The following is a 57,472-nucleotide window of genomic DNA, read 5'->3' on the forward strand; positions in this document are numbered from 1 at the left end:
GCCGTTCGCGGTCCACGCCGAAAGCGGCCAAGTGGTCGGCGGGTAGGTAGACGCGGCCTCGGTCCAGGTCCTCGCCCACGTCGCGGAGGAAGTTGGTCAGCTGGAAGGCCTCGCCTAGCGCCGCGGCGTAGGGGGCGGCTTCGGCGCGCGGTGACACGGTGCCCAGGACGGGTAGGAGCATCAGGCCGATCACGCCAGCGGAGCCGTGGGTGTACTCGGCCAGCTCGTCCAGATTGGCGTAGTCGGTGACTGTTAGGTCCATCCGCATCGAGTTCAGGAAGGCGCCGAACAGGTCCTGATCTATGCCCCAGCGCCGCACTGTGTCGGCTAGGGCTAAGAGCACTGGCTGCCCGGTAGCTCCACCGTCGAAGGCAGCCTTGAGTGCGTGCTCCAGCGCCAAGAGGTCACCGGCGGGGTCGACTCCTGGGTTGTCGACGATCTCGTCAGCGACCCGGGCGAACCCATAGAGCGCGTGTACCGCTGGGCGACGCGCGGGCGGCAGCAGCCGGGTCGCCAGGTAGTACGTACGACCGTGGTGGGCGTTGATCGCACGGCTGCCCGCGTAGGCCGCGTCCAGCGTCGTCAGCGCGCGCACCCCGCCCATTGACCTGCCGGGCACTCCCCGCCCGCGGCACGGTAGGCGTCGACCAGTTGCTTGAGGAGCCCGTAGGCCGAACCCGCGTCCCCGGTCGCGGTCACCAGGTCCACCCGGCAGACCGACCTGGTCGCGCCCATGCACACCGCGAGCTGACGGTCAGCCCTGTCTGTCCAGTGCTTGCCGGTCACGCCGTACTTCCAGACCTTCTTGCCGCCGTAGCCGATCGCGAACACGTAGTGCGAACCCTCGGTCAGCTTCGCCTTGGCGTCAGCGGGGGCGGCCTTGGACAGCGCGGTCACCTTCGTCAGGTCCGGCGCCTCGGCCAGCACCACGGTCGACCACTCCACGCTGTACGGGTGGTTACCCGGCACGGAGTTGGCCTTCGCGAAGAACTGCACCCACTCCTGGCTCGACAACGTGCAGGTAGCGCTACCCGCCTGCCCTGGTGCCACCGGTCCGGCGAGCGCCTCGCACGCACCGAGTGGAGCGCTGTCGCCCTGCCAGTTCCCGCGCACCGACACACGCACCGCGGCCTTGGTGCCGTTGGTGAAGCTGACGACGATCGAGCACTTCGCCGCGTCGCAGCCCTCGAAGGTGTGGCCGCTCTCTTGCACCGTGTTCAGCACGTCGACCGGCGCGCTCAGCTGCCCGGCCGCCGCGGCCACGTCCTGGTAGAACTTCGCCAGGTCACCGGTCGCGTCTGCGACGGTCGTGGACAGCTTCTTCACCGTCGTCGACGCGGACTGCCCCACCGAGTCCAACTCGATCTTCAGCACGCCGTGCGGCGCGGTCTCCGCCAGGTACGCCGCGCCCTTGACCAGCGGTACCCGGAACACCTTGGCGCCTGCGAGGTCCGTGCGCTTGCGCTCGGCCAGCGGCAGCTCGGCGTCCTCGGCCTTGTCGGTGTCGACCACCAGGAACTGGCTCATCGACTCCGGGGTGAACACGTCGGCCAACTCCACGCCGATCAGCACCCCGGGGACCTTCACCCAGCGGTCGGCCACCGCGGTGCCCTTGTTCTCCGCGTTGCCCACCCCCGACAGCGTCGCCCAGAACTCGGCGGCGGCCTTGAGGTAGGTGCCGCGCTCGACCACCAGCACCGACGCGGCCTTGCCGTTGACGTTCAGCGAGCCGCTGACCTCCCCGCCGCTGGCCGCCGCGAGGTCGAACTCGACCGGATCACCGGAGGCCGAGGTCAGCGTGCCCTTGTAGCGCAGCAGCCCCGACTCGCCCAGGTCGTCGAGGGACTGCACGGCGGACGCGGCACCACTGGGCGGACCGATCTCGGTGGCCACCGGGGACCCGGCCACCGACGTGCTGCACGCCGCCGCCGTCGCCAGGACCACGCCCGCGACCAGCACCCGGCCGCCCACCCGCGCCCCGGTGGCCGCGGGGACGAATTCGGGGAACGCCGAGACCCGGTCCCGTGCTGTGTCCCGCCAAGCTGCCCAGCGCATGTCGCCGCTCCCCGTCCGCCACCGGCCCACCGCGCGCATTATCGCGGCACCGGGTGGCCAGGAGCCAAAGATAGCCTCACAGCCCGCTCACGGACCGCCGCCGCCCCGCCGCGCCCGCGCCAGCCGGGCCGGTCACCCGCAGTGCCGCCAGCCGACCGGAGATCACCACCGGCGGGATGCCCACGCCCGGGGTCGTCCCGCAGCCCGCCAGCACCACGTTGTCCACACCGGGCACCAGGTTGCGCGGCCGGAACGGACCGGTCTGGGTGAAGGTGTGCGACGCCGAGAACGGGGTCCCGTCGGCGAGGCCCTGCGCCGCCCAGTCCGCCGGGGTGACCAGCCGCTGCACCTCGACGCTGTCGCCGAACCCGGTCAGGCCGCGGGACTCGAGCACCCGCACCAGCTCGTCGCGGTAGATCGGGCCGATCCGCGCCCAGTCGATCGGGCCCGTGCGCAGGTTCGGCGCGGGCGCGAGCACCGACACCTGCTGCCTGCCCGCAGGCGCCATCCCCGGGTCGGTCGCGGTGGGACGGGTGACCAGCAGCGAGGGATCACCCATGAGCGTCCCCCGGCGGGTGAGCTCGTCGAAGGTCCGTTCCCACGCGGCGCCGAAGAAGATCGTGTGGTGGGCCAGCGCGTCCCAGGACCGGGTGACCCCCGTGTGCAGGACGACCGCTGACGGTGAGTAGCGCACGGGCAGGGGTCTGCGGGGGCGGACGCCGAGCAACCGGTACGCGACAGGCAGGTCCGCTGTGACGACCACCGCGTCGCAGGTGATCCGCTCGCCCGCCGTCGTCCGCACCGCGCGCACCCTGGAGCCGACCCGCTCCAGCCACGCCGCGCTCGTCGAGTACCGGAACCGCACCCCTGCCCGGCCTGCCGCGTCGGCCATCGTCTCGGCGACCGAGCCGACTCCGCCGCGCCGGAAGTACACGCCTGCGACGGTGTCCATGTAGGCGATCACGGCGTACGCGGCGAGTGCCCGGCTCGGGGCAACCCCCGCGTAGAGGGACTGGAAGGAGAACAGCCTGCGCAGCCGTTCGTCCTCGATGTACCGAGCGACCGCGGGGCCGAGCTTGCCGAAGCCGCCCAACCACGCGAGGCGCGCTAGATCCGTGCCGAGCAGGTCTAAGGGGGAGTCGAAGTTCGCGCCGATGAACCTGTCTCGCTGCACGCGATAGAGGTCGGTCAGCCACGCGCGCAGCCGTAGATAACCAGCGGCCTCTTGTGGGCCTGCGACTCGCCGCACCTCGTCGGCCATGGCTACCGCGTCGGTGTGCACGTGGATGGTGCTGCCGTCGGCGAAGTGCGCGCGGTACGCGGGGTCGAGCTTGACGAGGTCTAGGTCCAGCGAAGCGCCCACCGCATTGAGGGCCTCTTCGACCAGTTCGGGCATGGTCAGCACGGTCGCACCGGTGTCGACCGAGTACTGCCCTAACTGGTCGCGGCGCGCGCGTCCGCCGGGAGTTGGCGCTGCCTCTAGGACAGTCACCTCTCGGCCCGCGCCCGCTAGGTGCAACGCGGCGGACAGCCCGGACAGGCCCGCGCCGATGACGACGACGTGGTCGGTGCGACCGGGCAGCACCCGGGTACCGCCCACCGCTAGCTGGCCCGCTTGGTCGCGCTTACCGCCAACCCGGCCAGGACATCACCGGCGGGCTCGGCCAAGTCGACCCCGCTGAGCGCCCGCATCGCCGACTCGGTCAGCTCGCCGATCTGGCACTCGACCTCGGCCACCGCGCCCAAGTCGACCAGCAGCTCCCTGGTCCGCTCCACGGTCGCCGAGTCCAGGTTGTCGTTGCCCAGCGCCGACCGCATCAGGGCAGCGTCAGCGGACCGGCCCGCGGCGTCAGCCCTACCCAGCCCGATCGACATCAGCAGCGTCCGCTTGCCCTCGCGCAGGTCGTCCCCGGCGGGCTTCCCGGTCACGTCGGTGTCGCCGTACATGCCCAGCAGGTCGTCACGCAGCTGGAAGGCCACCCCGATGTCGGCGCCGAACGCCCGCAGCGCGGCCACGACCCGCTCATCGGCCCCGGCCAGCGCGGCGCCCATGTGCAGCGGTCGCTCCACCGTGTAAGCGGCGGTCTTCATCCTCGCCACGCTCAGTGACGCTGCCGCCGACTCGTCGCCCTTGGCCTGGGTCAGCACGTCCAGGTACTGCCCGGCCAGCATCTCCGCGCGCATCGCCTGCCACGGCACCAGCGCCGCCGCGCGCCGGTCCGGCGGCAGGTCGGCGCTGACGTACATGTCATCCGCCCAGGCCAGCGCCAGGTCACCGAGCAGGATCGCAGCCGCGGCGCCGAAGCGCTCCGAGGTGCCCAACCAGCCCCGCTCCCGGTGCCGGGCGGCGAACTCGACGTGCACGGTCGGCTTGCCCCGGCGCACCGCCGAGTCGTCCATCAGGTCGTCGTGCACCAGCGCGCACGCCTGGATCAGCTCCAGGGCGCTCACCGCGCACAGCACCGCCTCCGCCTCGGGCCCCGACCCGGCGCCGCCCGCGCCGCGCCACGCCCACCAGGCGAACGTCGGCCGGATCCGCTTGCCACCGCCGAGCACGAACGCGGCGAGCGACTCGACCGCCGAGCCGAACGAGGGCGCCATCTCGGCCATGCCCGCGCGCCGCCGCTCGAGGTAAGCGGACAGGTTGCGCTCGACGTGCACCGCCAGCGCCCCGTCCATGGAATTGTCGATCACCTGGGTCCGCCGCACGCACCTATCGTGCGCCGCGCCCACCCACCCGGCCCAGCCGGGGGTCGGCCAGTGTGACCCGGCACCCGGGTTGTCCAGACCTCAGGATCGGAGTTCCACCCGCCGGGACTTCGCTAGGCTGCACCGCATGACGACCGTGGTGCAGCGCGTCCGCGTGGGCAGGCCGGTGTTCTCGGTGGAGTTCATGCCGCCGCGCGACGAGGCCGACGAGCAACGGCTGTGGAACGCCATCCGCGAGCTGGAGGGGCTGGACCCCGCGTTCGTCTCCGTCACCTACGGCGCGGGCGGCTCCAGCCGGGACCGCACCATCCGCACCACCGGCCGCGTCGCGCGGGAGACCACCCTGGTCCCGATGGCCCACCTGACCGCCGTCGACCACTCCATCGCCGAACTGCGCAACGTCATCGGCTGGTACGCGGCCCTGGGCATCCGCAACATCCTCGCCCTGCGCGGCGACCCCCCCGGCGACCCCAACGGCGACTGGTCGGCCCACCCCGAGGGCCTGCACTACGCCGACGAACTCGTCCGCTTGGTCCGCGAACTCGGCGACTTCTGCGTTGGCGTCGCCGCCTTCCCCTACGGCCACCCGCGCTCGGCCGACCTGGACAGCGACACCACCAACCTGGTCCGGAAACTGGACGCGGGGGCGGACTTCGCCATCGCGCAACTGTTCTTCGAACCGGAGGACTTCCTGCGGCTGCGGGACCGGGTCGCGGCGCGCGGGTGCGATGCGGACTTGCTGCCGGGGATCATGCCGATCACGACCCGCAAGACGCTGGCCAAGACGATCGAGCTGTCTGGGGCGCCGCTGCCTTCGCGCATCGCTGATCTGCTGGAGCCGCACACGGACGCCAAGTCTTTTCGGGCGGCTGGGATTGATTTGGCTACTGAGGTCAGTGAGCGGCTGCTGGCTGAGGGCGTTACTGGGCTGCACTTCTACACGTTCAACCGGTCCAAGGCGACCAAGGAGGTCGTGAACCGGTTGGGGTTGGTGCCTGCTCGGACGTGAGTGTCTCTTGTGGACGCTCGCGGGGGTTTCTTTCGGCTTGATGATCACTCGTGGGGCGACTTGGGGGGGGGGCTCGCGGGTGGGTGGGGGCTGCGACCTGGTGGTTTCGGTTGCTGGCGGTTGAATTTTCCGTCTTCTGGGTGACAGAAGTTGTCCACATGTGGATCTCTGCGGGGGTCGGTTCAAGATCGCCCGTCGGGGGGTCCCGGTATACTGGACCAGGGCCGCCCCCCGGAGAGGGTGGGGGCCGGGCTGGGGTGGGACCGCGTGCGCGCGCGAAGCGGGACGATGGGGCTGGGGTGGCTCGGGGAAGTGGAGTTGGCCGGTAGGGCGAGCGAGCTTGTGGGGGCTCGTCGGGTGTGAGCCGAGGTTTGTAAGAGGCCGGGAGCCGGTAAGGCGCTGGGGTTAGTAGCGGCGGACGGTGGGTGGGCCTGCGGCGCGGAGGGTGCGTTTGTGGGTGAAGAAGGCGAGGGCCAGGACCAGGAGCGCTACGCCGATGGCGGAGGCGCCGACGATGGTTACCCACTTGGTCCAGGAGACGCCGGACTTGTCTGTGTACTGGACGGCGGCGTCGAACTCCGTGACGGCGCCTGGTTTGGGTTTCCAGTTGATGGTGCCGTTGTCGTTGATGCCGTTGGTCCGGGTGATGGTGCCGGGGAAGGTGACCGTCACCTGGATGTCGGCGCGGTCGGCGGGGAGTTCGGTCAGGTCGACCGAGCCCGCCATGGTGACCAGGTCGCCGGAGCGGCGGAAGTTGAGGCGGTACTGCTTGCCCGCGGTGATGGCGTCCGCGAGGACGGTGACCTCGGGGAAGGACAGGCCCTGGAACGCGACGGTCTGGCCGACGTAGCCGTCGGCGGTGTAGCTCTGGGTGCGGACCTTGCCCTTGAGCTCCGGGGGGATCGTCAGCGCCGGGCCGACGTCGCCCTGCTTGACCGCGACGGCGGCCACCACGAGCTGACCGGAGACCAGGTCGTCCTCCGACACCGCGAGCGAGGCCTGCACCCGCACGCACCCCGAAAGGGTCATCAGCGCCAGCAGCGCGAGCGGGATCAGGGCCGCCCACCTGCGTGAACGGGATCGGGGTCCTCGGGTGGCCTGCTGCACGCGGCCATCCTGCCGTACCCGTCCACCGCGCTCGCCGCCGACTGTTGGGTAACGTTCGACCATGGCGTCCTCCCCGCACGACGGCGTGCACCAGATCTGTGACCGCTACGTCGACGACATCGCCGCCGCCGACCCGATCCTGGCGACGCTGGTCGGCGTCGCAGGGCACGACCGCGACCTGCCCGACCTGTCCCCCGACGGCATCGCCGCCCGCGCGCAGGTGTCGCGCGCCGCGCTCGCGGCCATCGGCGGCGCCGAGCCGACCGACGCGGGCGAGGCCAACGCCAAGGCCGTGTTCGTCGAGCGGGTCGGGCTGCAGGTCGAGCTGTTCGAGGCCGGGGAGCGGCTCGCGGACCTCAACGTGATCGCCTCGCCGCCGCAGGACGTGCGGCAGGTGTTCGACCTGATGCCCAACGACACCGCCGACGACTGGTCGGTGATCGCCGCCCGGCTCGGCCAGGTGCCCGCCGCGCTCGCCGGGTACCAGGTGTCGCTGCGCGAGGCCGCGGCCAAGGGCGACGTCGCCGCGCTGCGCCAGGTCACCAAGGTCGCCGACCAGTGCCGCACCTGGGCCGCGTCGTTCTTCACCGACCTGGTCGCCGGCGCCGAGGTCGAGGGCGCGCTGCGCTCGGACCTCGACGCGGCCGCCGCCGGTGCGTCCAGCGCGTACGCGGGCCTCGCCGACTTCCTCACCGGTGAGCTCGCGCCGAAGGCCCCCACCGAGGACGCGGTCGGCGAGGACCGCTACCGGCTGTGGTCGCGGGAGTTCACCGGCGCCCGGCTCGACCTGCACGAGGCCTACGAGTGGGGCTGGGCCGAGTTCGCCCGGCTCGAGGCCGAGATGACGGAGGTCGCCGGTCGGATCTCCCCCGGGGCGAGCATCGCCGAGGCCGCCGCCGTGCTCGACGCCGACCCGCGCTACCAGGTCCAGGGCCAGAAGGCGCTGGAGGAGTGGATGCAGCGGCTCTCCGACCAGGCGCTGACCGACCTGCGCGGCGTGCACTTCGAGATCCCGGACCCGCTGATGCGCCTGGAGTGCCGCATCGCCCCGCCCGGCGGCAGCGTCGGCGCGTACTACACCGGCCCGACCGACGACTGGACCCGGCCGGGCCGCATGTGGTGGTCCGTGCCTGCCGAGCGCGAGGACTTCTCGACCTGGCGCGAGGTCAGCACCGTCTACCACGAGGGCGTCCCCGGTCACCACCTGCAGATCGCCACGGCGGTCCACCAGGCGGCGAGCCTCAACCGGTTCCAGCGGCTGCTGACCTGGGTGCCCGCGCACGGCGAGGGCTGGGCGCTCTACGCCGAGCGGCTGATGCGCGAGTTCGGCTACCTCTCCGACGACGGCGACCTGCTCGGCATGCTCGACGCGCACCTGTTCCGCGCGGCGCGGGTGATCGTCGACATCGGCATGCACCTGAAGCTGGAGATCCCCGGCGGGTACGGCTTCCACCCCGGCGAGCGCTGGACCCCCGACCTCGGCCTGGAGTTCATGCTCACCCGCACCATCACCGACCCGACCCACGTGCACGACGAGATCGACCGCTACCTGGGCTGGCCGGGGCAGGCCCCCACCTACAAGCTGGGTGAGCGGCTGTGGCTGCAGGCCCGCGACGAGGCCAAGGCGCGGCGCGGGGCCGACTTCGACCTCAAGGCCTTCCACCAGGACGCCCTGGTGATGGGTGCGATGGGGCTCGACACGCTGCGCGAGCGGCTGGCCGCCCTCTAAGCGGAGCTGGGTAAGAGGGTCAGGTCAGCGGAAGAGTCCGCCCGAGGACGCCGAACGGGCGTGGGTCCCCCGCGAACTGGTAGTCGCGCAAGACGTCGACGAACTCCAGTTTGCGGTACAGGTTCCACGCCCGGGACGGCCCCTCGGGCGTGGACAGCAGCACGTGCGCGTTGCCCGCGCCCGCGACCAGCCTGCGCACCAGTTCGCCGCCGATGCCCTGGCCCTGGGTGTCGGGGCGCACGTGCAACTCGGTCAGCTCGAAGTAGTCGGTCATCCAGCGGTCGGCCACGGCCACGCCGTGCCGCTCGGCGACCCCGCGCTTGACCTGCTCGTGCCACCACTGGCCGGGGGCGCCCTGGTAGCCGTAGGCGATGCCCGCCATCCGGTCCTCGGTGTCGAACGCGGCCACGCAGCGCCAGCCGACCCGCAGCATGTGCGCCAGCCACATCGGGGCGCGCTGCTCGGCGGTGCCCTTCGGGTACTGCATCGCGGTCACGTACAGGGTCAGCGCCTCGCGCAGGCGACCCCGCAGTTCGTCGCCCGCCAGTTCGGCGAAGCGGGCGACGCTGGGTGAGGGAACGGCGGTCACGAGGACGGATCTTCCTCCTCGGCGCCGACTCGCGCAGCCGTGCCCCCGGTGAGGGTCACCAGATCGGCGTAGGTGGTCGGGAACAGCGACCTCGGGTGACCGGCCGCCGCCCAGACGACCGGGTACCGCGCGAGGTGGCTGTCGACCAGGGTGCGCAGCGGTTCCGGGTGCCCGACCGGGGCCACACCGCCGATGGCCTGCCCGGTGTGCTCCCGCACGAACGCGGGGGTGGCCTTGCCGACCTCGGTCACCTCGGTGAGCGCGGCGAGCTTGGCGGTGTCCGCGCGGTGATCACCCGAGGTCAGGACCAGCAGCGGCGCCCCGTCCGCGACGAACACGAGACTGTTGGCGATCGCGCCGACCGGGACGCCGATGGCGGCGGCCGCCGCGGCCGCGGTGCGCACATCGCCGTCGAGGAACCGGATCCCGGCCGCGGCCTCGGGCAGTCCGGCGGCGCGCAGGGCGTCGGCGACGGCGGTGACGCCGGGGTGCTCGGGTGTGCTCACCGCTCCATCACACCACCCGGCCCCGCGCGCCGCGCACCTGCCCGGCACGTCACACCGAAGCGCGCTTGAACCCCGTCCGACCACGGGTTACGCTGACTTTGTTCGAACATGAGTTCGAACAGGCCCGGTGGTGGGGCGGGGGAAGCGCTTCACCGCCGGGCGCCGCCGGCTTCCCCTCGGCGGGTTCGTCGCTGTGGTTCGTGACGTCTCGATCGGGAGGAGGCCGTAGATGACCAGCACGCTCGACTTCCCCGTCACCCAGGCACCACCGGCGGCCGCCGTGGCCCTGCTCGGCCAGGCCGAGCGCGGGTTCGCCGCGGTGTCGGAGCGGGCCACGCCCGCGCACGTGTTCACCGAGTCCTACCTGTGCGCGCTGCGCGCCGCGGCCGCGCTGCTCGCCGCGCGCGGACGCCCGCACCGGGGCCGGGCCAAGCCGACCAGCGTGTGGACGCTGCTGGCGGCGGTGGCCCCGGAGATGCGCGAGTGGGCGGCGCACTTCGCCTCCTGCTCGGCCACCCGCGCCGCGGTGCAGGCGGGCATCACCAGCCGGGTCGGCCCCCGCGCCGCCGAGGACCTGCACCGGCAGACCGCCGAGTTCCTCGGCTTGGTCCGCCGCGCCGTGCACGGCAGCGGACGGTGACCGCGCTGATCGATGCCGACCGGCTGCTCGACGTGCTGGAGACCGAGACCACCCTGCTCGCGGTCAGCGCCGCGGCGGCCGACGGCGACCGCCCGGTCCCCGGCTGCCCCGGCCTGACCGTCGACGAGACCGCCCGCCACGTGGGCAGCGTCTACCGGATGGCGCTGACCTGGATCCGCACCGGCACCCGCCCGACCCGCTGGCAGCGCCAACCGCGCGACGGCGAACCGGTGGACCACTACCTGCGCGACGGCCTGCGGATGCTGCTCGGCGAACTGGAGGCCCGCCCGCCGGACGCCCCGTGCGCCACCTGGAGCCCCGCCGACCAGACCTACGGCTTCTGGCGCCGCCGGATGGCGCACGAGGCCACCGTGCACCGCGTCGACGTCCAGGCCGCCGCCGGTGGCGACATCACGCCGGTCCCGAGGGACGTGGCGGTGGACGGGGTGGACGAGGTCCTCACGCTCTGGTTCACCCACCGCCTCGCCGTCCTCGGCGTCTCGGGCACCCGGGCCACGACGGTCGCCGTCCGGACCGCCGGGTACGCCTGGCTGGCCGAGGTCGCCACGGACCGCACGCTCGCCGCCCCGGCGCCGCTGCCGGCCGCCGAATCCGCCGCCGCCACGGTGACCGCGCCACCGCAGGAGCTCTACCTCTGGCTGTGGGGTCGCAGCGCCGTCTTCAGCTCGGCCGTCACGCGCGAGGGCGACCTGGACGCCCTGACCCAACTCTGGGCCCTGCTGCGCCTGGCCACCCGCTGACCGCACTGTCCACTGTGGTCAGTGGTACCGCTGGGTGGGAAAAGTGTGGGAACGACCCGGCCGCGGGTGAAGGACTACGGTGTCGGACATGTCCACCCGCCTGGCGAGCCTCGTGATCGACGCGACTGACCCGGCGGCCGCTGCGCAGTTCTGGTACATCATGCTCGGCGGCACCGCCACCCCCGGCCGCGGCGGCTGCCACCGCCTGGTCGCCCCCGACCTGGGTGGCTGCGGTCTGGACCTGGCGTTCGTGCCCGCCAGGTGGGACAAGACGGCGAAGAACCGGATCCACCTCGACCTGGCCACCGAGAGCCCGCACGAGTACCAGGTGCTGACCTCGCTGGCCGCCGACGTCGGCGCGGTCGAGGTCAACGTGGGGCAGGGGCCCGGCGTGCCGTGGACGGTCTTCCGCGACCCGGCGGGCAACGAGTTCTGCATCCTGGAACCCGGGGACCTCTACCACCACACCGGCCCGCTGGCCGCGCTCGTCGTCGACGCGGTCGACCCGGTCCGGTTGGCCACCTTCTGGTCAGCGGCGACCGGGTGGCCGCTGGTGCACACCGAGGAGAACTCGGCGGCGCTGCGGGCCAGCGAGCAGGCGGGGCCGTGGATCGAGTTCCTGCGCGTGCCCGACCAGCGCCGCGGCCCCGGCCGGATCCGGCTCACGCTGGCCACCGACGACGAATCCGACGCCTCGGACCTGTTGACCAAGGGCGCAACCGAGCACGACGGGGTGTTCCGCGACCCGGAGGGCAACGAGTTCCGGCTCGTGCCCAGCCGCGTCCCGACCTGATCCGCCGCCGCGTGCAGCGGATCGCGCGGCCCGCCCCGTCTGGGTGGTAGCGGTGGAAAGGGTGGGGGATGACCTTCGACGAGTACGTGCGGGACCGCGGCCAGGCGTTGCTGCGGTTCGCGTACCTGCTCACCGGTGACCGCCACCTCGCCGAGGACCTGGTGCAGACGGCGTTGCTGAAGGCGCACGGCCGCTGGCGGCGGGTCGTGGCCGCCGACCACCCGGACGCCTACCTGCGCCGGATCCTGGTCAACGCCCACGTCGACTGGCGGCGCAGGCGGTCGAGCACGGAACTGCCCGTCCAGCCCGGCGACGCGTGGTTCGAGTCGGCCAGCGCGGGCGACCACGCCGACGGGGTGGCCAGCCGGGCGCAGACCTGGAGCGCGCTCGCGGCGTTGCCACCACGGCAACGGGCCGTGCTGGTGCTGCGGTTCTACGAGGACCGCGACGACCGGTCGATCGCGGAGTTGTTGGGCTGCACCGAGAGCACGGTCCGCTCCCAGGCGTCGCGGGCGCTGAGCAGCCTGCGCACCGCGTGGGGCGAGACGAAGGAACCCGCGGGTGAGTAGGGAGGAGGACCGATGAGCGAGGCGGAGCGGCGGCTGCGGGACGCCTTCACCGAGGGCGCGGCGCACGCCCCCAGCGACGACGGCATGCTGGCCGCCGTGCACCACCGCGTGCGACGCCGCCGGACCACGCGGTTGGCGGTGGCCGCCGGGGTCGCGGTGCTCGGGCTGGCAGGCGGCGCGGTCTACGTCGCCGAGAACGGGCCGCCCGACATGACGGCCACCGCGGTTGGGGCGGCACAGCGGCCCGGTGCCGCGATCGGGGTGGTGGGGTCGTGGGAACCGGTGTCGGTCACCGGGTTCAGCGGCTCCCTGCTGACTCCCCGGAGCCAGGCCCCGTGGATCACCCTCACCGGAGACGGCCGCTGGTCGGCGTCGGACGGCTGCAACACCACGTCGGGGCGCTACAAGGCAGGCGGAGACCAGTTCGCCGCCACCACCGAGGGGCCGTCGACGCTCATCGGGTGCGCCAACGTGCCCAACGCCCACGTGCTGACCCACGCCGCCACCTACGCCGTGCGGGGGGAAGAGCTGATCTTCTACGGCACCGATGGGGCCGAGCTGGGGACGTACCGCCGAGTCGCGAACTGATCGGCCCGGGGCGTTCGCGTGCACTAGCGTCCAGGCATGCCAACCCGCCTGGTCAACGTCGTCGTGGCCGCCACCGACCCGCCCGCCCAGGCACGCTTCTGGGCCGACCTGCTCGGCTGGCGCGTCAGCCACGTGGCCGACGGCGAAGTGGACGTCTCCGCGCCTGAGGAGGACGGGTGGGACATGGACCTGGTCTTCGTCCCGGTCGCCGAACCCAAGCGCGGTAAGAACAGCTTGCACCTGGATTTGTCCAGCCTGTCGGCGACTGATCAGGACGCCACGGTTCAGCGGGCTTTGGCCTTGGGTGCGCGGGCGTTGGACGTTGGGCAGGGGGACGTGCCGTGGGTGGTGCTCGCTGACCCTGAGGGGAACGAGTTCTGCGTTCTCGAGCCTCGGCCGGAGTATGCCGATACTGGTGCTGTGGCCGCGATCGTGGTGGATGCTGTGGATCCGGGGGCGCAGGCCACGTTTTGGGCCGCGGCGACGGGGTATCGGATCGTTCGGGATGATCCTGGGTTCGTCAGCTTGCATGCGCTTGAGCGGCATGGGCCATGGGTGGAGTTCCTTCGGGTTACGGATCCTAAGCTTGTGCGGAGTCGGGTGCATGTGGATGTGGCGCCGTTCGCGGGTGGGGATCAGGGGGGTGAGGTGGCGCGGTTGTTGGCTCTTGGGGCGAGGTTGCTTGATGTGGGGCAGGGGGATGTGCCGTGGACGGTGTTGGCGGATCCTGAGGGGGATGAGTTCTGCGTTCTGACTCCTCGGTGATGGTGCTCGTGGGGGTGCGGGGGGTGCGGGGCAAGGGATACTGCTCGGCTGCGCCATCGCGGGGAGGTCGGCTCGCCTTCGGCATTGCAGCTAGGCGCGAGAATGCGAAGAGCTCGATGGGGCGAACTTGTTTTGTGCGGGGCCCCTACGACACCCGTGGCAGGACCGCAAAGCAGGGGCCGAAAAGCATGGCCCTGTCCGCTACCGACGCTACGGGTACCGCTCCCCCACACAAAACAAGTCCACCCCATCGAGCCGGCCTGGCACCAGCGCCTTCGTGGAGCGGTGGCGGGTCAACGTTGTCAGCGGGTCTCTTGGGCCAACGTCGTTTGGCGGGTGTTCTGGGGCCAATGTTCGTCAGCGGGCATTTCGAGGCCAACGTCGTCGGTGGGTGCTTGTAGGTCAACGGTTGGCCCTCCCTGGTCGTAACCCGCACCCTGTAAGGGCGCTTATAGCGCGCCGCCATTCCCTGCACCGCCTGGAGGCGTCGGGACAGGTGGGGCGTCGGGGATTCGGACGTTGGGGTTGGGTGGTTCTCCTGTGGTCAGGCGCGGAGGCGGAGGCCTTTGGGGGTGGGGTGGAAGCCTGCTTCGCGGAGGATTGTGGATAGGGGGGAGGTTAGGGCGGTTTCGCCGTCGGTTTTTTGGACGGAGAGGGGGCCTAGCCAGCCGTCGCGGACGGCTTGGGTCAGGGCTTGGGCGGCGGCGTTGAGGGTGGGGGTGTCGTCGGTGAAGGAGAGGAGGGTGCGGCCGCCGCGTTCTACGTAGAGGGTGGGGATGCCCTCGACGAGGATGGCCAGGGCGCCTGCTTTGCGGGCGGGGCGGTGCTTGCCGTCGCCGACGGGGTCGGGCCAGGGGAGGGCGGCGCCGTAGGGCTGGGCAGGGTCGGCGGCGGCCAGGACGACAGCGGCCATCTTCCGGTCCGGAGTGGACGGGCGTTGCATGCTGGCGGGCATGGGCCATCCCTCGCCGAGCTGGACGTCGGGCTCCGGGGGAGTGGTGTCCGGGCGGGAGAGGGCGCGCAGCCGGTCCACCGCGCCGCGGGCGGCGAACTGGGAGGCGCCCAGGCCTTCCACGACGTAGCCGCGGATGATCTGGCCCGAGTCCTCCATGGCGCGCAACACCTTGTAGACGCCGCTGAACCCGCCGACCACCCGCTCGGTGTCCAGCGCCCCGCGGGTCAGGACGCCGTGCCGTTCCAGGAACGCCTCCGCGCGGGCGTGCGCGCGGCGGGTCGGGTCTTCCTCGCGCGGCACCACCAACGACCACCGCCCGCCGACCGTCGGCGGACCTGTGCGGCTCGGCATCACCGGACGGGCCGCGCGCATGCGGGCGTACCGGCCGCGTGGAGCGGTCCGCCGTGGTTTGTGCGCGGCGCCCTTGCCCGCGACGAGAGCCCGCAGCGGCGCGATCGTGTCGTTGGTGACGAGGCCGCCCCACACCAGGTCCCACAACGCGGTCACCACGTCTTGGTCGCCGGGGACCTCCGCGCCGCCGTCGACCAGGATCGCGCCCGTCCGATCGGCGATCTGCCGGAAGAACAGCGCCCCATCGTCCAAAGAAGACAGTACGGCGCCGTGCAGCGGTGTCTCCGGTACCGCTTCCTCCACCTCGGGCAGCAACAGGTCTGCCACATCGGACGGCGCCAACGCCACCCACCCGTCGCCACCGGCCAAGGCACCGCTACCGCACCAGGTGACCTCACCTGCTGCGGTGAGTTCATCGAGCAAGGCAGGCGTGTACCCGGGCAACCGCGCGGGCAGGATCAACGACTCCACGGCGCTGGCGGGCAACGGTGCCCCCGCGAGCTGTTCCACCACCGACAGCACGTCGTCGGCCGTCGGCGCGGACCGCAACCGGCGCCCGATCCCGTGCCAGCTCGGCAAGAACCGCCCCAACGCGGCGGGCTCGACCGGCTCCACCTCGGCCCGCAGCCGGGCCAACGAGGCCCGCCGCAACCGGCGCAGCACGTCCGCGTCGCAGTACTCGGTGTGCGTGCCGCCGGGCCGCAGCTCGCCGCGCACCAACCGGCCCGCACCGGCCAGCCGCTCCAGTACCCCCGTCACCACCGAGACGCCCAACCCGAACCGGGCCGCTGCCTCGGCGGCCGGGAACGGACCGTGGGTGCGGGCGTAGCGCGCCATCAGGTCACCGACCGGGTCCGCCACCGGCTCGGTGAACGCCTCCGGCACGCCGACCGGCAACGCGGTGCCCAACGCGTCGCGGACCCGGCCCGCGTCCTCGATCGCGAGGTAGCGCTCCTCGCCCGCGATCCGCACCCGCAGCACCCGCCGCGCCGCCACCAGCTCGGCCAGCCACTCGGGCTGGACGCCCCGCTCCGCCGCCTCCGCCTCGGACAGGTCGCCGAGGAAGCGCAGCAGGTCGGCGGCGTCCTCGGCGTGCCTGGCGTGCCGGTTGGGGTCCATCCGCTGCAGCGACCGCTCCACCTCGGCCAGCACCTCGGGGTCGAGCAGCTCGCGGATCGCCTCCGAGCCCAGCAGCTCGGCCAGCAGCGCGCTGTCGAGCGAGAGCGCCGCCGCCCGCCGCTCCGCCAACGGCACATCGGACCCGTAGAGGAACATGCCCACGTACCCGAACAGCAGGCTGCGCGCGAACGGCGACGCCGACGGTGTCTCCACCTCGACCACCCGCACCCGCCGGGACCGCACGTCCGACATCAGCTCCCGCAGCCCGGCCACGTCGTACACGTCCTGCAGGCACTCCCGCATCGCCTCCAGCACCACCGGGAACTGCTCGTACTTCGCCGCGACCGACAGCAGCTGCGCCGACCGCTGCCGCTGCTGCCACAACGGTGTCCGCCGCCGGGGATCGCGCCGGGGCAGCAGCAGCGACCGCGCGGCGCACTCGCGGAACCGGGAGGCGAACAGCGCCGACCCGCCCACCTCGGCGACCACGATCTGCTCCACCTCCTCCGGGTCGAGCAGCACGTCCTCGACCCCGGCCACCACCTCCTGGCCCGCGTCGTCGACCGCGTCCGGCAGCCGCAGCACGATCCCGTCGTCGGAGTGCGCGATCTGCGCCTCCACACCGCGCCGCTCGCGCAGCCTGGCCCCGATAGCCAACGCCCACGGCGCGTTCACCTGCGCCCCGAACGGCGAGTGCACCACCAGCCGCCAGTCGCCGAGCTCGTCGCGGAACCGCTCCACCAGGACGGTCCGGTCGTCGGGCACGTGCCTGGTCGCCTCGCGCTGCTCACCCAGGTACGCCAGCAGGTTGTCGGTCGCCCACTCGTCCAACCCGGCCGCCGCGGCGCGCTGCCGGGCGGCTGGTTCGTCCACAGCGGACAGTTCGCGGACGAAGGCGCCCAACGCCCGGCCCAGCTCCAGCGGACGCCCCGGCGCGTCGCCCTTCCAGAACGGCATCCGCGCTGGCTCCCCCGGCGCGGGCGTGACGATCACCCGGTCGTGGGTGATGTCCCGGACCCGCCACGCCGAGGTGCCCAACAGGAACGTGTCGCCCACCCGCGACTCGTAGACCATCTCCTCGTCCAGCTCACCGACCCGCGACCCAGCGCCGCGCTCGTCCGGCGGCGTCATCACGGTGAACAGCCCCCGGTCCGGGATGGTGCCGCCCGAGGTCACCGCCAGCCGCTGCGCCCCCGGCCGCCCGCGCAGCTCGCCGCTGATCCGGTCCCAGGTGATCCGCGGCCGCAGCTCGCCGAACTCCTCGCTCGGGTAGCGGCCCGCGAGCATGTCGAGCACCGAGAACAGCGCCGAGTCCGGCAGCGACGCGTACGGCGCGGCCCGGCGCACCAGCGCGGCCAGGTCGGTCACCGTCCACGGTTCCAGCGCCGTCATCGCCACCACGTGCTGGGCGAGCACGTCCAGCGGGTTGCGCGGGTAGCGGACCGCCTCGATCGCGCCACCGGCCATCCGCTCGGCCACCACCGCGCAGGACACGAGGTCGCCGCGGAACTTCGGGAACATCACCCCGCGCGAGACCGCCCCCACCTGGTGACCCGCCCGGCCGACGCGCTGCATCCCGGCGGCCACCGTCGGCGGTGCCTCGATCTGCACCACCAGGTCCACCGCGCCCATGTCGATGCCCAGCTCCAGCGAGGACGTCGCCACCACGCACGGCAACCGACCCGACTTCAGGTCCTCCTCGACCAGGGTCCGCTGCTCCCGCGACATCGACCCGTGGTGCGCCCTGGCCACCACCGGCTCGACCATCGTGGTCGACCCGGACTGCCCGATCGCCTCGGCCGGGAACCGCGCCAGCGCCTCGGACTCCTCGCTGGCCAGCTCGTTGAGCCGCGCGGTCATCCGCTCGGCCAGCCGCCGCGAGTTCGCGAACACGATGGTCGAGCGGTGCTCGCGCACCAGCTCCAACACCCGCTTCTCCACCAGCGGCCAGATCGACGGCCGCTCGGGCGCCTCGGGGGCGTCCGGGTCGACGGGCGCGGCCGGGCCCTCGCCGAGGCTGGCCATGTCCGCGACCGGGACCTCCACGGTGACCTGAATGGTCTTCGCGATCGTCGGCCGGACCACGGTGACCGGGCGCCCGCCGCCGAGGTACCCGCTGACCTCCTCCACCGGCCGCACCGTCGCCGACAACCCGATCCGCTGCGCGGGCCGCTCCAGCAGCGCGTCCAACCGCTCCAGCGACACCGCCAGGTGCGAGCCGCGCTTGGTGCCCGCCACGGCGTGCACCTCGTCGATGATCACCGTGCGCACCCCGCGCAGCGACTCCCGCGCCGCCGAGGTGAGCAGCAGGAACAGCGACTCCGGTGTCGTGACCAGCACGTCCGGCGGGGTCTTGGCGAACGCGCGGCGCTCGTCGGCCGGGGTGTCGCCGGTGCGCGTGCCGACGGTGATGTCCGGTTCCGGCAGGTCCAGCCGGTGCGCGGCCTGCCGGATACCCGCCAGCGGGGCGCGCAGGTTGCGCCGCACGTCCACCGCCAGCGCCTTGAGCGGGGAGACGTAGAGCACCCGGCAGCGCTGCTTGGCCTCGGTCGGGCCCTCGGCGGCCAACCGGTCGAGCGCCCACAGGAAGGCGGCCAGCGTCTTGCCGGAGCCGGTCGGCGCGACCACGAGCGCGTGCTCGCCCGCGGCGGCCGCCCGCCACGCACCGGCCTGGGCCTCGGTCGGCGCGGCGAAGGCGGCCCCGAACCACTGCCGGGTCGGGGCGGTGAACAGGTCGAGCACGTCGGTGGTCACATGGACATGGTTACCCCAGGTGGCCGACAGTGCCAGGAGTCGCGGTGGCCTGTGGACGGCTGGGGCGCTTGTGGACAACTGCGCTCAGTGTCCACCCGGGACCTCGCCGTGTTGGCCGTGGGAGGTGGGCGCGGACCTGGGTACGGTAAGGCGCCGCACCGGGTGACCTCGGGCACGGGTGGATCTGGGAGACCAGGCCCACACGGCGTGTCACGCATGGGAGCATCTGCGACGACACCCTGGGGGCAAGCACGATCGGGGTTGCGTTGAGGGGAGAGCAGTGAACGTCCTGTCGGTCGATCTCGGCACGTCGAACACCGTCGCCGTGCTGTCCGCGCACGGCCGCCCGCCTCGGGTGGTCGACGTCGACGGCGCGTCGATGATGCCGTCGGCGGTCTTCGCGGGTGAGGACGGCGGGTTGGTCGTCGGCCGCGACGCCGAACGGCGCGCCCGGCTCGACCCGTCCCGGTTCGAGCCCAACCCGAAGCGCCGCGTGGACGAGGGCACGCTGCTGCTCGGCGACACGGTCGTCCCGGTCACCGACGCGCTGGCCGGGGTCCTGCGCCGGGTGGCCGACGAGACCTCCCGCCAGCTCGGCGGCAAGAAGCCCGACGAGGTCCGGTTGACCCACCCCGCGCAGTGGGGGCCGGTGCGCCGCAACGTGCTGCTCTCCGCCGCGCGGCAGGCGGGCATGGGGTCGAACCTGGTCCTGGTCCCCGAACCGGTCGCCGCCGCCGCGCACTTCGCCTCGTTCCCCGGGCAGACACTGGGTTCCGGACAGGCACTTGCCGTCTACGACCTCGGTGCGGGAACTTTCGACGTCGCGATCGTTGGTGCGACGCAGAACGGTTTCGTGGTCCTGGCCGAGGCAGGCCTACCGGACCTGGGTGGCCTGGACGTCGACCAAGCGCTCTTGGAGCACGTGGGCCGTCAGGTCTCCCACCGCGACCCGGCCGGGTGGCAGCGACTGCTGCGGCCTGAGTCCACCGGCGACAGGCGGGCCCAACGCGCGCTGCGCGAGGACGTCAAGGCGTCCAAGGAAGCCCTGTCGCGGCACCCGCAGACCGAGGTCCCGCTGCCGGAGCCGTTCGACGACGTCCTGGTGACCCGGGTCGAGCTGGAGGCGCTGATCCGGCCTGGCATGCTCCGCAGCGTCGAACTGCTGGCCGCCACCATCCGCTCCACCGGGATGACCCCCGACCGGCTGGTCGGCATCTACCTGGTCGGCGGGTCGAGCCGGATCCCGCTGGTGGCGACGCTGATCGCCGAGCAGCTGCGGGTCGTACCGACCAGCCTGGACCAGCCGGAGACCGCCGTTGCCCTGGGCGCGCACCACGTGCCCCAGGAGGGCATCACCATGCGCACCGGCGACATGGCGGGCACCATCGACGCCGTCCGCCGCTCCCGCGCGACGACCGTGCCCCCGCGCACCAGTGGCTTCAACGCCCAGGCCCCGCAGGCGCCCCAGCAGCAGGCCCCGCAGACCGGCCCCACGCCCGCGCAGCAGTACCCGAGCTCCAGCCCCCAGCGCGTGCAGGGACCGCCGTCGCGACCCATCCCGGTCCAGTCGCCGCAGTCGCCGCCGTCGGTGCCCACGCCCGTGCAGAGCCCGCCGTCGATCCCGACCCCGGTGCAGCACCACGCGCCGATGCAGCACCAGCCGTTACCGGCGCAGCGGCAGAACTCCAACAAGGTCTGGTACATGGCCACCGCGATCATCGCCGTGGTGGTCATCGGCATCGTGAGCGTCATCATCGCCACCTCCGGCGGCTCCAGCCTCGCCGCTGACTGCGACGACAAGACCACCGACGCGCAGGGGTTCACGCCCTGCATGCGGGAGGTCGCGGGGCACGTCGCCAACCGCGACTGCTCGGACGGGATGAACATCAACGGCGCCCTGCAGACCCCCGGCGCGGTCGCGGTGACCTGCAAGCCCGACAGCGGCACCTACATCGTCTACTGCCAGTTCGACTCCGAGGGCCTGGTCGACGACAACATCGAGGAAGCGTTCAGCACCATCGGCTCCCAGGGCGAGAGCGGGAGCTGGGACGGCGGGGGCATGAGCGGCAAGTACCAGGTCGCCGACATCGGGTCCGGCGCGGGCCTGCTGATGTTCACCGTCACCGACACCCCGATCATGGGCACCGTCATGGTGCTGCCCGGGTCCGACTACACGGGCGACCTGCTCGAGTTCTTCAACGAGCACGTCAAGCCCGGTAGCGGCACCTGATCCGATGCGCGTCCTGTCCGTCGACCTCGGCACCTCCAACACCGTGGCGGTGCTGTCCGCCCACGGCCGTCCGCCTCGGGTGGTGGAGGTCGATGGCGCTATCACCATGCCGTCGGCCGTCTACGCCAGTGAGGACGGTGGGCTTGTCGTCGGCAGGGACGCGGAGCGGCGCGCGCGGCTCGACCCCGCGCGCTTCGAGCCCAATCCCAAGCGGCGCGTGGATGACGGGACGTTGCTCCTAGGCGATGTCGTCGTACCGGTCGCCGAGGCGCTCGCGGCGGTCTTGCGGCATGTCATCGAAGAGGTGTCCAGGCAGCTCGGTGGCGCTATGCCTGACGAGGTGCGGCTGACCCACCCCGCTCAGTGGGGACCAGCCAGGCGCAACGTGCTCTTGTCCGCCGCGAGGCTGGCGGGCATGGGGCCGAACATCGTGCTGGTGCCCGAGCCGGTCGCGGCAGCCGCGCACTTCACCTCGCTAGGGCACCCGTTGCCGCAAGGTCAGGCATTGGCCGTCTACGACCTCGGCGCGGGAACCTTCGACGTCGCTGTGGTTGCCGCGACGCAGCAGGGTTTCGCTGTATTGGCCGAGAACGGCCTACCGGACCTCGGCGGCGTTGACGTAGACCAAGCGCTCTTGGACCACCTGGGACGGCAGGGCTCTCACCGCGATCCGGCCGGGTGGCAGCGACTGCTGCGGCCAGAGTCCACGGCGGACCGACGGGCACGTCGTGCGCTGCAAGAGGACGTCAAGGCAGCCAAGGAAACCCTGTCGCGGCACCCGCAGACCGAGGTGCCGATGCCCGCGCCGTTCAACGACGTGCTGCTCACCCGCACCGAGCTGGAAGCCCTGATCCGCCCCAGCCTGCTGCGCAGCGTCGAGGTCCTCGCCGCCACCACCCGCTCCACCGGCACCACGCCCGACCGGCTGGCGGGGATCTACCTGGTCGGCGGGTCGAGCCGGATCCCGCTGGTCGCGACCCTGATCGCCGAGCAGCTGCGGGTCGTGCCGACCAGCCTCGACCAACCCGAGACCGCCGTCGCGCTCGGCGCGCACCTGGTGAGCCGCGAGGGCATCAGCATGCGCACCACCACGGTCGAACCTGGTCGACAGCCCGCTTACACCGGGCCGCTCACGGGACCGCTGCAGGTCAACTTCCCGACGCCGGTGCGCCCGGTAGCGCCACCGAAGCGCTCGAAGCTCCCGCTGCTGATCTCCGCGGCCGTGGTCGTCGTCCTCGCCGCTGTAGCCGGGATCTTCTTGTTAGTGCCCAGCAACGACCTACCGAGCGCGGCTTCGTGCCAGACCAAGGGCACCAAGGATTCCGCGGGCTTCACCGAGTGCCTACGACAACTAGCCGGTCAGGTCCCCGATAGCGCCCAGTGCCAAGCGGGCAAGTCACCCGCGGACGTCACGTGCGCGCTGCCGGAGTCCTACACGGTCAACTACGCGCACCTCGGTTCGCGGGACGAAGTCCAGAAGCTGTTCGAGGACGAACTCATCGCCATGACCGACGGCGACCACGTCCTCGCGCCGTGGCGGGGCAACGGGCTCTCCGGCGACTACCGCGCCGGGGTCAAGAGCGGCACCGGCGTTCTTGTCTTCACCGTCAGTGATCGTCCCCTGGTCGGGTGGATCTCCCGCACCGGGGCGCGTGGCTCCGAGGTGACCCCGGACTCGCTCGCCGACTACTTCGCCGCGAAGGTCCAACCGGGCGGCTAGGCGCTGTCCTGCGAGTCCGGCACGCGCTATCCGCGCCCGCGCGGCCCCTGGCCGCACGGCCGGAAAACCCGAGTACAACCCGGTACGGGCGGCTTCCCGTCCGCGCACCCAGGAACCACGCGGATCACGAATCCCACCCACCGGACTCACAGGACAGCGCCTAGCGCCGCCGGTTGCGCAGCGCGATGATGCCGAACACGATCGCGGCGACCAGCCCGCCCAGGATCGCGATGTCGATCAGGGTGCTCTCCAGCGCCGACGGCGGTTCGATGGCCACGACCCCGATTGTGCCTTGCGCCTAGACTCGGCGTCGATGCGCATCACCGCCTTCCGAGCCCTGCTCGCCGACGAGTTCGGCGCCGGCCGCGCCGAGACCATCGCCCACGACCACGTCTTCGGCGTCCTCGGCGGTCGCACCGTCGACCAGGCGCTGGACGCGGGCATCCCCACCAAGGAGATCTGGCAGGCCGTCTGCGAGGCCTTCGAGGTCCCACCCGAGCGGCGCTGACCCCGGGCGTGGCGGCGTGTCGCCGCCACAGGTCGAACAGGTGTTCGCTACTGTGGCGTCCGCGACCGGGTCCATCCACAACGGCTCCGGTTGTCCACAGACCGGCGGTGCCCGCCGACAATCGTCGGTCCCTGCCCGTAGCGTGCTCGGCGTGAGCACGAAACAGACCCGAGGTGGATCGAAGATGCCAGCAGCACCCGACCGGGACAAGGCGCTCGAACTCGCCCTTGCCCAGATCGACAAGAACTTCGGCAAGGGCTCGGTGATGCGCCTCGGTGAAGAGGGCCGCGCCCCGATCGCCATCATCCCGACCGGCGCCATCGCCCTGGACGTGGCCCTGGGCATCGGCGGCCTGCCACGCGGCCGGGTCGTCGAGATCTACGGCCCGGAGTCCTCCGGTAAGACGACCGTCGCGCTGCACGCGGTGGCCAACGCCCAGCGCGCGGGCGGGATCGCGGCGTTCATCGACGCCGAGCACGCGCTCGACCCCGAGTACGCCAAGGCGCTCGGCGTCGACACCGACGCGCTGCTTGTCTCCCAGCCCGACACCGGGGAGCAGGCGCTGGAGATCGCGGACATGCTGATCCGCTCCGGCGCGCTCGACATCATCGTCATCGACTCGGTCGCCGCGCTCGTGCCGCGTGCCGAGATCGAGGGCGAGATGGGCGACAACCACGTCGGCCTGCAGGCCAGGCTGATGAGCCAGGCGCTGCGCAAGATGACCGGCGCGATGAACAACTCCGGGACCACCGCGATCTTCATCAACCAGCTGCGCGAGAAGATCGGCGTGATGTTCGGGTCCCCGGAGACCACGACCGGTGGCAAGGCGCTCAAGTTCTACGCCTCGGTCCGGCTCGACGTCCGGCGCATCGAGACCCTCAAGGACGGCGGCGAGCCGGTCGGCAACCGCACCCGGGTCAAGGTCGTCAAGAACAAGGTCGCGCCGCCGTTCAAGCAGGCCGAGTTCGACATCCTCTACGGCAAGGGCATCAGCCGCGAGGGCTCGCTCATCGACATGGGCGTCGACCAGGGCATCCTGCGCAAGTCCGGCGCCTGGTACACCTACGAGGGCGACCAGCTGGGCCAGGGCAAGGAGAACGCCCGCAAGTTCCTGCTGGACAACCCGGACGTGGCCGACGAGGTCGAGAAGCGGATCAAGGAGAAGCTCGGCATCGGCGCCAAGCTCGACGCCGACGAGACCGCCCCGGCCCCCGTCGAGTTCTGATGCCCGAGGACGCCCCCCGGTCCGAACGGGCCGGGTGGTGGCACGAACCCGACCCCGGGGCGGAGCACGATGCCGCCCCGGGGGCTTGGTGGGACCCCACCGAGCCGGAGCCGCCCGCTCCGGCGGAATCGGAGCGGGACCCGGTGGAACCGGAGCCGGGGCAGTGGTGGGCCGCTGAGGCGGCCCTCGCGCCGCCGCCGGAGCCGGCCGGGGACTGGTGGGGTCCTGACGACGCCACCCCGCGCCGCCGTGCACGCCGTGGCCGGGCTGCCGACCCCTCGGCGGACCCGGGCTCGGTCGAGGCCGATCGGGGCCGTGGTGTCGCGGGATCTGCTGAGGCCGCGCAACGGAATCGCCCGCGCGCGGCCGCGCCGTGGCCGGACTCCGCAGCCGGCGGCGCCTCGCGGCGCGTGGGCGACACCGAGGATCCGTGGTCTGCCGGGAGTGACCCCGCCGTATTGTCGGCCGCGCGTGCCGACGACCTGGATTCCGCTGAGGTCAAGGGCGCGGGCAGGCGCCGTGGCGCCGAGCCACGTGAGCGCGGCGCCGCGCCACGTGAGCGCGGTGCCGAGCCGCGTGAGCGCAGTGCTGTGCCCTCGCTTGAGGGAGATGGAGCCTCGCCGCGTCGGGGCAGGTCTGGCACTGGAGCTGGCGCGACCTCCAAGCGTGCCGGGAGTTCAGCGAGGGTGGGTACTTCGCGGCGTGGCGCCGAGGGCAGTGGCGAGTCCACTGTGGAGTCCGCGCGGGCGAGCGGGAAGGTGTGGGAATCCGCTGTGCCGTCGGCGGATTCCACGGCGGTCGACCTGGCGCGGGAGCAGTTGGCCGCGCTGCGGGAGCGGGCCGCGGCCCGGCCGTCGCCAGAGGTGGGGCCCGGTCCGGACGGTGGTGCTCCGGACCACGGTGCCGACGAGCGGCAGCCGCGCCGTCGGGCCAAGGCCGAGCCGGTCGAGCTCAGCCGGGACGAGTGGGCGGCCAAGGCGCGGGACATCTGCTACCGGCAGCTCGCGGCGCGGGACCGGACCCGGCTGGAACTGGCGCAGGTGTTGCGGCGCAAGGAGATCCCCGACGACATCGCCGAGGTGGTGCTCGGGAAGTTCGACGCGGCCGGGCTGATCAACGACGCCGCGTTCGCCGAGAGCTGGGTGCGGTCGCGGCACACCCACCGGGGCCTGGGCCGCCGGGCGCTGGCCACGGAGCTGCGCCGCAAGGGGGTCGACGACGAGGTCGTCGCCGAGGCGGTCGCGGCCGTGGACGCCGACGCCGAGCAGGAACGGGCCGCCGACCTGGTCGCCAAGAAGCTCGGGGCCATGCGCGCCCTGGACGAGCAGACCAAGATCCGCCGCCTCGTGGCCATGCTGGCCCGCCGCGGCTACGGCGAGGGCATGGCCTACCGGGTCGTGCGCGCCGCGCTCGACGGCGTCGACCCGGCCGACTAGCGGCGACCGGACCATCACCCGCGGTGATGATCCCCCCGGTTCTGGCGGCGAATTCTCGGGCGTCGAACGGCCCCTCCGCACCGCCCGCGATGACCTTGAGGGCCGACCACAGTGGCCAGTGTCACAACGAACACTTCGCGGCCGCTTCCCTTGTCCGACAACGGTTCCACCTGCCATAACACCGTACGGCCGACCGGCTCGTGTGCGCGAGATCACAGGTGTTGACCACCGTTGGCGAGGGGTCGATCACCCACCGACCCGCCGTCTGTGGTACTTGTCACATCTGCCGTTGCAAGGCACAGTCGGCGACGAGCGGCACCACGGGTCCCCCCGACGGCACGGGCCCGGCCGCGACCAGACCGAGGTACGGAGGTGCGAGATGTCGAGTACGGAGATCAGTGAGCTGCAGCGGACCATCGGCCAGCTGCGGCAGTGCGTCGGAGCCCTGCGGGCCCGGTACGGCGACGTGCCCGCCGTGCGCAGGCTCGCCAACGACCTCGAGCGCATCGACATCGACGTCGCCGACTTCACCACCACGCCCTCGGCGCCGGTGCCGAGGCGGGCGGAGGCGGCCGAGGTCGTCGTCGTCCCCGACACCCCGTACGACCCCGCGCTCTGGCACGGCGCCGACGACGAGGGAGTCGGCGGCTACCAGCGCTAACCCACCACACAGCTCAACAACGAGGACACGATGACGTCAGGTGTTGGCGCCCCCACCCGGGCGAGTATCTCCGCGCGCACCCTGCGGACCGACCGGTGGTGGCTCCCGCCCCTGCTCACCAACCTGGGCCTGTTCGCCTTCGTCGCCTACGCGACCGTCCGCTCGTTCATGGGCAAGTGGTACTGGGTCGAGGACTACGGCTACCTGACGCCGTTCTACTCGCCCTGCCTCAGCGAGTCGTGCCTGCCGGGATCCAGCCACTTCGGCACCCCGCTGCCGGAGCTGCCCGGCTGGATCCCGCTCGGGTTCGTCGCGCTGCCGTTCCTGCTCGGCTTCCGGCTGACCTGCTACTACTACCGCAAGGCCTACTACCGGTCGGTGTGGCAGTCGCCGCCCGCCTGCGCGGTGGCCGAGCCGCACGCGTCCTACTCGGGGGAGACGCGCCTGCCGCTGATCGTGCAGAACGCCCACCGCTACTTCTTCTACGTGGCGCTGCTCGTCTCGGTGGTCAACACATACGACGCCGTCGTGGCCCTCACCCACGGCCTCGGCGTGGGGAACCTGATCCTGCTCACCAACGTGGTCCTGCTCTGGGCCTACACGCTCTCGTGCCACTCGTGCAGGCACATCGCGGGCGGCAGGCTCAAGCACTTCTCCAAGCACCCCGTGCGCTACCGCGCGTGGACCCTCGTCTCCAAGCTCAACGTCCACCACATGCGGCTGGCTTGGACGACGCTGGGCACCCTGGTGCTGACGGACCTCTACGTGATGCTCGTCGCCAGCGGTGCCATCTCCGACCTGCGGATTTTCTAAGAGCACTTTCTCGAGAGGAACACATGACCGAGGTCGAGCGCCACTCCTACGACGTGGTGGTCATCGGGGCTGGTGGCGCGGGGCTGCGCGCGGTGATCGAGGCCAGGCAGCGGGGGCTGCGCGTGGCCGTGGTGTGCAAGTCGCTGTTCGGCAAGGCGCACACGGTGATGGCCGAGGGCGGCTGCGCCGCGTCGATGGGCAACGCGAACTCCAACGACAACTGGCAGGTGCACTTCCGCGACACCATGCGCGGCGGCAAGTTCCTGAACAACTGGCGGATGGCCGAGCTGCACGCCAGGGAGGCACCGGACCGGGTCTGGGAGCTGGAGACCTACGGCGCGCTGTTCGACCGCACCGAGGACGGCCGCATCAGCCAGCGCAACTTCGGCGGTCACACCTACCCGCGGCTCGCGCACGTCGGTGACCGCACGGGGCTAGAGCTGATCCGCACGATGCAGCAGAAGATCGTGTCGTTGCAGCAAGAGGACTTCAAGGAGACCGGCGACTACGAGGCCAGGATCAAGGTCTTCGCCGAGTGCACCATCACCGAGCTGCTCAAGGACGGCGATAAGATCGCCGGTGCGTTCGGGTACTGGCGTGAGTCCGGGCGGTTCATCTTGTTCGAGACCCCGGCGGTAGTGCTAGCGACCGGCGGTATCGGCAAGTCGTTCAAGGTGACCTCCAACTCCTGGGAGTACACCGGTGACGGGCACGCGCTGGCCCTGCGCGCGGGCGCCACGCTCATCAACATGGAGTTCGTCCAGTTCCACCCGACCGGCATGGTCTGGCCGCCCAGCGTGAAGGGCATCCTGGTCACCGAGGGCGTGCGCGGCGACGGCGGGGTGCTGAAGAACTCCGACGGCAAGCGGTTCATGTTCAACTACATCCCGGACGTGTTCAAGGGCCAGTACGCCGACGGCGAGCAAGAGGCCGACCGCTGGTACACCGACCAGGAGACCAACCGCCGCACCCCGGACCTGCTGCCCCGCGACGAGGTGGCCCGCGCGATCAACTCCGAGGTCAAGGCCGGTCGCGGATCACCGCACGGCGGCGTCTTCCTCGACATCGCCAGCCGCCTGCCCGCCGAGGAGATCAAGCGCAGGCTGCCGTCGATGTACCACCAGTTCAAGGAACTGGCCGACGTCGACATCACCGCCGAGCCGATGGAGGTCGGGCCGACCTGCCACTACGTCATGGGTGGCGTCGAGGTCGACCCGGACACCGCCGCGGCCAGCGTGCCCGGCCTGTTCGCCGCGGGCGAGTGCTCCGGCGGCATGCACGGCTCCAACCGGCTCGGCGGCAACTCGCTGTCGGACCTGCTGGTGTTCGGCAGGCGCGCGGGCCTGGGCGCGGCGACCTACGTCGAGTCGCTGACCGAGCGGCCCGCCGTCGTCCAGTCCGATGTGGACGAAGCGGCCCGGTTCGCGCTCGCCCCGTTCGACCCGCCAGCCGACGGCGTGGAGGAGAACCCGTACACGCTGCAGAACGAGCTGCAGCAGTCGATGAACGACCTGGTCGGCATCATCCGCAAGGCCGAGGAGGTCGAGGCGGCGCTGACCAAGCTCGCCGAGATCAAGGCCAGGATCCCGAAGGTCACCGTCGAGGGCCACCGGCAGTACAACCCCGGCTGGCACCTGGCCATCGACCTGCGCAACATGCTGCTTGTCAGCGAGTGCGTGGCCAAGGCCGCGCTCACCCGCACCGAGAGCAGGGGCGGCCACACCCGCGACGACTACCCGATGATGGACGCCCAGTGGCGCAACACGCTGCTGGTCTGCTCGGCGGAGAGCGACGACCCGCTCGTCCCGAGTGTGGCGATCACCCGCAAGGAGCAGTCGCCGATGCGGGACGACCTGCTGGAGCTCTTCGAGCTCACCGAGCTGGAGAAGTACTACACCGGCGGTGAGCTGGGCTCCCACCCGGGACGAAAGGACTGAGGTGCCCTACAAGGCGAAGTTCAAGGTGTGGCGCGGCGACGCCGAGTCCGGCGAGTTGCGGGACTTCCTGGTGGAGGTGAACGAGGGCGAGGTCGTCCTCGACATCATCCACCGGCTGCAGGCCACCCAGGCCCCCGACCTGGCGGTGCGGTGGAACTGCAAGGCGGGCAAGTGCGGCTCCTGCTCCGCGGAGATCAACGGCAGGCCGCGGCTGCTGTGCATGACCCGGATGTCGACCTTCACCGAGGAGGAGACGGTGACGGTCACCCCGATGCGCACCTTCCCGGTGATCCGCGACCTGGTGACCGACGTGTCCTTCAACTACCAGAAGGCGCGCGAGATCCCCTCGTTCACGCCCCCGGCCGACCTCGCCCCCGGCGACTACCGCATGCAGCAGGTCGACGTGCAGCGGTCGCAGGAGTTCCGCAAGTGCATCGAGTGCTTCCTGTGCCAGAACACCTGCCACGTGGTGCGCGACCACGAGGAGAACAAGGAAGCCTTCTCCGGCCCCCGCTTCCTGATGCGCGCCGCGGAACTCGAGTTCCACCCCCTCGACACCGCCGACCGCGTCCCGTCCGCGCAGGAGGACCACGGGCTCGGTCTGTGCAACATCACCAAGTGCTGCACCGAGGTCTGCCCGGAGCACATCGCGATCACCGACAACGCCCTCATCCCGATGAAGGAACGCGTCGCTGACCGCAAGTACGACCCGGTGGTGTGGCTCGGCTCCAAGATCTTCCGGCGCTCCAAGACCTGATTCTCTGGTTGCCTCCGGTGCCCGCGGTCCTCCTGGACCGCGGGCACCGGCGTTTTGGTGGCTTGTTGGGGCTGGCGTGGCGTCTTCTCGGCGCCCGGTGGGGGTTTTGGTGTGTACCAGTGGGGTTGAGGGCGGTGAAGTTCATTCGGACGGGTGACAGAAGTTGTCCACATGTGGATCTCTGGGAGATCGACAACGCCCGGACTGTCGGTGGGGCCCGGTAGACTGGCACCGGGGTCGCCCCCCGGAGAGGGTGGGGGCCGCCCGGGTACGGGCGGGGGCGCTGCGGGGCAAGGGAAGTTGCCGAAGTGTGACGTGCTGAAGTGTGATGCGGCGCGCTCTGGAGCGGCGCGCGCGGAGCCTGCGTGACGGAGCCGGGCGGTGGGTTGGCTCGGGGCCAGCGTGGCGGGGCCAGCGTGGCGGGGCCAGCGTGGGACAAGGCTGGCTCGGATGCCCAGGTGTGGCGGCGGCGCAGCGGAAGCAGTGGCTTGGTGGGCCTGGTTACTCGGGCTTGGGTGGGGCCTGGTCCGCTTGCGGGGTGCGGCGGTCGGGGTGCCAGGTCAGCCACTTGCGGTCGATGTGGTGGGGCAGGTCGACGTCGTGGTGGCGGGCCAGGAGGAGGACGTGGCAGAGGACGTCGGCCAGTTCGGCGGCGAAGTTGTCGGCCAGGGTCTCGGGGGTGTTGCCCTTGGGGCGGGCCTGGCCGGTGTGCATCAGGTAGGCCTGGGTGAGTTCGCCGACTTCCTCGTGGAGTTCGAGGAGGAACCAGGTGGCGTCCCGGGTGAAGCCGTGGGCTTGGGCGTAGCCGTAAGAGATCGCTTCGACGTCGTCGCTCAGGCGGGCTAGGTCCATGGGGTGTGGATGTTAGGCCTGCCTCCACGCGGTAGCGGTGATAGGGCTACCGCGTGGAGGTAAGGCGTCAGCCGCCGCCGGTGCCCGCGCCTGCGGGGTCGGTGGCGGAGAGGGTGGCGGTGGCGGACTTCTTGCCCTGGCTGAGGCGGCGCTCGACCCAGATGGCGAAGCGGCTCAGGGTGTAGTTGATCAGGGTGAAGATGACCGCGATCAGCAGGTAGACCTGGATCGGGTTGGACAGGACCTGCACGATCTGGCCCGCGACGCGCACGAGTTCCTCGTAGCTGATGACGAAGCCGAGCGAGGTGTCCTTGAGGACCACCACGAGCTGGCTGATCACCGCGGGCAGCATCACCCGGAACGCCTGCGGCAGCAGCACCAGCGACAGCACCTGGCCGCGCCGCAAGCCCAGGGACTCGGCGGCTTCCCGCTGGCCCTTGGGCAGCGAGTCGATGCCCGCGCGGACGATCTCGGCGATGATCACCGAGTTGTAGGCGGTCAGGCCGATCACCAGGAACCACAGCGGTTCCAGGTCGAGGCCGAACTGCGGCAGCACCCGGGAGGCGAAGAAGATCGCGATGACCACCGGGACCCCGCGCAGCAGCTCCACCAGGCCGACGACCGCCCAGCGGTACCAGCGGGCCGCGGTCACCCTGGTGACCGCCAGCAGGGTGCCGATCACCAGCGAGAACACCATCGCCAGCGCGGCGGCGACCAGCGTGTTGCCCAGCGCCTCGCCGATGCGCTGCCACACCAGCGGGAACTGCTCGTCGGACGGGTCGAACAGCGGCGCCCACTTCTCGACGTCGAACTGGTGCTGCGCGTCGAGCCGCAGGCCGACCAGGACCAGCACGCCGAGCAGCAGCAGGCCCGCGATGACCGAGCCGATCAGCACCCGCCGCTTGCTGCGCGGCCCCGGTGCGTCGAACAGGACGGATGTCGTGCTCATCGGGCGATCGCCACCTTCCGCTCCAGCAGCCCCAGCAGCAGGCCGCCGGGGATCGTGATCACCAGGTAGCCCAGCACGACGCCGATCAGCACCGGCAGCACGGCCTCGCCGCGCGAGCTGGTCAGGGTGTCGCCGACGGCGAACAGGTCGCCGCCGACGCCGAACGCGCCGACGATCGCGGAGTTCTTGATCATCGCGATGATGACGCTGCCCAGCGGCGGCACGACCGTGCGCAGCGCCTGCGGCAGCACCACCGAGGTCAGCGACTGGCTGAAGGTCAACCCGACCGCGCGCGCCGCCTCGGCCTGACCGGCGGGCACCGAGTTGATGCCGCTGCGGACCGCCTCGCAGACGAACGCGGAGGTGTAGAGGATCAGGCCGGTCACGCCGAACCAGAAGTACGCGCCGTTGACGCCGATCTCCGGCAGGCCGAACGCGCAGAAGAACAGCACGACGGTCAGCGGGCAGTTGCGGAACACGGTGACCCACGCGGTGCCCACCCAGCGCAGTGGTGGCACCGGCGACACCCGGAACCCGGCGATGACCGTGCCGAGGACCAGCGAGCCGAGCGCGGCGAACGCGCAGATCCGCAGCGTCTGCAGGAAACCGCTGACGTAGAGCGGGAAGTTGTCGATGATGACGTTCACGGGTGGCTCCGAGCCCGGTAAGGGCCTGGGGCGCCCGCCGTCGGCGGGCGCCCCAGGACGCGGGTCAGCAGATCAGCTGCACGTAGCGGTCTCGGGCAGCTTCGGGGTGTTGGGCGCGACCTTGCCCGCGGTGTCCTTCCACGCCTTCTCGTAGGCGCCGTCAGCGGCGGCGGCCTTGAGGGTGTCGTTGACGAACTGGCAGAACTTGGTGTCGCCCTTCTTGATGCCGATGCCGTAGGGCTCCTTGGTGAACGGCTTGCCCACCAGCTTGAAGTCGCCCTTCGACGCGTCGACCAGGCCGAGCAGGATCACGTTGTCGGTGGTCACGGCCTGCACCTGGCCGGTGCGCAGCGCGTCGGCGCACTTGGAGTACACGTCGAAGAGCACGATGTTCGACTGGTCGACGTACTCCTTGATCTTCTCGGCCGGGGTGGAGCCGGTGACCGAGCAGACCTTGGCGCCCGCGGCCTTGAGCGCCTCCGGGCCGTCGACGGTGGAGTCCTTCTTGACCATCAGGTCCTGGCCCGCCTCGTAGTACGGACCGGCGAAGGACACGCGCTCCTTGCGCTTGTCGTTGATCGTGTACGTCGCCACGACCAGGTCGACCTTGCCCTGCTCGATGTACTCCTCGCGGAACTTCGACTGGGACTCGACCCACTCGATCTTGTCCGCGCTGATCCCCAGCTTGGCGGCGACGAGCTTGGCGACCTCGACGTCGAACCCGGTCGGCTTGCCGTCGAGGCCCTTGAGGCCGAACAGCGGCTGGTCGAACTTGGTGCCGACGCGGATCTTGCCTGCCTGGCTCAGGGTGGCCATCGTGGTGCCCGCCTCGAACGAGGCCTTGGCGTCCACCGAGGGGTTGCCCGATCCCGAGTCGCTCGACCCGCCGCACGCGGCGAGCGAGAGGGCGAGGGCGGCGGTCACGGTACCGACCATGAGGCCCCGGAGTCGCATGTGTGCTCCTTCGTTTGTCGTCGGCCGCGATCCGGCCGTCTGTACTGCCTTCTCGGGAGAAAGGTCAGTGGGTGAGGATCTTGCCAAGGAAGTCCTTGGCCCGCCCGGACTTCGGCGCGGTGAAGAACTCCTGCGGCGTGCTGTCCTCGACGACCTCGCCGTCGGACATGAAGATCACCCGATGGGCGGCCTTGCGCGCGAAGCCCATCTCGTGCGTCACCACCAGCATGGTCATCCCGTCGGCGGCCAGCGCGCTCATCACGTCGAGCACCTCCTGGACCATCTCCGGGTCCAGCGCCGAGGTGGGCTCGTCGAACAGCATCACCTTGGGCCGCATGGCCAGCGCCCGCGCGATCGCGGCGCGCTGCTGCTGACCACCGGACAGTTGCGCCGGGTACTTGTCGGCCTGGTTGGCGATCCCGACCCGCTCGAGCAGTTCCAGCCCCGTCTTGCGGGCCTCGGCGACGGGCAGCTTGCGCACCCGGATCGGGGCGAGCGTGACGTTCTCCAGGATCGTCTTGTGCGCGAACAGGTTGAACGACTGGAAGACCATGCCGACCTCGGCGCGCAGCCTGGCCAGTTCCTTGCCCTCAGCGGGCAGCGGGCGGCCGTCGACCTCGATGAGCCCGGAATCGATCGGCTCCAACCGGTTGATGGCCCGGCACAGGGTCGACTTGCCCGATCCGGACGGACCGAGCACCACCACGACCTGGCCGCGCGGCACCTCCAGGGTGATCTTCTTGAGCACGTGCAGCGGACCGAAGAACTTGTCCACCGCGGCCATCCGGACCATCGGCCGGGCGGGGTTCGGTTCGGTCATGGCGTCCTCCGAGCGCTGGCGTACCGGGTTGCGTCAGTGGTCTGGGGATGGGCGTTGGCGGAAACCTACTCCGGCTCGCCCACCTCTCCCATGGGCCTTGAGCAACACTTAGGGTCTCAACTCTGTCACACATCCGCCTGGGGATCGTGGAGGTTCGCGGTGCGCGTGCTGCTCGTGGAGGACGACGACCGGGTCGCTGACGCGCTGACCCCCGCCCTGGTCCGGCGCGGCCTGGTGGTGCGCAGGCTGGCCTCGGGCGCCGGGGTGCTCGACCTGGTCGGCGAGGTCGACGTGGTGCTGCTCGACCTGGGCCTGCCGGACGTGGACGGGATCGTCCTGTGTCGACAGATCCGGGGCGCCAGCGACGTCGCCATCATCGTGGTGTCCGCGCGCGGGGAGGTCGACGACCGCATCCTCGGCCTGCGCGCGGGCGCGGACGACTACCTCGTCAAGCCCTACGACGTCGACGAACTCGTCGCGCGCGTGCACGCGGTGCGCAGGCGCCGCACCGATCGCGGCGGCGGCCCCAGCGGTGTCGTCGAGCTCGAGGGCGTCCGGGTCGACTTCGACCGCCACGAGGTCACTGTGGACAGTGCGACGGTTTCGTTGTCGCGCAAGGAGTTCCAGGTGTTCGCGCTGATCGTCGACGCCAAGGGCGCGGTGTGCGGGCGCGAGCAGATCCTGGCCGAGGTGTGGGGGCGCGCCGGTGCCGCGGAGAACCGCTCGCTCGACGTGCACGTGGCCACGCTGCGCACCAAGCTGGGGCGGCCCGCGCTGATCGAGACCGTTCGGGGGGTCGGGTACCGCTTGTCGGGTCAACCGGGCAGACTCGCCTGAGACGTACTCGGGGGGAGGCGCGATGCGGACTCGGTTGCTCGGCATGGTCTGGTTCCTCGTCGCGCTGCTGGTCTTCGGCCTCGGTGTGCCGCTCGCGCTGTCGGTCGCGGGCTCCGAGCAGCAGAAGCTGTTCCTGGACCGGCTCACCGACACCAACCGGTTCGCGTCCATGGCCCAGCGCCCGCTCACCGACGACAGCGCCGACTCGATGCGCGAGGAGCTGCAGCGCTACTTCGAGCTCTACGGCGTGGACGTGCTGATCGTCGACCAGGACAGCCGCCCGCAGGTCAGCTCCGGTCCCGCCGACGGCCCCGCGCCGGTCGAGCTGACGTCGGACGACGTGCGCCAGCAGGTGCAGCGCGCGCTGGCCGGTCGCCGCCCCGAGTCGGGCGCGTTGCTGCTGCCGTGGAACGACCGGCCGCTGGTGCTGGCCGGACCGGTGCTGGTCGACGGGGAGGTGCGCGGCGCGGTCATCACCGTGTCGCCGACCGGGGGCAGCCGCACCCGGGTGCTGTGGTGGTGGCTGCTGATCGCCGCGGGCGGGATCCTGTCGTTCGGGTTGGCGCTGGTGCTGGCGGTCCCGGTGATCCAGTGGATCCTGCGGCCGGTGCGGCGGCTGGACGAGGCGACCGGGTCGCTGGTCGCCGCCGTGGTCAGCGGGCGCGAGGCGGAACGGGTCGCCGACGAGCACGGACCGCCTGAACTGCGCAAACTCGTGCGGTCCTTCGACCAGATGGCCGCCAGCGTCGGTGACGCGCTCGCCGCGCAGCGCGCCTTCGTCGCCGACGCCTCCCACCAGCTGCGCAACCCGCTGACCGCGCTCAAGCTCCGCCTGGTCAACCTGGAGGGCCACGTCGACGCCGACGCCGACGACCACCGGGTGGCCGCCGCGGCCGAGGCGGACCGGCTCAACCGGATCCTGGACGAACTGCTGGCCATGGCCCGCGCCGAGAACACCGGTGGCGACCTGGTGCCGGTCGACGTCGACGCCGTGGTGGCCGAGCGGGTCGCCGACTGGCGGGTGGTCGCGGACTCGCGCGACATCGTGCTGGACGTCAACGGCACGGTAGGACCAACGCGGGCGATGGCACCGGCGCGCGGATTGGACGGGGTCCTGGACGCGCTGTTGGACAACGCGTTGAAGTTCACTGGCGCGGGTAGCTCTGTGCTGGTGTCGGTCGCGGTAGAGGGAAACGTCGTACTTGTCGGTGTGCGCGACCACGGACCTGGTTTGCGCGCGGACGAACTTGAGCGCGCGACCGACCGGTTCTGGCGCAGTGGGGCCCATCAGAACGTGCCCGGTTCAGGCCTGGGCCTCGCGATCGTCAGTCGCATCGTGGCCAGGGCAGCGGGAGATCTGCGGTTGGACCTACCTGACGGCGGCGGCTTGCGCGTCACGGTAGAGCTACCGGCGCAGCGTTAGATCTTTTCGCCCCGGTAGAAGCGCTCGGCTCCGGGATGCAGCTTGAGCGGGTCGGTCTCGATCGCCGACTGGAGGTCTATCGACAGCGCTGCCGGGGTCTGCTTGGCCAGCTCGGGCAGCGCCGCGAAGAACTCCCGGATCAACCCCTCGGCGAGGTCGTCGGACATCTGATCGGTGACGAGCAGGAAGTTCGGCACCGCCAGCGTGTTCACCGGCCTGCCCGCCAGGTGGTAGGTCGACGCGGGGATCGAGGCCGAGTTGTACACCGGGTACTGCTTGCGCAGCGCCGGGATGTCGTCGGCCAGGTCGAGCAACCGGATCGGCAGCACGTCGCCGAGCCCGGAGATGGCCTGCGTCGGTAACCCGCCGGACCAGAAGAACGCGTCGATCTCGCCGCGCTTGAGGGCGTCGACCGACGAGGCCAGGTCGAGCGAGCGCTGGGTCAGCATCCCGGGGGAGTCCAGGCCGGTCAGCGCCAGGACCCGCTTGGCGATGAACTCCACCCCGGAGTCCTTGGCGCCGATGCCCACCCGCAGACCGCGCAGGTCCGACAGCTGCTGGACGGGACCGTCGTCGCGCACCACCACGTGCAGGTAGTCGTCGTGGATGCGGGCCAGCGCGCGCGGCGACCGGGGCCCGGCGGTCGGCTTGGACGCCACGTCCGCGGCGCTGAAGGCGATGTCGACCTCGCCGGAGAGCAGCTTGTTGACGTTGTCCGGGGAGCCACCGGTGGCCAGCACCTCCAGCTGCTCGGTGCCCAGCCTGGCCTGCCACACACCCGCCATGTACTGCGAGATCGTGTTGTAGACCCCGGACTTGTTGCCCGCCGCGATCCGCAGCCGCACCGCGGGGAACTGCGTCTCGCACCCGGCCAGCAGCGCGAGCACGACCACGGCGAGGACCGCCGTCGTCCTGCGAGCCCCACCGCCGCGTGCCATTGCACGATCGTGCCAGAGGCCCCCGGGCGCGACGTGCCGTTCACCACGAAAGCGCGGCCCGCTCCGCCGGGAACCGGTCGGCGGGTGCTCGGGGCGCCAGCGGCCCGGCGTACCCTCGGACACCGAGATGAGCGCGCGAACCTACCAAGTCCGCACCTACGGGTGCCAGATGAACGTCCACGACTCCGAGCGGCTGTCCGGCCTGCTCGAGGACGCGGGCTACGTCGCCGCGCCCGAGGGCGCCCCGGCCGACGTCGTCGTGTTCAACACCTGCGCGGTGCGCGAGAACGCCGACAACAAGCTCTACGGCAACCTCGGCCACCTGGCGCCCGCGAAGACGGCCAACCCCGACATGCAGATCGCCGTCGGCGGCTGCCTGGCGCAAAAGGACCGCGGCGAGATCGTGCGCCGCGCGCCCTGGGTGGACGTGGTGTTCGGCACGCACAACATCGGCTCGCTGCCCACCCTGCTGGAGCGGGCCAGGCACAACCGCCAGGCCGAGGTCGAGATCCTCGAGTCGCTGGAGGTCTTCCCCTCCACGCTGCCCGCCCGCCGCGACTCCGCGCACTCGGGCTGGGTGTCGATCTCGGTCGGCTGCAACAACACCTGCACCTTCTGCATCGTGCCCGCGCTGCGCGGCAAGGAACGCGACCGGCGCCCCGGCGACGTGCTCGCCGAGGTGTCCGCGCTGGTCGCCGAGGGCGTGCTGGAGGTGACGCTGCTCGGGCAGAACGTCAACTCCTACGGCGTCGAGTTCGGCGACCGCTACGCCTTCGGCAAGCTGCTGCGCGCCTGCGGCGACATCGACGGCCTCGAACGGGTCCGGTTCACCTCCCCGCACCCGAAGGACTTCACCGACGACGTCATCGCCGCCATGGCCGAGACGCCCGTCGTGTGCCACCAGCTGCACATGCCGCTGCAGTCGGGCTCGGACCGGCTGCTGCGCGAGATGCGCCGCTCGTACCGGTCCGCGCGCTACCTGTCGATCATCGACAAGGTCCGCGCCGCCATGCCGGACGCGGCGATCACCACCGACATCATCGTCGGCTTCCCCGGCGAGACCGAGGCGGACTTCCAGGCGACGCTGGACGTGGTCGCCCAGTCCCGCTTCGCCAGCGCGTTCACCTTCCAGTACTCCAAGCGGCCGGGCACCCCGGCCGCGACGATGCCCGACCAGCTGCCCAAGGAGGTCGTGCGCGAGCGCTACGACCGGCTGGTGGCGCTGCAGAACGACATCGCCTGGCAGCTGAACAAGGAGCAGGTCGGCCGCACCGTCGAGGTCGTCGTCGCCACCGGCGAGGGCCGCAAGGACGCCGACACGCACCGGATGAGCGGCCGCGCCCGCGACAACCGCCTGGTCCACTTCAACCCCGGCGACAGCGCTATCCGCCCGGGTGACGTGGTCTCGACTGTCATCACCTATGCCGCCCCGCACCACCTAGTCGCTGACGGCACCCTCTTGTCCCACCGCCGCACGCGCGCGGGGGACAACCACGAGGCAGGCCTACGCCCCAAGACCAACGGCGTCACGTTGGGGCTACCCGGCTTCGGCACCCCCGCGCCGCTGCCCGCCGCCGACGGCTGCGCAACCCCGACCGGAGGCCGCGGATGACCACCGACGACCAAGACCTCGCGTCGCTGCGCGCCGAGATCGACGCGGTCGAGCGGTCAGCCACCGTGGACCTCGGCTTCCGCGCGGTCGTCCTCGCCATCGCGGTCTTCGTCCTGATCGTGGGCTACGTCCTGCCGTGGATGGGCTCCGCTGCGGGCTGGCAGGTCCTGCTCGCGGCGGGCGACGCAACCGGCAAGGCCGGGGCGGTTCCCCGGCTGTTCGCGGGCACCGCCCTCGCCTTCGGCATCCTCGCCTCGGCCCTGGCCCTCGCCCTCCGCCGCTGGACCCTCACCTGGATCGCTGCCCTCGGCGGCTGGTTCGCCGCCGTGGACGGTCTCCTGGCCATCTGGACCCGCCAGTCCACCGCGGGCCTCAACTCCCCGGGCCCCGGCCCCGGCTTGATCATCAGCGAGATCGCCATGGTCGTCCTAGCCGCCCTCTGGCTCAAAACCGCCTGGTCCCGCCCCCACCAGCCCCACTGACCCAGTCGCGTCCGCAGCCCTGCGCTCTAGAGGCCTGTGGAGTCCTTCATCTGCACCCGCCCGCCCCGGCGACGCCTCAAGAGCCATGTTGACCGCTAGCGCCCGCGCCCACGGCTAACGCCGACTTTCCGCGCTATCGCCTTCCCCACGGCTAGAGCCCTGCAACGCTCCTCTAGCCCCCACGCTCCGCTAGCCTCCACGGCTCCGCTTCGCGCGCGCACGCGGTCCCACCCCAGCCCGGCCCCCACCCTCTCCGGGGGGCGGCCCAGGTCCAGTCTACCGGGACCCCCCGACGGGTGATCTTGAAAGTGGGGGTGCGGTGATCCACATGTGGATAACTTCTGTCGCCCGGAAGAGGGGAGTTCTGGGGCGGGTAAAGGGGCAGCTAGCTGGGGAAAGTGGCTGGGGTGGGGTGCTCGGATGGGTGACCCGAGGGGGGAGGTGGCAAATGGCCCCCGGCTGGTGAGCCGGGGGCCATTGACGGGGTGGGACTAGCGGGACGCGACGGCCTGCTCGGCGGCGGCCAGCCACTCGCGCCACTGGGCGGCCTGGGCCTCGGCCTGCTCGGCGCGGCGCTTGTCGCCGGCGGCCCTGGCCTTGGCGGCCTGGGACTCGAACTGCTGGACCCGCTCGCGGAACTGGGCGGCCCTGGCCTCGGCCTCGGGGTCGGTGCGCCGCCACTGGGCGTCGGCGGCGGTGCGGACCTTCTCCTCCACGGCGCGCAGGCGGCCCTCGAGCTCGCGGATGCGCTCGCGCGGGACCTTGCCGATGACCTCCCAGCGCTCCTGCACCTTGTGCAGGGCGGCGCGGGCCGCGTCGACATCGGCCGTGGTGATCTTCTCGGCCTCGGCGAGCAGCTCTTCCTTCTTGCGGGCGTTGTCAGCGAACTCGGCGTCGCGCTCGTCGAACACGCTGGAGCGGCGGGCGAAGAACGCGTCCTGCGCGGCCCGGAACCGCTGCCACAGGGTGTCGTCGGCGTCCTTGGGCGCGCGCCCGGCCGCCTTCCACTCCAGCATCAGGTCCTTGTACCGGCCCGCGGTGGGACCCCAGTCGTCGGACTCGGCGAGCCGCTCGGCCTCCTCCACCAGTTCCTGCTTGCGGGACTTGGCGGTGGCGCGCTGGCGGTCGAGGTCGGCGAAGTGCGAGCCGCGCCTGCGGTTGAAGGTGTCGCGGGCCTTGGAGAAGCGCCGCCACAGCTGCTCGTCGGTCTTGCGGTCGACGCCCTTGATCGTCTTCCACTCGTCCAGGACGGCGCGCAGCCGGTCACCGGCCACCTTCCACTGGGTGGACTCCTCGGCGAGCCGCTCCGCCTCCTCCACCAGCTCCTGCTTGCGGGCCACGGACCCGGCCCTGGCCTCCTCGCGGGCGTGCTTGGCGGCTTCCACCGCGACCGAGGCGTTGGCCAGCACGAAGTCGATCCTGGCGGCCAGCGCGGCGAGGTCGCCGACGACGTGCGCCTCGGCCAGGCCGTCCTTGATGTGCTTGGCGTTGGTCGCCGCCTGCTTCGGGTCGCCGGACCCGGACACCAACCGGGTCGCCAGCAGCTCGACCTCGGTGCGGATGTCGTCGAACCGGCGGGCGAAGTGCGCGAGGCCCTCCGCGGGCTCACCGGCCTGCCACGACCCGACCGCGCGCTCACCGTCGGCCGTGCGCACGTAGACCGTGCCGTCGGCGTCGACGCGACCCCACTTGCCCGGGTCCGACGCCGCGGTCGGCACCTGCGGTCCGCCTTCCACCGACGGCGCGGCCGGGGCGGGGGCGCGGGTCACCGCTACCTGGCTGGGGGCCGGGACGTCGACGGGGGTCACGTCCGCGACGGGCTCGTCCGTGCTCGCCTGCTCCGCGGCGGTCTCAGCCGCCGCGTCGCTCGGGGCCGCCGCGTCGGGCGTCGTCTCCGCGGGGGTTGACTCGACCGGTGCCGTCTCGGGCGCTGCCGTGTCGACGGGGGTGGTCTCGGGTGCCGCGTCCGCGGTCTCGACCGGTGCTTCCTGGGCGGGCGGTGCCTCGACCGGGGCCGCCCCAGCGGGTGTCGGCTCGGTGGCTGACGGTGCCTCGACCGGCGCGGCCACCACGGCCTGGTCCGGCTCGCCGCCGCTGTCCTGCTCCGCCACTGCCCCGGCGCCGTGGTCCTTGTCCGTCATGGCCGACTCCTCCTGCCTGCGTGCCCGCGTGAGCGGGCGCCCCGCTCACGCGGGGCCCAGCACTGTGCGAACGGCCCTCGGGCCGTGCGGCTTGCTCCTACCCGCGCGCATTCAAACAGGTCAAGAGGCGCCTGGGTACTCCGGAGGGCCGCAATGGTCATCATGGTGCCGCAAAAGGTGCTGTCCGTGGGCCGTCGGCGCCAACTTTGTTCGACGGACAGTAACCTCGGGCCCGTGATCCGCCGAGTCGCCGTGGTGCCGCACCCGCCCCTGATCGTGCCGGAACTGACCGGTGGGGGCGACCGGGACGCTGACGCCGTGCGCGCCGACTGCCTCGCGGTCGCCGCGTCGCTCGCCGACCTGCCCCGCTGGGTGGCGGTGGGCGCGGGGGACCGGCCTGGTCGGTACAGGCCCGACGTCGCCGGGACCTTCCGCGGGTTCGGAGTGGACGTTCGGGTGGGACTGGGTGCCAAGGCGGACCTGACCTTCGCCGATCCCGGGTTGCCGCTGCCCGCGCTGGTCGCCGGGTGGCTGCGGGCCCAGGTCGGCGGACCTGACGTCACCGTCCACGTCGTCGCGGCAGACCTGTCGCCGTCCGAGTGCGCCGATGAGGGAGCGCGGATCGCCGAGGAGTTGGCCGGGCCGGACCCGGTGGGGCTGCTGGTACTCGGGGACGGCTCGCACCGCCACGGGGAACGCTCGGTCGGTAGGCCAGACGAGCGATCCTCGGCTTTCGACGAAGAGGTCGCGCGCGCCTTCGCCGCTGTCGACCTCGACGCACTCGCTCAGTTGGATCCGACGGTCGCCGCGGAACTGGGCGCGGTCGGCCGGGCACCGTGGCAGGTGCTCGCGAGCGCGGCGCGCGCCGGACGTCCTTGGCGGCCGGTCGAAGCCCGCGTCTCCACCCCGCTCGGGGTGGCCTACCACTACGCGGTGTGGGAGACGGCGTGAGCCGCGCGGTCGCCGTCGTCGGTCCGACCGCGACGGGCAAGTCCGACCTCGGCGTCGCCATCGCCGAACGCCTCGGCGGCGAGGTGATCAACGCCGACGCCATGCAGCTGTACCTGGGCATGGACATCGGCACCGCCAAGATCACCCCCGCCGAGCGCCGGGGCGTCCCGCACCACCTGCTCGACGTCCTCACCGTGACCGAGACGGCGTCCGTCGCGGCCTACCAACGGCACGCCAGGTCCGTGGTGGAGGACGTGCTGGCCCGGGGCCGGGTCCCGGTCCTCGTCGGCGGTTCCGGCCTGTACGTCCAGGCTGTCGTGGACGAACTGGAGTTCCCGGGCACCGACCCGGCGGTCCGCGCCCGCCTGGAAGCGGAACTCGCCACCGTCGGCCCCGCGCCACTGCACGCCAGACTCGCCGCGCAGGACCCGCTGGCCGCGGAGTCAGTCCTACCGAGCAACGGCCGACGCATCGTCCGCGCCCTAGAGGTCATCGAGCTGACCGGTAGGCCGTTTTCCGCCACCATGCCCAAACCGGGCCCCGCCCGCTACGACATGGTCATGATCGGCCTCGACCGCGACCCCGCCGACCTCGACGCCCGCGTGGACCTCAGGGTGGACCGGATGTTCGCCGCCGGCTTGGTCGACGAGGTCCGCACCCTGGAGACCCAGGGCCTGCGCGAGGGCAGGACAGCAGCCAGAGCCCTCGGCTACCAGCAGGTCCTCGCCGCCCTCGCCGCCACAGCCCTCGACGCCGCGGCCAGTGTCACCGCAGCCCGTGCCGCCGTGGCCTCGGTTGCCTCAGCCCCTGGCGCCGTAGCCCAAGGCGCCGTAACGCCTGCCGCCGTGGCCCAGGACGCCGCGGACCCTGATGCCCTGGTCTCTGGTGCTGCGGACCGTGACAAAGCTCGGGTCCGCGACGATGGTCGGGTCCGCGACGGTGCTCGGGACCGCGATGAGGCTTGGGATCGCGACGGCACTGTGGACCGCGACGCTGTGCGGCCGAGCGCCGTCGCGGACTTCACCGAGGCCGCCACCGAGACCGCCCGCGCCACCCGCCGGTTCGTCCGCCGCCAACGCTCCTGGTTCCGCCGCGACCGCCGCATCACCTGGCTCGACGCCGCTCGCCCGGACCTGCTCGACGCGGCCCTGACCCTCACTGGCCGGTAATCCGGACATTGCCACAGTGGGCGTTGTCGTGGGGGCGTTGCCACCGTTGTTCGACACCAGCCGGATCGGTTGAGGCGCGGGCCAGTGCGATGTGGCGCGGCACCCGGGAATGTTCAGTTGTGGGTTTGGGGGATTGTCGGTCTCCCTTCGTAGATCGGATTCGTCGTGGTGGAGGTGGGGCGGTGGTGTTGGGGGCGCGGACGTACTGTGGTGGGGTGGCGATCGCGTTTGTTAAGGGGCATGGCACGGAGAACGACTTCGTGGTGTTGCCGGACCCGGATGGTGACCTCGAACTGACGGAGGGGCGCGTCCGGGCGTTGTGCGACCGACAGCGCGGGCTGGGGGCCGACGGTGTGCTGCGGGTGGTCCGGGCCAAGGCGCTCGCCGACGCCCCTGCGGGGATCGACGGTGATGCCTGGTTCATGGACTACCGCAACGCCGACGGGTCGGTGGCGGAGATGTGCGGCAACGGCGTTCGGGTGTTCGCCCGGTACCTGCGGGACGCTGGACTGGTCGACGGACCCGAGGTCCAGGTCTGGTCCCGAGCGGGCGTGCGGCCCGCCACCGTCCACACCGACGGCACGGTGACCGTCGACATGGGCCCAGCCCGCGTGCTCGGCCAGTCGACCACCACGGTCAACGAGATCACCCACACCGGCCTCGGGGTCGATGTCGGCAATCCGCACCTGGTCAGCGTGGTCGACTCGGTCGCTGCCCTGGACCTGAGCACCCAGCCCGGGTTCGACCGGGACTTCTTCCCCCGCGGGGTGAACCTCGAGTTCATCGAGGTCCTCGGCCCCACCGAGATCCGGATGCGGGTGCACGAGCGCGGCGTCGGGGAGACCCGCTCGTGCGGCACCGGCACCGTCGCCGCGGCGGTCGCCGCGTTGGCGGTCAGGTACCTGACCACCGGTGCCGTCACCGTGCACATCCCGGGCGGGACGGTGGAGATCACCGTCGCCGAGGACACCTGCACCCTCACCGGCCCGGCCGAGTTCGTCGCCGAGGGCACGCTCACCGAGTCCTGGTGGAACACCTACGCCTGATCCGCTGCCCGCTCCTCACCTCCTTCGGTCATCTCTCGCTGGTCCGTGCCCTCGGGATTCGAGGACACGGTGATCTCTCCTGCGGTCCGCAACGGCGAGCAGACCACCCACAAGCACGCCGCGAACGGCCCGATAACGGCGATCCACAGCGTCGGGTGGATCCCGATCGCCGTGCCCAACGCGCCCCCAGCCAGCGCACCCAGCGGCTGGGTGCCCCAGACCAGGAACCGGATGCTGGCGTTCATCCGGCCCAGCAGGTGGTCCGGGCAGATCGCCTGCCGGTAGCTGACCTGGGCGACGTTGTAGACCACGATCGACGAGCCGAGCACGACCTGGCCCACCACCAGCAGGCCGAGCCGCCAGTCCGGGCCCGCCAACGGGATCAGCAACCCGAACGCCGAACCGATCACCGGGACCAGCCAGATCGCCCTGGCGTGCCCGAGCACCCGGATCACCCGCGCGGACAGCGCCGCCCCGGCGATCCCACCGAGACCGACGAAACCGAGCACCACGCCGACCGCCGCCTCGCTCAGGCCCACGACGCGGACCATGAACAGGATCGAGACCGCGCCCTGGACGCCGAAGAACAGGTTCCACGAGGCCGTGCAGCCCGTGATCGCCCGCAGCCGCCGGTCCGACACCACGAACCGCAGCCCCTCGGCCACCTCCGCGCGCAGGTTCCGATCGGGTAATCGCCGCGGCATGGGCTCCTGCATGGGTATCCGCGACAGGCACAGCGCTGAGGCGAGGTACCCGAGACCGGTGCTCGCCAAGGTGGACGCCGCGCCGATCAGCGTGGTCAACCCGCCACCGAGGGCGGGACCCGCGAAGATGGCCACGGACTGGCTCGCCTGGAGCTTCGCGTTCCCCTCCATCAGGTGCTCCCGCCCCACCAGCGCGGGCAGGTACGACTGGTAGGCCACGTCGAAGAACACCGTGCACGTGCCCACCAGCAGCGCCACGACCACCAGTTGGGTGAACGTGAGCACCCCGGCCCAGCCCGCCACCGGGATGCTGAGCAGCAGCACGGTCCTGACCAGGTCCATCCTGATCATCAGCGGCCTGCGCCTGACCCGGTCCACCCAGGCCCCGGCCGGGAGACCGATGAGCAGGAACGCCGCCGTCTCCGCCGCGACCAGCACACCCATCTGGCCCGGGGTCGCGTTCAGGGCGCCCACGGCGAGCAGCGGCAGCACCACCGAGGCGATGGCCGTGCCGAACTGGGCGATCGTGTCGCCCGCCCACAGCAGCCGGAATCCGCCGTGGTGGCGGAGGGACGAGGTCATGGTTCGAGGATGCCGCGAGTGATTGGAAACTGTCAATCACTCTGGCCTCAGCCGGTAGGGTGAAGCTGTGAGTGATGACCCGCGACCACCTCGGCGCGCCGCCAGCCCGGTCGAGCTGGAGGCCCTCGGCTCGGCCGTCCGGCTGCGGATCATCCGGCTGACCTACCAGCGCCCGCTGACCAACAAGGAGATCGCCGAGCGGCTCGGCAAGGACCCGGCCACCACGCTGCACCACGTCCGCAAGCTGGTCGCGGCGGGTTTCCTGGAGCCGCAGCCCGCCAGGCGGGGCAACCGGGGCGCCAAGGAGATCCCGTACCTGTCGACCGGCCTGTCCTGGCACCTGCGCTACGACAACGACGACCGCGTCGACGTCACCGAGGCGATGCTGCAGGCCTACCTCGCCGAGGTCGCGAGCACCAACCTGGGTGAACTCCACCAGGCCAGGCTGGTCGTGCAGGTCGACGACGAGAGCAAGTCGGAGTTCATGCTGCGCCTCGGCGCCCTGCTCGACGAGTACCAGAACCGGCCGCCGAAACCGGGGGCCGAGCGCACCGCCATCTACGTCGCGTGGTACCCGGGGGAATAAGTGGGTCGAATCCGCTGCTGGACCGTGCGACGATAGGGACATCGCGACACCGGAGGGGTGCCGTATTTCGCATCAGAACGAAGGATGGGTTCACCAGGTGACAGAGGAAAGCACTCAGCACGGATTCGACGGCGCGTTGTCCGACCCGGCTGACCTCTCCCTGGGCGAACTCGAACTCGAGGAGCGGTCGTCGCTGCGGCGGGTCGCCGGGCTCTCGACCGAACTGCAGGACATCACCGAGGTCGAGTACCGCCAGCTGCGCCTGGAGCGCGTCGTGCTGGTCGGGGTCTGGACCGAGGGCAGCGCACTGGAGTCGGACGCCTCGCTCGCCGAGCTGGCCCGGCTGGCCGAGACCGCGGGTTCCGAGGTCCTGGAGGGCCTCGTGCAGCGCCGCGACCGGCCGGACCCGGCGACGTACGTGGGCTCGGGCAAGGTCCTAGAGCTCGCGGAGGTCGTTCGCGCTACCGGCGCCGACACCGTTATCTGCGACGGTGAGCTCTCCCCGTCGCAGCTGCAGCAACTGGAGTCCCGGCTCAAGGTCAAGGTCATCGACCGCACCGCCCTGATCCTGGACATCTTCGCCCAGCACGCCCGGTCGCGGGAGGGCAAGTCCCAGGTCGAGCTGGCGCAGCTGCAGTACCTGCTGCCGCGCCTGCGCGGCTGGGGCCAGACGCTGTCGCGGCAGGCCGGTGGTAGAGCCGGTGGCGCCAACGGCGGCGTGGGCCTGCGCGGTCCCGGTGAGACGAAGCTGGAGACCGACCGCAGGCGCATCCGGGCCAAGATCTCCAAGCTGCGCAAGGAGATCACCGCGATGGCCACGGTCCGCGACACCAAGCGCGGCCAGCGCACCGCCAACGAGATCCCCAGCGTCGCCATCGCCGGGTACACCAACGCGGGCAAGTCCAGCCTGCTCAACGCCCTCACCGGGGCGGGGGTGCTGGTGGAGGACGCGCTGTTCGCCACCCTGGACGCCACGACCAGGCGCACGCAGACCCCCGAGGGGCACACGTACACGCTGACCGACACGGTCGGCTTCGTCCGGCACCTGCCGCACCAGCTGGTGGAGGCGTTCCGCTCGACGCTGGACGAGGTGGCCGACGCCGACCTCGTGCTGCACGTGGTCGACGGGGCGGACCCGATGCCGGAGTGGCAGGTCAACGCGGTGCGCGAGGTGCTGCACGAGATCGGCGACCGGCGCGGGCGGGCGATGCCGCCGGAGCTGGTCGTGGTCAACAAGGTCGACGCCACCACGGAGTTCGGCCTGGCCAGGCTGCGGCACCTGCTGCCCGGCGCGGTGTTCGTCTCCGCGCACGCCGGGACCGGCATCGACGAGCTGCGCGAGCGGGTCGCCGAGCTGCTGCCCCGGCCGGAGCAGGAGATCGACGTCCTCGTGCCGTACTCGCGGGGCGAGCTCGTGGCGCGGGTGCACCGGGAGGGCGAGATCCTCTCCGAGGAGCACACCGGTCAGGGGACCCAGCTGCGCGCCAAGGTCAAGCCAGACTTGGCGGGCGTGCTGGAGACCTACGCGCGCACCACGGTCTGACATAGGGCCACCGGTCTGACATAGCGCTACCGAGGACCCCCGGGGAGACAGTCGTCTCACCGGGGGTCCTTCGTGTGAACGTGGCCCCTCCCACGCGCGTCTGCGCCTCTATAGCCGTGACGCGGCTACGGTGGGTGGTGAAACAGGGGAGGTGGCTGGGTGCGGGCGTTGGCGACCGCGGCACTGGTCGTGTGGTTGGGCGTGATAGGGGCAACGGGGGCGTCAGCGCAACCACAGGCACCCACGGACGCTTGCGTTCAGTCCGACAAGAGGCTCGGCGAGCTGTCGGGGTTAGCGACCGACGGTGAACGCTGGTACGCCATCAACGACGGCGGCACCAAGTCGACCGTGTTCGTACTGGGGCACGACTGCAAGGTCCAGAAAGTCATCAGCGGCCCTACCGACCCGTTCGACGTCGAGGACCTGGCCCGCGCGGCCGACGGCACCTTCTGGCTAGCGGACACCGGTGACAACGAGAAGAAGCGCGAGACAGTGGCGCTGATTGCGCTAACTCCCGCCGGTAAGACCACCTTGTACCGTCTGACCTATCCGGACGGTCCACATGACACCGAAGCGTTGCTGCTCGACAAGAGCGGCACACCGTATCTGGTGACCAAGAGCCCATTCGGGGTCTCCGAGGTGTACCGGCCGAAGGGGAAGCTCGCGGCCCCCGGCCCAACTCCACTCGAAAGAGTGGGAGAAGTGCAGATCAGCAGCACTGACACCAAGGGCGGACCGGTCAACCCGGCGATCGGCTCGATGGTCGTGACCGGTGGGTCTGTCAGCTCCGACGGCACGATCGTGGTGCTGCGCACCTACACCGACGCTTACCTCTACCCGGCCCCCGACGGCGACATCATGGCGGCGCTCAAGCGCAAACCCGCGCGGGTACCGCTACCCGACGAGGAGCAGGGCGAGGCGATCGCCCTCGAGCCGGACGGGACGCTGGTGTCCGGCTCCGAGGGCGTGGGTTCACCCATCCGCGTGGTCAAGGGCGCGGCGGCCCTGCTCACGACCGAGGCGGCGCCGCCCAGCGGCACCGACGCCGCCACCCCCACCGCGACCGGGAAACCGGCCGAGGGGAACGGCATGTCGACGGTGCCCGCGCTGGGCATCGCGGCGGTCGCGATCGGTGGCACCCTGCTGGTCATGCACCGCAGGGCGGCCAGGAAGTCCTAGTCGACGCGGGGAGTCCGACGCGGGAATGGCCTGGTCAGAGCCTGCGCAGCACCGCGACGACCTTGCCGAGGATGGTCGCCTCGTCGCCGGGGATCGGCTCGTAGGCGTCGTTGTGCGGCAGCAGCCACACGTGCCCGTCGCGGCGCTTGAAGGTCTTGACGGTGGCCTCGCCGTCGATCATCGCGGCCACGATGTCGCCGTTGTCGGCGGTCGGCTGCTGGCGCACCACGACCCAGTCGTCGTCGGCGATCGCGGCGTTGATCATCGAGTCGCCCGCGACCTTGAGCATGAACAGCGCGCCCTCGCCGACGATCTCCTTCGGCAGCGGGAACACGTCCTCGACGGCCTGCTCGGCCAGGATCGGCCCACCGGCGGCGATCCGGCCGACCACCGGCACGTACGTCGGCGTCGGGCCCGCCTCGGACTGCTCGATCAGCACCGGGCTGACCTGCTCGCCGCGCAGCTGCGCGGTGGAGGCGTCCGCCGAGAGCACGCCGATCGCGCGCGGCCGGTTCGGGTCGCGGCGCAGGTAGCCCTTCTCCTCGAGCGCGCGCAGCTGGTAGGCCACCGACGAGGTCGAGGTCAGCCCGACGGCCTCGCCGATCTCCCGGACGCTGGGCGGGTAGCCGTTGCGCTGGACCCAGGACCGGATCACCTCGAGCACCTGGCGCTGGCGCTGCGGCAGGTCGACCGCGTCGACCCTGGTTGCGGGCTCCGGGAAGCTGCGCACGTTGTCCGGCGCGGGCTTCCGCTTCTGCGTCCCCGCTGGCTTGCGACCACTCGTGCCTGACACTGCGCTGCCTCCCTGCGGCCGCCGCCGGTGAACCCGGCGCGACCGGCGAAATCGTCCTCGTCCTGACCCTGGAGCCGACTTCGATCTTCTCCGACCTCGACGGTAGCCCGCCGACCTGCGCAGATCAAACACCTGTTCGAGCGACACGCCGGGCGGGTCTCGATTTTGTCGGTGCCAGGTGGTAGACACTCGCACGGGCGTTCGATCGAACGGTAGTTCGAACGCGGGTTCGGCGGGAGGTAGCGATGGCGGCGCTGGCGACATCGACGACGGTGGAGCGCGAGACCGGGTCCGGGGCGGATACGCCCAGGTTGACCCTGGTGCACGGCATGCCGGTGCGGGTGCCCGCACCCGGCAGGACCGTGGGCAAGGGCAGGCTCCGGCCACCGACGCGACGGCGGATAGTGGGCGCGCCGCACGTGGTCGCCGCACCCGACTGCGGTCCACGACGCGCCCCGCTGCCGCTGCTCGCCATGCTGGGTCTCGGCGCGCTCGTCGCCGCCCTCGTCTACGGCGTGGGCGCGCTGGCCAACTCGGTCGCGACCGAGTCGCAGGTCCCGTCGACGACCGCCGTCGTCCGCGTCGCCGCCGGTGAGTCACTGTCCGATGTGGCCGCCAGGACCGCCCCCGACAGCGACACCGCCGCCGTGGTCGAGCGCATCCGCGAGCTCAACGGGCTCGACGACGCCACCGTCCGACCCGGACAGCCGCTCACCGTTCCCGTCTCCCGCTGACCGCCGCCGCCCCGTGCGTGCGGTGACCCGCACGTGTTCATGATCACTCGGTCGGGTGAGATCCGCCCCGAGCCGCGGATGTCCGACCCCCGCCGCTGAGGACCACCGGCCGGGGTGACCCGTTCCGGCGGACGGGTGATCAGGGCCCTCACCTGGTCGACGCAACCGCTGGGTGCCCCGGTGACCGCGCAGCGTGGTCGTCAAGCCGTTGTCGAATGCCCCCGGCGTGTCTGAGTTGCGCCCATGTAGGGTCAGCGCCTACGGTCGACCCCAATATCTAGTGGTTACATGGCTGTAGTTAGTCCACAGGTTGGGGTGGGTTATCCACCGTCCATCCACGTGTTATCCACAGTTCGATCACCAAGCGTGTCCGGTCGCGCTCCGCCGGACGGTGGACACGCAGCCGTGCGGGGAGAGGTCATGCGCTGTCCGTTCTGTCGGAACTCCGACTCGCGGGTCGTGGACTCGCGAGAGGTCGACGACGGTCAGGTGATCCGCCGCAGGCGCTCCTGCGCGCAGTGCAGCCGCCGGTTCACCACCGTCGAGGAGGCCATCCTCGCGGTGGTCAAGCGCTCCGGGGTCACCGAGCCGTTCAGCCGCGACAAGGTCGTGCGCGGCGTGCGGCGCGCCTGCCAGGGCAGGCCGGTCGACGAGGACCAGCTGCAGCTGCTGGCGCAGCAGGTGGAGGACGCCATCCGGGCCAGCGGCAGCGCCGAGGTGCCCAGCCACGAGGTGGGGCTGGCCATCCTCGGACCGCTGCGCGAGCTCGACGGGGTGGCCTACCTGCGCTTCGCCAGCGTGTACCGGTCCTTCTCCTCGGTGGAGGACTTCGAGCGGGAGATCGCCGACCTGCGGGCCGCGATCGCCAGGGGGACAGCGCACGACCATGAGCAGTAGGCGTCACAGGACCAGACGCCCCCGGGGCGGGGAGCGTCGACCAGGACTACGGCCGCATCGGACGGGGAGCCCGGACGTGGCCAGAGCAGCACAAGGCGTATTGGACGAGGGAGAGGGACCGGTCATGACCGAGACCGTCGAGACCGCGGTTGACCAGGTCGCGGGCGCACCGCGGCAGGGGCTGCGGGTGGAGCGCGTCTACACCACCGAGGGGGTGCACCCCTACGACGAGGTCACCTGGGAGCACCGCGACGTGGTGATGACCAACTGGCGCGACGGCTCGGTGAACTTCGAGCAGCGCGGCGTCGAGTTCCCCGACTCCTGGTCGGTCAACGCGACCAACATCGTCACCAGCAAGTACTTCCGCGGCGCGGTGGGCACCGCGGTGCGCGAGAACTCCCTGCGCCAGCTCATCGACCGGGTCGTGCGCTCCTACGTCGCCGCGGGCATCGAGCACGACTACTTCGCCACCGACACCGACGCGCTCGTCTTCGAGCACGAGCTGACCTGGATGCTGCTGCACCAGGTGTTCAGCTTCAACTCCCCGGTGTGGTTCAACGTCGGCACCAGCTCCCCGCAGCAGGTCAGCGCGTGCTTCATCCTGGCCGTCGACGACACGATGGACTCGATCCTCAACTGGTACAAGGAAGAGGGTCTGATCTTCAAGGGCGGCTCGGGGGCGGGCCTCAACCTCTCCCGCATCCGTTCGTCCAAGGAGCTGCTCTCCTCCGGTGGCACTGCCTCCGGCCCGGTGTCGTTCATGCGGGGGGCTGACGCGTCCGCTGGAACCATCAAGTCCGGTGGCGCTACCCGTCGCGCGGCGAAGATGGTTGTCCTCGACGTCGACCACCCTGACGTCGAGGAGTTCATCGAGACCAAGGCCCGCGAGGAGCAGAAGATCCGCGTGCTGCGCGACGCGGGCTTCGACATGGACCTCGGCGGCTCCGACATCGCCTCGGTGCAGTACCAGAACGCCAACAACTCGGTGCGCGTGTCCGACGAGTTCATGCACGCGTTCGAGTCCGCCGGTCAGTTCGGCCTGCGCTCGCGCACCACCGGCGAGGTCATCGAGCGGGTCGACGCCAAGGGCCTGTTCGGCAAGCTCGCCAAGGCCGCGTGGGAGTGTGCCGACCCGGGCATCCAGTACGACGACACGATCAACGCCTGGCACACCTGCCCGGAGTCCGGCCGGATCACCGCGTCGAACCCGTGCAGCGAGTACATGCACCTGGACAACTCCAGCTGCAACCTGGCCTCGCTCAACCTGATGAAGTTCCTCGCCGACGACGGCACCTTCGACGCCGAGACCTTCGTCAAGGCCGTCGAACTGGTCATCACCGCGATGGACATCTCGATCTGCTTCGCCGACTTCCCGACCGAGCCGATCGGCGTCACCACCCGCAAGTTCCGCCAGCTGGGCATCGGGTACGCCAACATCGGCGCGCTGCTGATGGCCACCGGCCACGCCTACGACTCCGAGGGCGGCCGCACGCTCGCCGCGGCCATCACCTCGCTGATGACCGGCACCGCGTACCGCCGCTCCGCGGAACTCGCGGGCATCGTCGGCGCCTACGAGGGCTACGCCCGCAACGCCGAGGCGCACCAGCGGGTCATGCGCAAGCACGCCGCCGCCAACGACCTCGTGCGCACCTACCACGCCAACGACGCCGCGGTGCAGAAGGTCGCCACACGCGAGTGGCAGGCCGCGCTCGCGATCGGCTCGCGCAACGGCTGGCGCAACGCCCAGGCCAGCGTGCTCGCCCCGACCGGCACCATCGGCCTGATGATGGACTGCGACACCACTGGCATCGAGCCCGACCTCGCCCTGGTCAAGTTCAAGAAGCTGGTCGGCGGCGGCTCCATGCAGATCGTCAACCAGACCGTGCCGCGCGCGCTGGCCTCGCTGGGCTACCAGGCCGAGCAGGTCGAGGCGATCGTCGAGTACATCGCCGAGCACGGCCACGTCGTGGACGCCCCCGGCCTGCGCCAGGAGCACTACGAGGTGTTCGACTGCGCGATGGGCGAGCGCTCGATCGCGCCCATGGGCCACGTGCGGATGATGGCCGCGGTGCAGCCGTTCATCTCCGGCGCCATCTCCAAGACGGTCAACATGCCGGAGGCGGCCACCGTCGCCGACGTCGAGGAGATCTACTACCAGGGCTGGAAGCTGGGCCTCAAGGCGCTGGCCATCTACCGCGACAACTGCAAGGTCGGCCAGCCGCTGTCGGCGGGCAAGGGCGCGAAGACCACCGCCGCGGCCGAGCCGGAGAAGGTCGTCGAGTACCGCCCGGTCCGCAAGCGCCTGCCCAAGAAGCGCCCCTCGCAGACCGTGTCGTTCACCGTCGGCGGCGCGGAGGGTTACCTGCACGCGGGCTCTTACCCCGACGACGGCCTCGGCGAGATCTTCGTCAAGCTGGGCAAGCAGGGCTCGACCCTGGCGGGCGTGATGGACGCGTTCTCCATGTCCATCTCGGTCGGCCTGCAGTACGGCATCCCGCTGGAGTTCTACGTCTCCAAGTTCCAGAACCTGCGCTTCGAGCCCGCGGGCATGACCGACGACCCCGACGTGCGCATCGCCACCAGCGTCTTGGACTACCTGTTCCGCAGGCTCGCCCTGGACTACCTGCCGTACGACAAGCGCGCGCAACTCGGCGTCTTCACGGCTGACGAGCGCACCGCCCAGGTCACCGCCGACTACAGCGCACCGTCGGATGTGGACCTCGAGGGCATGCGTTCCTCGGTCGAGGCCAGCCCTCGCCCCGAGGCCGCACCTCCGGTTCAGGCCCACAGCTCGACCGAACTGCTCGAACTGCACCTCGGCAAGGTCGCCGACGCCCCGCTCTGCATGACCTGCGGCACCAAGATGCGCCCTGCGGGCTCCTGCTACCTGTGCGAGGGCTGCGGCTCCACCTCCGGCTGCAGCTGATCTTCGCTGGCAAGGGGAGTCCACCCGTTCCGGGTGGGCTCCCCTTTTCGCGTCTGTGGTGCTTTGGGGGTGGGGGTGGAGAGGTGGGCCGGGGTTGGTGAGGGAGCGGTGAAGATCGGGGGTTTCTGTTGGGGGCCAAGGCACTGTGGGGGCATGACCGAGGATGAGTGGTTGGAAGAGTTCCGGGTTGAGGCCGCGCGGAGGGTGTTGCGGGACGATCCGGAGTGGGGGGATGGGGCGGAGTTGCATCCGGCGGTGGTGCGGAGTGTTCAGCGGTTCCAGGTAGGTGAAGACGGTGATGGGGCCAATCTCATTGAGAAGGCTGGGGAAGGGGTCTATGGGGAGGCGGTGGCGTTGTTCATCGCTGAGGAGCAGAACCATGCGCGGTTGTTGGCGCGGTTGCTGGAGGCAGCCGGGGCGTCGACTATCCAGTCGCATTGGAGTGATGCGGTGTTTGTGTGGTTGCGCAGGGCTCTGGGGCTCAAGTTGGAGCTGATGGTCCTGACGATCGCCGAGGTGGTGGCGTTGGCGTACTACCGGGTGTTGCGGGACGGGGCGGGGGATCGGCTCGCGACGGAGGTGGCGGCGCGGTTGTTGGCTGATGAGCGCAGGCACGTGCCGTTCCACCTGGACCGGCTCGGGGAGGTGTCCGGGGTCAGCCGGGCCGCGTGGCGGGTGTTGTTCCTCGGTGCTGTACTCGTCGTGGCGGCGGATCACGGGTCGGCGCTGCGGGTTCTCGGGGTCACCCGGCGCGGGTTCGTGCGGGAGGCCATGGCGGAGTTCGCGGCGGCGGTCTCGCGGCGGCCTGTCACGAACAGGCCCGCTGTGCCGTCTTCCGCGTGAGGCGATCCGGGAGGTTCTATGTCCATCCTCGTCACCGGCGGTACCGGGGTGCTGGGGCGGCAGGTGGTCCGCGCGCTGCCAGACGCCAGGGTGTTGACGCGCTCTGGTGACGGGTACCGCGGCGACCTGCTTACCGGTGCGGGCCTAGAGGACGCGTTGGCCGGTGTGACAGCGGTAGTGCACTGCGCCACCACGCTCGGCCGTAAGGACATAGACGCAACGGCGGCTCTCATCGCTGCCGCCAAGCGGTCAGGTAACCCGCATTTGGTCTATATCTCCATTGTCGGTGTGGACCGGATCCCGCTGCCGTACTACCGGGCCAAGTTGGCGGCCGAGCGCTTGGTCGAGGACTCCGGCCTCCCGTACTCGATCCTGCGCGCCACGCAGTTCCACGACCTGATCGCCAAGGTCTTCGCGCCTCAGCGGCTAGTTCTGTTCCACCCGGCGTTCGCGTTCCAGCCTGTGGACACGGGCACCGTGGCGACGCGTCTCGCCGATCTCGCTACAGGCTCCGCGCAAGGACGGGTCAGTGATCTCGGTGGCCCTACCGTGTGGACGTCCCGTGCGCTCGCTGGGCAGTACCTAGCCGCTACCGGGCGCAAAGCCGTTCGAGTGCCGGTATGGCTACCGGGCCGGATCTTTGCCTCTTACCGCGCCGGGTATCATCTCGCGCCCGCGCACGCCGAGGGGACAGTCGAGTTCGCCGACTTCCTCGCCGGTGACCCCCGTCACCCTTGACTTCGACATTGGTGGAGGTTCGATCCTTGGGGGCATGACCAAGACGATGACCGCGGTGGCCGTCACCCAGTTCGGCTCGGCCGACGTGCTGCGCCTGATCACCCTCCCGCTGCCCGAGCCAGGGCCGGGCGAGGTCCGGCTGCGGGTGCACGCGGCGGGCGTGCAGCCCTTCGACGTCGCGGTGCGCCAGGGGATGGGGCCACCCGCGGGGGCGGCGGTGTTGCCGCAGGTCATCGGCAACGAGTACGCCGGGGTGGTGGACGCGGTCGGCCCCGGGGTGGACTCGCCGCGGGTCGGGGACGAGGTGCTCGGGTTCGCGCTCTACGGCAGCTACGCCCAGTACCGGATCGCGCCCGCCGAGAACCTCGTGGCCAAGCCGGAGAGCATGCCGTGGGCGGTGGCCGGGTCGTTCTCGGCGGGGGCGCAGACGGCCGCGATGGCGGTCGAGGAGCTGGGGGTCCGCGCGGGGGAGACGCTGCTGGTGCACGCGGGCGCGGGGGCCGTCGGCACGATGGCGATCCAGCTCGCCCGGCTGCGGGGGGCCACGGTGATCGCGACCGCCAGCCCCGCCAATCACGACTACCTGCGCGAGCTTGGTGCGATCCCGGTCGAGTACGGCGACGGCCTGGTGGCGCGGGTGCGCGCGCTCGCCCCGCGCGGGGTGGACGCGGCGATCGACGCCGCAGGGATCGACGCCCTCACCGCCTCGATCGAACTGGGGGTCGACCGGGATCGCATCATCACCTTGGTGGTCTGGGACCGCTACACCGAGTTCGGAGTACGGCGGGTGACCGGGACTAGATCGGCCGTGCGGTTGGCCGGGTTGGTCGACCTCTATGA

50 protein-coding genes (2 of these 50 cut by a window edge) are annotated in these 57,472 nt (G+C 71.3%); 33 read left to right on the forward strand and 17 right to left on the reverse strand.

What is annotated here, in order from left to right; genetic code table 11:
- The 4 genes from LV79_RS11390 to LV79_RS11405 form a co-directional block, all read right to left on the reverse strand.
- On the reverse strand, window positions 1-604 hold the 5' portion of the coding sequence (locus LV79_RS11390) for a phytoene/squalene synthase family protein (protein WP_253834861.1). The gene continues 299 nt to the left of window position 1, outside the view; only the first 604 of its 903 coding nucleotides appear in the window; it begins with the start codon at window positions 602-604; the stop codon falls past the left edge of the window.
- The gene (locus LV79_RS11395) at window positions 583-2,055 is read right to left on the reverse strand and encodes a hypothetical protein (protein WP_253834862.1); all 1,473 of its coding nucleotides are present in this window, start codon (window positions 2,053-2,055) and stop codon (window positions 583-585) included. The genes LV79_RS11390 and LV79_RS11395 overlap by 22 nt, the downstream gene beginning before the upstream one ends.
- A 76-nt stretch (window positions 2,056-2,131) precedes the next feature.
- Entirely contained in the window at window positions 2,132-3,655 is a 1,524-nt protein-coding gene (crtI, locus tag LV79_RS11400; protein ID WP_253834863.1) for a phytoene desaturase family protein, read from the reverse strand.
- Window positions 3,656-3,657: 2 nt separating this feature from the next.
- Window positions 3,658-4,734, reverse strand: coding sequence for a polyprenyl synthetase family protein (locus LV79_RS11405; RefSeq protein ID WP_253835996.1), 1,077 nt, complete (start codon window positions 4,732-4,734; stop codon window positions 3,658-3,660).
- Between the two features lie 157 nt (window positions 4,735-4,891).
- On the opposite strand from LV79_RS11405, the gene metF reads away from it, so the two are divergent.
- Window positions 4,892-5,773, forward strand: a complete 882-nt coding sequence (gene metF, locus LV79_RS11410; protein ID WP_253834864.1) for a methylenetetrahydrofolate reductase [NAD(P)H] — start codon at window positions 4,892-4,894, stop codon at window positions 5,771-5,773.
- A 405-nt stretch (window positions 5,774-6,178) separates the two neighbouring features.
- Here metF and LV79_RS11415 read toward each other — a convergent pair whose 3' ends face one another.
- Entirely contained in the window at window positions 6,179-6,943 is a 765-nt protein-coding gene (locus LV79_RS11415) for an LppM family (lipo)protein (RefSeq protein WP_253834865.1), read from the reverse strand.
- Here LV79_RS11415 and LV79_RS11420 point away from each other — a divergent pair.
- On the forward strand, window positions 6,942-8,609 hold the full coding sequence (locus tag LV79_RS11420; RefSeq protein ID WP_253834867.1) for a DUF885 domain-containing protein: 1,668 nt from the start codon (window positions 6,942-6,944) through the stop codon (window positions 8,607-8,609). The genes LV79_RS11415 and LV79_RS11420 overlap by 2 nt on opposite strands.
- A gap of 19 nt (window positions 8,610-8,628) precedes the next feature.
- Here the strand turns inward: LV79_RS11420 and LV79_RS11425 are convergent, their stop codons facing one another.
- Both LV79_RS11425 and LV79_RS11430 read right to left on the reverse strand, forming a co-directional pair.
- The gene (locus LV79_RS11425) at window positions 8,629-9,198 is read right to left on the reverse strand and encodes a GNAT family N-acetyltransferase (protein WP_253834869.1); all 570 of its coding nucleotides are present in this window, start codon (window positions 9,196-9,198) and stop codon (window positions 8,629-8,631) included.
- Complete coding sequence (locus LV79_RS11430) at window positions 9,195-9,704, reverse strand: YbaK/EbsC family protein (RefSeq protein WP_253834871.1); 510 nt, start codon at window positions 9,702-9,704, stop codon at window positions 9,195-9,197. Before LV79_RS11430 ends, LV79_RS11425 begins: the two co-directional genes overlap by 4 nt.
- A 229-nt stretch (window positions 9,705-9,933) precedes the next feature.
- Between LV79_RS11430 and LV79_RS11435 the strand changes: the two genes are divergently transcribed.
- From LV79_RS11435 to LV79_RS11460, 6 genes are all read left to right on the forward strand, one after another.
- Complete coding sequence (locus LV79_RS11435) at window positions 9,934-10,344, forward strand: SAV_6107 family HEPN domain-containing protein (RefSeq protein ID WP_253834873.1); 411 nt, start codon at window positions 9,934-9,936, stop codon at window positions 10,342-10,344.
- Window positions 10,341-11,105 carry a maleylpyruvate isomerase family mycothiol-dependent enzyme gene (locus tag LV79_RS11440; protein WP_253834875.1) on the forward strand — a complete coding sequence of 255 codons (765 nt, stop codon included), beginning with the start codon at window positions 10,341-10,343 and terminating at the stop codon, window positions 11,103-11,105. The genes LV79_RS11435 and LV79_RS11440 overlap by 4 nt, the downstream gene beginning before the upstream one ends.
- An 88-nt stretch (window positions 11,106-11,193) precedes the next feature.
- Window positions 11,194-11,898: a VOC family protein gene (locus LV79_RS11445; protein ID WP_253834876.1), complete on the forward strand. Its 705-nt coding sequence runs from the start codon at window positions 11,194-11,196 to the stop codon at window positions 11,896-11,898.
- Between the two features lie 68 nt (window positions 11,899-11,966).
- On the forward strand, window positions 11,967-12,467 hold the full coding sequence (locus LV79_RS11450; protein ID WP_253834877.1) for a SigE family RNA polymerase sigma factor: 501 nt from the start codon (window positions 11,967-11,969) through the stop codon (window positions 12,465-12,467).
- A gap of 12 nt (window positions 12,468-12,479) precedes the next feature.
- Window positions 12,480-13,055 (forward strand): META domain-containing protein, encoded by a 576-nt coding sequence (locus LV79_RS11455; RefSeq protein ID WP_253834878.1) that lies wholly within the window; start codon window positions 12,480-12,482, stop codon window positions 13,053-13,055.
- Window positions 13,056-13,091: 36 nt separating this feature from the next.
- Window positions 13,092-13,820: a VOC family protein gene (locus LV79_RS11460; protein WP_253834879.1), complete on the forward strand. Its 729-nt coding sequence runs from the start codon at window positions 13,092-13,094 to the stop codon at window positions 13,818-13,820.
- 544 nt (window positions 13,821-14,364) lie between these two features.
- Here LV79_RS11460 and LV79_RS11465 read toward each other — a convergent pair.
- A complete protein-coding gene (locus LV79_RS11465; RefSeq protein WP_253834880.1) occupies window positions 14,365-18,999 on the reverse strand; it encodes an ATP-dependent helicase in 4,635 nt (1,544 codons plus the stop codon).
- A 280-nt stretch (window positions 19,000-19,279) separates the two neighbouring features.
- Here LV79_RS11465 and LV79_RS11470 point away from each other — a divergent pair, with 280 nt between their 5' ends.
- The 9 genes from LV79_RS11470 to LV79_RS11510 all read left to right on the forward strand — a co-directional run bounded on the left by LV79_RS11470 (window position 19,280) and on the right by LV79_RS11510 (window position 30,286).
- Window positions 19,280-21,229, forward strand: a complete 1,950-nt coding sequence (locus LV79_RS11470) for an Hsp70 family protein (RefSeq protein ID WP_253834881.1) — start codon at window positions 19,280-19,282, stop codon at window positions 21,227-21,229.
- Window positions 21,230-21,233: 4 nt separating this feature from the next.
- Window positions 21,234-22,949 carry an Hsp70 family protein gene (locus tag LV79_RS11475; RefSeq protein WP_253834882.1) on the forward strand — a complete coding sequence of 572 codons (1,716 nt, stop codon included), beginning with the start codon at window positions 21,234-21,236 and terminating at the stop codon, window positions 22,947-22,949.
- A 313-nt stretch (window positions 22,950-23,262) separates the two neighbouring features.
- The gene (locus tag LV79_RS11480; protein ID WP_253834883.1) at window positions 23,263-23,457 is read left to right on the forward strand and encodes a DUF3046 domain-containing protein; all 195 of its coding nucleotides are present in this window, start codon (window positions 23,263-23,265) and stop codon (window positions 23,455-23,457) included.
- Window positions 23,458-23,641: 184 nt separating this feature from the next.
- On the forward strand, window positions 23,642-24,682 hold the full coding sequence (recA, locus tag LV79_RS11485) for a recombinase RecA (protein ID WP_253834884.1): 1,041 nt from the start codon (window positions 23,642-23,644) through the stop codon (window positions 24,680-24,682).
- Between the two features lie 686 nt (window positions 24,683-25,368).
- Window positions 25,369-26,118 carry a regulatory protein RecX gene (locus tag LV79_RS34400; protein WP_308208933.1) on the forward strand — a complete coding sequence of 250 codons (750 nt, stop codon included), beginning with the start codon at window positions 25,369-25,371 and terminating at the stop codon, window positions 26,116-26,118.
- Between the two features lie 379 nt (window positions 26,119-26,497).
- Window positions 26,498-26,779: an Rv0250c family protein gene (locus tag LV79_RS11495; RefSeq protein WP_253834886.1), complete on the forward strand. Its 282-nt coding sequence runs from the start codon at window positions 26,498-26,500 to the stop codon at window positions 26,777-26,779.
- 30 nt (window positions 26,780-26,809) lie between these two features.
- Complete coding sequence (gene sdhC / locus LV79_RS11500) at window positions 26,810-27,592, forward strand: succinate dehydrogenase subunit SdhC (protein WP_253834888.1); 783 nt, start codon at window positions 26,810-26,812, stop codon at window positions 27,590-27,592.
- Window positions 27,593-27,615: 23 nt separating this feature from the next.
- Window positions 27,616-29,529 (forward strand): fumarate reductase/succinate dehydrogenase flavoprotein subunit, encoded by a 1,914-nt coding sequence (locus LV79_RS11505; RefSeq protein WP_253834890.1) that lies wholly within the window; start codon window positions 27,616-27,618, stop codon window positions 29,527-29,529.
- A gap of 1 nt (window position 29,530) precedes the next feature.
- The gene (locus tag LV79_RS11510) at window positions 29,531-30,286 is read left to right on the forward strand and encodes a succinate dehydrogenase/fumarate reductase iron-sulfur subunit (RefSeq protein ID WP_253834892.1); all 756 of its coding nucleotides are present in this window, start codon (window positions 29,531-29,533) and stop codon (window positions 30,284-30,286) included.
- Window positions 30,287-30,787: 501 nt separating this feature from the next.
- Here the strand turns inward: LV79_RS11510 and LV79_RS11515 are convergent.
- The 5 genes from LV79_RS11515 to LV79_RS11535 all read right to left on the reverse strand — a co-directional run bounded on the left by LV79_RS11515 (window position 30,788) and on the right by LV79_RS11535 (window position 34,481).
- Entirely contained in the window at window positions 30,788-31,138 is a 351-nt protein-coding gene (locus LV79_RS11515; RefSeq protein ID WP_253834894.1) for a nucleoside triphosphate pyrophosphohydrolase family protein, read from the reverse strand.
- Window positions 31,139-31,205: 67 nt separating this feature from the next.
- Window positions 31,206-32,087 carry an amino acid ABC transporter permease gene (locus LV79_RS11520; RefSeq protein ID WP_253834895.1) on the reverse strand — a complete coding sequence of 294 codons (882 nt, stop codon included), beginning with the start codon at window positions 32,085-32,087 and terminating at the stop codon, window positions 31,206-31,208.
- Window positions 32,084-32,734 carry an amino acid ABC transporter permease gene (locus tag LV79_RS11525; RefSeq protein ID WP_253834897.1) on the reverse strand — a complete coding sequence of 217 codons (651 nt, stop codon included), beginning with the start codon at window positions 32,732-32,734 and terminating at the stop codon, window positions 32,084-32,086. The genes LV79_RS11520 and LV79_RS11525 overlap by 4 nt, the downstream gene beginning before the upstream one ends.
- A gap of 72 nt (window positions 32,735-32,806) precedes the next feature.
- A complete protein-coding gene (locus LV79_RS11530) occupies window positions 32,807-33,688 on the reverse strand; it encodes a glutamate ABC transporter substrate-binding protein (RefSeq protein ID WP_253834899.1) in 882 nt (293 codons plus the stop codon).
- Between the two features lie 64 nt (window positions 33,689-33,752).
- Window positions 33,753-34,481, reverse strand: a complete 729-nt coding sequence (locus tag LV79_RS11535) for an amino acid ABC transporter ATP-binding protein (RefSeq protein ID WP_253836000.1) — start codon at window positions 34,479-34,481, stop codon at window positions 33,753-33,755.
- A gap of 186 nt (window positions 34,482-34,667) precedes the next feature.
- On the opposite strand from LV79_RS11535, the gene LV79_RS11540 reads away from it, so the two are divergent.
- The gene (locus LV79_RS11540) at window positions 34,668-35,345 is read left to right on the forward strand and encodes a response regulator transcription factor (protein ID WP_253834901.1); all 678 of its coding nucleotides are present in this window, start codon (window positions 34,668-34,670) and stop codon (window positions 35,343-35,345) included.
- A 22-nt stretch (window positions 35,346-35,367) separates the two neighbouring features.
- Entirely contained in the window at window positions 35,368-36,768 is a 1,401-nt protein-coding gene (locus LV79_RS11545; RefSeq protein ID WP_253834902.1) for a sensor histidine kinase, read from the forward strand.
- Here the strand turns inward: LV79_RS11545 and LV79_RS11550 are convergent.
- Window positions 36,765-37,706 (reverse strand): TAXI family TRAP transporter solute-binding subunit, encoded by a 942-nt coding sequence (locus tag LV79_RS11550; protein WP_253834903.1) that lies wholly within the window; start codon window positions 37,704-37,706, stop codon window positions 36,765-36,767. The genes LV79_RS11545 and LV79_RS11550 overlap by 4 nt on opposite strands.
- Before the next feature lie 127 nt (window positions 37,707-37,833).
- Between LV79_RS11550 and miaB the strand changes: the two genes are divergently transcribed.
- A complete protein-coding gene (gene miaB / locus LV79_RS11555; protein WP_253834904.1) occupies window positions 37,834-39,318 on the forward strand; it encodes a tRNA (N6-isopentenyl adenosine(37)-C2)-methylthiotransferase MiaB in 1,485 nt (494 codons plus the stop codon).
- Window positions 39,315-39,800, forward strand: a complete 486-nt coding sequence (locus LV79_RS11560) for an Rv2732c family membrane protein (RefSeq protein WP_253834906.1) — start codon at window positions 39,315-39,317, stop codon at window positions 39,798-39,800. The genes miaB and LV79_RS11560 overlap by 4 nt, the downstream gene beginning before the upstream one ends.
- A gap of 491 nt (window positions 39,801-40,291) precedes the next feature.
- On the opposite strand, the gene LV79_RS11565 is transcribed toward LV79_RS11560, so the two are convergent.
- On the reverse strand, window positions 40,292-41,941 hold the full coding sequence (locus LV79_RS11565) for a DUF349 domain-containing protein (RefSeq protein WP_301320437.1): 1,650 nt from the start codon (window positions 41,939-41,941) through the stop codon (window positions 40,292-40,294).
- A gap of 234 nt (window positions 41,942-42,175) precedes the next feature.
- Here LV79_RS11565 and LV79_RS11570 point away from each other — a divergent pair, with 234 nt between their 5' ends.
- From LV79_RS11570 to dapF, 3 genes are all read left to right on the forward strand, one after another.
- A complete protein-coding gene (locus LV79_RS11570) occupies window positions 42,176-42,892 on the forward strand; it encodes a class III extradiol ring-cleavage dioxygenase family protein (RefSeq protein WP_253834908.1) in 717 nt (238 codons plus the stop codon).
- Entirely contained in the window at window positions 42,889-44,061 is a 1,173-nt protein-coding gene (miaA, locus tag LV79_RS11575) for a tRNA (adenosine(37)-N6)-dimethylallyltransferase MiaA (protein WP_253834910.1), read from the forward strand. The genes LV79_RS11570 and miaA overlap by 4 nt, the downstream gene beginning before the upstream one ends.
- Window positions 44,062-44,276: 215 nt before the next feature.
- Window positions 44,277-45,107: a diaminopimelate epimerase gene (dapF, locus tag LV79_RS11580; RefSeq protein ID WP_253834912.1), complete on the forward strand. Its 831-nt coding sequence runs from the start codon at window positions 44,277-44,279 to the stop codon at window positions 45,105-45,107.
- Here dapF and LV79_RS11585 read toward each other — a convergent pair.
- Window positions 45,098-46,393, reverse strand: a complete 1,296-nt coding sequence (locus LV79_RS11585) for an MFS transporter (RefSeq protein WP_253834914.1) — start codon at window positions 46,391-46,393, stop codon at window positions 45,098-45,100. The genes dapF and LV79_RS11585 overlap by 10 nt on opposite strands.
- Before the next feature lie 115 nt (window positions 46,394-46,508).
- On the opposite strand from LV79_RS11585, the gene LV79_RS11590 reads away from it, so the two are divergent.
- The 3 genes from LV79_RS11590 to LV79_RS11600 all read left to right on the forward strand — a co-directional run bounded on the left by LV79_RS11590 (window position 46,509) and on the right by LV79_RS11600 (window position 49,701).
- The gene (locus LV79_RS11590; protein ID WP_253836005.1) at window positions 46,509-46,979 is read left to right on the forward strand and encodes an ArsR/SmtB family transcription factor; all 471 of its coding nucleotides are present in this window, start codon (window positions 46,509-46,511) and stop codon (window positions 46,977-46,979) included.
- 97 nt (window positions 46,980-47,076) lie between these two features.
- Complete coding sequence (hflX, locus tag LV79_RS11595) at window positions 47,077-48,522, forward strand: GTPase HflX (protein WP_372495308.1); 1,446 nt, start codon at window positions 47,077-47,079, stop codon at window positions 48,520-48,522.
- Window positions 48,523-48,681: 159 nt separating this feature from the next.
- Window positions 48,682-49,701 carry an SdiA-regulated/phytase-like domain-containing protein gene (locus LV79_RS11600; RefSeq protein ID WP_372495309.1) on the forward strand — a complete coding sequence of 340 codons (1,020 nt, stop codon included), beginning with the start codon at window positions 48,682-48,684 and terminating at the stop codon, window positions 49,699-49,701.
- A gap of 34 nt (window positions 49,702-49,735) precedes the next feature.
- Here the strand turns inward: LV79_RS11600 and lexA are convergent, their stop codons facing one another.
- Window positions 49,736-50,431: a transcriptional repressor LexA gene (gene lexA, locus LV79_RS11605; RefSeq protein ID WP_253836011.1), complete on the reverse strand. Its 696-nt coding sequence runs from the start codon at window positions 50,429-50,431 to the stop codon at window positions 49,736-49,738.
- 308 nt (window positions 50,432-50,739) lie between these two features.
- On the opposite strand from lexA, the gene LV79_RS11610 reads away from it, so the two are divergent.
- From LV79_RS11610 to LV79_RS11635, 6 genes are all read left to right on the forward strand, one after another.
- The gene (locus tag LV79_RS11610; protein WP_253834916.1) at window positions 50,740-51,228 is read left to right on the forward strand and encodes a LysM peptidoglycan-binding domain-containing protein; all 489 of its coding nucleotides are present in this window, start codon (window positions 50,740-50,742) and stop codon (window positions 51,226-51,228) included.
- Window positions 51,229-51,648: 420 nt separating this feature from the next.
- On the forward strand, window positions 51,649-52,125 hold the full coding sequence (gene nrdR / locus LV79_RS11615) for a transcriptional regulator NrdR (RefSeq protein WP_253834918.1): 477 nt from the start codon (window positions 51,649-51,651) through the stop codon (window positions 52,123-52,125).
- A gap of 124 nt (window positions 52,126-52,249) precedes the next feature.
- Window positions 52,250-55,051: a vitamin B12-dependent ribonucleotide reductase gene (locus tag LV79_RS11620; protein WP_253834921.1), complete on the forward strand. Its 2,802-nt coding sequence runs from the start codon at window positions 52,250-52,252 to the stop codon at window positions 55,049-55,051.
- A gap of 348 nt (window positions 55,052-55,399) precedes the next feature.
- Window positions 55,400-55,894, forward strand: a complete 495-nt coding sequence (locus LV79_RS11625; RefSeq protein ID WP_253834923.1) for a ferritin family protein — start codon at window positions 55,400-55,402, stop codon at window positions 55,892-55,894.
- Between the two features lie 18 nt (window positions 55,895-55,912).
- Window positions 55,913-56,632: an SDR family oxidoreductase gene (locus LV79_RS11630; RefSeq protein WP_253834925.1), complete on the forward strand. Its 720-nt coding sequence runs from the start codon at window positions 55,913-55,915 to the stop codon at window positions 56,630-56,632.
- Window positions 56,633-56,666: 34 nt separating this feature from the next.
- Window positions 56,667-57,472, forward strand: partial view of an NADP-dependent oxidoreductase gene (locus tag LV79_RS11635; RefSeq protein WP_253834927.1) — the 5' portion only. It continues 118 nt past the right edge of the window; 806 of the gene's 924 nt are visible here — the first part of the coding sequence; its start codon is at window positions 56,667-56,669; its stop codon lies off the right edge, out of view.

Source organism: Actinokineospora globicatena, from assembly GCF_024171945.1.
GTDB lineage: Bacteria > Actinomycetota > Actinomycetes > Mycobacteriales > Pseudonocardiaceae > Actinokineospora > Actinokineospora globicatena.

What these genes read in the sequence shown, in the direction of transcription:
- LV79_RS11395 (WP_253834862.1), bottom strand. Translation starts at nt 2,055, where the DNA reads ATGCGCTGGGCAGCTTGGCGGGACACAGCACGGGACCGGGTCTCGGCG.
- LV79_RS11405 (WP_253835996.1), bottom strand. Translation starts at nt 4,734, where the DNA reads ATGGACGGGGCGCTGGCGGTGCACGTCGAGCGCAACCTGTCCGCTTAC.
- metF (WP_253834864.1), top strand. Translation starts at nt 4,892, where the DNA reads ATGACGACCGTGGTGCAGCGCGTCCGCGTGGGCAGGCCGGTGTTCTCG.
- LV79_RS11420 (WP_253834867.1), top strand. Translation starts at nt 6,942, where the DNA reads ATGGCGTCCTCCCCGCACGACGGCGTGCACCAGATCTGTGACCGCTAC.
- LV79_RS11415 (WP_253834865.1), bottom strand. Translation starts at nt 6,943, where the DNA reads ATGGTCGAACGTTACCCAACAGTCGGCGGCGAGCGCGGTGGACGGGTA.
- LV79_RS11435 (WP_253834873.1), top strand. Translation starts at nt 9,934, where the DNA reads ATGACCAGCACGCTCGACTTCCCCGTCACCCAGGCACCACCGGCGGCC.
- LV79_RS11445 (WP_253834876.1), top strand. Translation starts at nt 11,194, where the DNA reads ATGTCCACCCGCCTGGCGAGCCTCGTGATCGACGCGACTGACCCGGCG.
- LV79_RS11450 (WP_253834877.1), top strand. Translation starts at nt 11,967, where the DNA reads ATGACCTTCGACGAGTACGTGCGGGACCGCGGCCAGGCGTTGCTGCGG.
- LV79_RS11455 (WP_253834878.1), top strand. Translation starts at nt 12,480, where the DNA reads ATGAGCGAGGCGGAGCGGCGGCTGCGGGACGCCTTCACCGAGGGCGCG.
- LV79_RS11460 (WP_253834879.1), top strand. Translation starts at nt 13,092, where the DNA reads ATGCCAACCCGCCTGGTCAACGTCGTCGTGGCCGCCACCGACCCGCCC.
- LV79_RS11475 (WP_253834882.1), top strand. Translation starts at nt 21,234, where the DNA reads ATGCGCGTCCTGTCCGTCGACCTCGGCACCTCCAACACCGTGGCGGTG.
- LV79_RS11480 (WP_253834883.1), top strand. Translation starts at nt 23,263, where the DNA reads ATGCGCATCACCGCCTTCCGAGCCCTGCTCGCCGACGAGTTCGGCGCC.
- recA (WP_253834884.1), top strand. Translation starts at nt 23,642, where the DNA reads ATGCCAGCAGCACCCGACCGGGACAAGGCGCTCGAACTCGCCCTTGCC.
- LV79_RS11495 (WP_253834886.1), top strand. Translation starts at nt 26,498, where the DNA reads ATGTCGAGTACGGAGATCAGTGAGCTGCAGCGGACCATCGGCCAGCTG.
- sdhC (WP_253834888.1), top strand. Translation starts at nt 26,810, where the DNA reads ATGACGTCAGGTGTTGGCGCCCCCACCCGGGCGAGTATCTCCGCGCGC.
- LV79_RS11505 (WP_253834890.1), top strand. Translation starts at nt 27,616, where the DNA reads ATGACCGAGGTCGAGCGCCACTCCTACGACGTGGTGGTCATCGGGGCT.
- LV79_RS11515 (WP_253834894.1), bottom strand. Translation starts at nt 31,138, where the DNA reads ATGGACCTAGCCCGCCTGAGCGACGACGTCGAAGCGATCTCTTACGGC.
- LV79_RS11520 (WP_253834895.1), bottom strand. Translation starts at nt 32,087, where the DNA reads ATGAGCACGACATCCGTCCTGTTCGACGCACCGGGGCCGCGCAGCAAG.
- LV79_RS11530 (WP_253834899.1), bottom strand. Translation starts at nt 33,688, where the DNA reads ATGCGACTCCGGGGCCTCATGGTCGGTACCGTGACCGCCGCCCTCGCC.
- LV79_RS11535 (WP_253836000.1), bottom strand. Translation starts at nt 34,481, where the DNA reads ATGGTCCGGATGGCCGCGGTGGACAAGTTCTTCGGTCCGCTGCACGTG.
- LV79_RS11545 (WP_253834902.1), top strand. Translation starts at nt 35,368, where the DNA reads ATGCGGACTCGGTTGCTCGGCATGGTCTGGTTCCTCGTCGCGCTGCTG.
- LV79_RS11550 (WP_253834903.1), bottom strand. Translation starts at nt 37,706, where the DNA reads ATGGCACGCGGCGGTGGGGCTCGCAGGACGACGGCGGTCCTCGCCGTG.
- miaB (WP_253834904.1), top strand. Translation starts at nt 37,834, where the DNA reads ATGAGCGCGCGAACCTACCAAGTCCGCACCTACGGGTGCCAGATGAAC.
- LV79_RS11560 (WP_253834906.1), top strand. Translation starts at nt 39,315, where the DNA reads ATGACCACCGACGACCAAGACCTCGCGTCGCTGCGCGCCGAGATCGAC.
- LV79_RS11565 (WP_301320437.1), bottom strand. Translation starts at nt 41,941, where the DNA reads ATGACGGACAAGGACCACGGCGCCGGGGCAGTGGCGGAGCAGGACAGC.
- LV79_RS11585 (WP_253834914.1), bottom strand. Translation starts at nt 46,393, where the DNA reads ATGACCTCGTCCCTCCGCCACCACGGCGGATTCCGGCTGCTGTGGGCG.
- LV79_RS11610 (WP_253834916.1), top strand. Translation starts at nt 50,740, where the DNA reads ATGGCGGCGCTGGCGACATCGACGACGGTGGAGCGCGAGACCGGGTCC.
- nrdR (WP_253834918.1), top strand. Translation starts at nt 51,649, where the DNA reads ATGCGCTGTCCGTTCTGTCGGAACTCCGACTCGCGGGTCGTGGACTCG.
- LV79_RS11620 (WP_253834921.1), top strand. Translation starts at nt 52,250, where the DNA reads ATGACCGAGACCGTCGAGACCGCGGTTGACCAGGTCGCGGGCGCACCG.
- LV79_RS11630 (WP_253834925.1), top strand. Translation starts at nt 55,913, where the DNA reads ATGTCCATCCTCGTCACCGGCGGTACCGGGGTGCTGGGGCGGCAGGTG.